Here is a 57,671-nt window from a genome sequence, read left to right as displayed (position 1 = left end):
AGCTCTATCTTAAGGGTTAGTTAAAAAAATTCCAATATGGATTGATGGAAAATGTAAAATTCTTCGATACATAGTAAAACAACCCAAAAACGTTTAGGGCCGTCTTAGCCGATATAAGACTTTATTTTATTTCGTTTTATGGTTAATTCGTATCTTATAAGAATTATAAAGGTATTCGTATATCCTCGTATTTGTGGGTTCACCATATTTTTTGTACCATTCCTTATTTGATAAATCAACTAATTCATTACGTAGTGAATGATAGTCTTCTTTTGCCTTCTCTCTTAGGTCGAACGTGAATTTAGAGATAAAAAATAGCGCTACATTTATGAATAAATCCCTAACAAGATTTTTATTATTGAGTAGGTTGTCCAAAATATAGACATTCTCAAGGATTGCGATGTTAAAAAAATACTTAACAAAGGTAAAACTAGCACATGCGATAAAAGCATACAATACTTTCGTATGGATACTTTTTTTACGATTATGTTTGTCGTTTAATTCTATTAATCTCTTTAAAGAATCCTCATCTTCTTTAGAAATACTATTGTCTTTATGGTCCCATGGCGCGATTGCTAAATTTGACATGATATTCCTCCTTTACAGAAACTCTAGCTCTTATCTATATATGTATTTAATAATTTGCAATCCTAGAATAGGAAACCTAATTAACTAATACTAAATAAGGAAAAAGTATACTTTTTAAGTTAAAATTTGTACTTAAGCATGATTTTGTTTATATTTGGTAAGATATTAAAATGAAGGAGTGAATAATTTATGGAAAAAATTGAAGTTGGTGAAATTTTTACAATAACGGATGAAGAAAACGAGGACCAAGAGGTAGAAGTGCTCGGAGTGTTAGAACTAGAGGGTACTGAATATGTTGCAGTCAGTTTTGTTGAAGACCTAAGAGAAGAATCTGAAGTGGATATCGATATTTTCTTTTTAAAGATCGATGAAGAAGGGGATATTTCTGCGATTGAAAGTGATGAAGAGTTCGAAAAGGTTTCTTCTGCGTTTGATGAAATTTTGGTGGATGTAGAGTAAAAAGGGGAGGGATGAGTAACTCCCTCTCGTGCTAATTAAAGTCTTGTACCTTTAGTCCAATGGTAAAAAGAATAGATAAAGACTAGGTAGAGAATATAACCAATGAACGAATAGATGTGTTTCCATGACTCATGATGGTCAAAAAATCCTAAGGATTCGGCAAATTTTTCAAAAGCTGCCATCAGAAGGCTTAAGAGTAGAATTAGTACTGTTGTTGTTTGCCAACGCGTAATTTTGTCACAAACATAGAGAAAGATACTAATAAAATGCGGGAGTGCAATTAATGTAAATAAAACATTGATTGAAAACACATCAGATAGTATTCTTTTAGGGAAGGAATAGCTCCCTACTCCTACAAAGTACAAATCTAAATAAGTCCCAAGCAATGATGCTAGAAGCATTGCAGGTACCATTACTTTAATCTTAATCCAGAAAGGGGATCGCTTTTTTGGTGAATGCTGCAAGTTCGAGTCTTTCCAGTGTTTTACAATACTCATCCTTAACCTCTCCATCTACTGTTTCTCCTGAATCTATGAAATACTCAATTACCTGCCAATCTTTAAACCAGTCTTCAATTTCTGCACTGTCATGTTCTTTATTCTTCCATGCGAATTCTAGCTTAGGACTATAGATTCGTGAAAAGCCTGGGAGCAACTGACATGACCTTATTCTTGGTGTTAAGATTTTTCCCGGTGTACTTGCATCAACATCATTAAAAAGATGTGGCCAGAAATCCTTTCTAGAACCTGTATGAGGAATTCTATTTGCCCATTTTTCCGACATCCTTAGCCGGTTATGATCCTGGAATAATAATGCATACAATCTTTTACCTAAAAGAATTCTTTCATCTAAACTTGTAAAATGATGCAGTGTTTGCCCGATAACCATTAATTTTCCGTTATCTTCATAGGGAAAGAGGATATGATTCATAGACAGGAAATCCTGCAATTTGAATTCTAATGTACTAAATACTTCCTTCTTAAATACAGGGTTTTCAATCACTCTTAATTCTAAATAGCTTTGCTCATTAACTATGAGAGCAATTGTAAGCAAATAGGTGTCTCTATCCTCCCAAAACTTATTCCAAAGCGTTTCCATAAAAGAAGACACATGAAGATATGGGAGTAAGTAAAATAGACTTCTTCCTCTTTTTAGGCTTTCTTCATAAACCAAAAATTGAGGGTAGGCATCTTGAAATATTAGCCAATTACCACGCTCTAAGAAAGAGAAGAAGGAAACCCCTTCTTTTTTAGTGAGCAATCTTGACAGTATGCCTCCTTTTAAATCAGTCATATTCCATCCGCCGTTCCGAGAGACCATATGTCCTAAAAATGCCCAATGAATTTCAGGGTGGCGATTATAAAACTCAAGGTATGCTCTTGTTCTAGTTACATTATTTGTATTGAGTGTCCTCGTTAATGACTTGATGTGAGTAATTAGGTCCTGATCAGCCTGTGACAGGTAAACTTTCTTTTCATTTTTTTTCGTAGTAGCTTTTAACTCCTTTTTAATTTTCACAAGAGATTCAGAAAGTGGTCTTTTAGTAGACTTTAAAAGCTGACACAACATATGTTCCACCTCCTTAGATGAATTCTCTTGTAAACCTACGAATATGTATTTATATAAGAGGAATTTAAGGGAGGGAAATGGATTTTATGAAAAAAAGAATTAGAAACGGAATGAATCAGATTATAGAAACGTTAAGAAAAGACCAATCTCCCAATGGCTCATGGAATTATCCATTTGAAACAGGTATATCAACTGACTGCTATATGATTATTTTATTAAGGTCACTTGAAATAAATGATGAAAATTTAATTAAGCAGCTTTCAAAACGGATACTTTATAAGCAGAAAAAAAACGGAGCATGGAAGCTTTTTGAAGATGAACCTGTTGGAAATAGTACGAGTACGTTTGAAGCCTATTATGCACTTTTATACTCAGGCTATTATGAGAAAGAGGATCCAAGGTTAAAGGCCGCAAAAAAATTTATAGTTGAAAACGGTGGAGTGGAAGAAATTCATATGTTTGCAAAAATGATGCTCGCCATGACTGGACAGCATAAATGGCCAGCTTTTTTCCCTGTTCCGATAGAGATGATCTTACTCCCTACCTCATTCCCAGTAAATTTTTATAGTTTTTCCGAATTTGGCAGAGCAAACCTAGCTCCAATTATGATTTTAGCTGATAAGAAATATAGTCTAAAGACTGAAAAAAGCCCTGATTTATCAGATTTGTATAGTAGCAGAGAGGGGCAAATTAATGACCAAGTTTTTGATTTTAGGGATTTAGAATGGAGATCACTTTATACTGATCTAAAAAAAGGAATTAGTAGCTTTATAGGTTTACCCAACGAAATTCACAAACTTGCCACCGAACATACAAAACAATACATGTTATCACGTATAGAACCTGATGGAACCTTTTTTGGTTACTTTAGCTCAACCTTTTTGATGATTTTTGCCTTAATGTCCCTTGGCTATTCAAAATCTCATCCAATTATCACCAGAGCCGTTAAAGGTTTAAAATCGATGAAGTGTGAAATTAACGGGTTACCACATATGCAATATACGACAGCAACTGTTTGGAATACATCGCTAATCAATTATGCACTACAGGAAGCGGGACTTTCTTCTTCGGATGTGATGGTAAAAACTGCAAACCGCTATTTGCTAAGTCGCCAGCATTATAAATTTGGTGATTGGGTTGTTCACAATCCCTCTGGCTTCCCAGGTGGATGGGGATTTGCCGATGTAAATACAATTCACCCAGACGTTGATGATACAACTGCTTCTTTGAGGTCGATTGCGAGAAGTGTACAAATTGATTCGAATTTTTTTCAATCCTGGGAAAGAGGGGTTCTCTGGGTTTTATCCATGCAAAATAATGATGGTGGCTGGCCAGCTTTTGAAAAAAATACTAACAGCAAATTGCTGCAGCTATTACCGATTGAAAAGGCTGAATTTATTCTAACAGATCCTTCGTCTGCTGATTTAACCGGAAGAACACTTGAATTTTTCGGGAAGTTTACGAATTTAACGAAGAATCATCCATCAATTAAGGCAGGAGTAAACTGGTTAAATAAAAATCAACAAAAGGATGGTTCGTGGTATGGACGCTGGGGGATTTGTTATATTTATGGAACCTGGGCTGCCATTACTGGATTGAGAGCAGTAGGTGAATTACCAACGCATTCTTCTATATCTAAAGCTGCAAAATGGATAATGGGCATTCAAAATGATGATGGTGGTTGGGGAGAGTCTTGTAAGAGCGATATCAATAATACCTATATACCTTTAAAATCAAGCACATTAACGCATACAGCTTGGGCACTAGATGCTTTAATTGCAACGTCAGATAAACCAACAGAAGAAATCAATTCAGGGCTAAATTATTTATTAGAAAACCTTGAAAAAGAGGACTGGACTACAGATTATCCCAAAGGACAAGGTATGGCAGGTGATTTTTATATTCACTATCATAGTTACCGGCATATATTTCCGTTAGTAGCTCTGTCTCATTATAAAAATAAATTCTCCTAGGCCGTCATAGGCTGTGTCCAACACTGTTTAAGTGTTCGCCCTAATTTTTTAGTCATTTCTATCTCATTTACAATTTTGTTGTTTTTTTTGTAGATAGACCTTTCCAGCTAAAGTAATTTCTAGGCTGGTACTAACAGTTGTTAAATGATGTAAATATTAGTATAATATAGTATATGAAAAATATTTAAATGTTTAATGGGCTGATGAGTTTACTATGGTGATCCACGACAGGAAGAATTTTAATGTTACCTTTTCGAAATAGCTCCACCGCTTCATGTAATGTACTATCTGCGTATAATTTAGATGCGTTTTGATTTGATTCATAAAATCCTTTACTGGTTGTTAGAAAAATTTTTAACCAGCATGCAACCACTCCTTTTTGAAAACTTTACTTGTATTCTCCATAAGACAGTTTATCCCTTCACGGTTTTTGAATTGTAGTAAAAGTAATACACAATTAACCTTGTAAATTCATAAATCTATTCAAAATCCGTTTACTCGTTTATCTTTGCCATGAAAAATGCAAGCTATATATATATGTAATCCAAACTCCAAAGCGGTAATAACAATAAACCAAAAACCATTCATTGACTAGATCAGAAAGGAATGAAGAGGAATGCTTGAAGGAATTAGGATTATTGATTTTTCCCAATATCTACCTGGCCCCCATACAACTCTACGTCTAGCAGAGATGGGAGCAGAAGTTATTAAAGTAGAACCACCTAGAGGAGACCCTGCACGTGCTTCTATTGGTAAAGAGGATACAGGGTTTGTTTTTCAAGCACAGAACCGTAATAAAAAAAGTATTACGCTAAATCTTAAGGATGATAATGATCGGGGAACCGCAATAAGCCTAATGAAAAGTTCCGATGTTGTAATTGAAAGCTTTCGTCCTGGTGTTACAGAACGTCTTGGTATTGGTTACGCAGACATTGTTAAGCATAAGCAAGATATCATATATTGTTCACTGACAGGCTATGGACAAACTGGCTCAATGCGTCAATTAGGTGGCCACGATCTCAATTATATGTCAGTTAGTGGTTTGCTTTCGCAATTAAAGGATGAAAACGGGCGACCTATTCATCCAAGTAATACAATAGCTGATTTTATCGGTGGAATCACAGCTAGCGAAGCGATATTAGGAGCATTGGTAAAGAGGGAGAGGACGGGTGGTGGTGCATATCTTGATATCTCAATCACAGATTCCTTGCTTCCACTAATGTCCAACCACATTCTTATTGAAAAAGCTACCGGGGAACAGAATGGCGTTCCGAGTTTAAATAGTAAGCTTGTTTGTTACCACATTTATGAAACAAAGGATGGTAGATTTGTCAGTTTAGGAGCTTTAGAACCAAAGTTTTGGAAAAATTTCTGTCTAGCATTAAAGAGAGAAAATTGGATTTCTGAGCATTTTTGCTCTGCGAATAATAAGAATTCTATTTTCATAGAGTTAAAAGAGCTATTCGCAAGCCAGACATTATCAGAGTGGACACAATTTTCGCTTGAAGTTGACTGCTGTCTTACTCCAGTACTTGAAACAAATGAATTAATTGATCAGCAGTTAATCAATGAAAGAGGACTGATTTTTGAAAAAGACGGGCTACGATATACCTCAACATCATATGTTCAGGAACAAGTTAGCCATATTAATACTGTCGAATCACCTCCAAAACTTGGTCAACATAATGATGACATTAAACAACTAAGTAAAAATTAAGTGTATTATTTTTGGTTGCGTAGTGTATTTATTTTGAAACGAAATCTCGAAATATGAACAGGGGCATTCTCTATTTTAGAAAATTTAAACAGCAATTAAAAGTCTGTATGTTACTTGCATAATATTTAATAAACTTTCGGAAATAAAGCTTAATTAAAATTGCAAACTTATTTAAAACATATATTGATTGATTTGGAGGAGATTAAAATGAGAGAAGTAGTAATTGTTGAAGCAGTTCGAACACCTGTTGGTAAACGAAAAGGGGCATTAAGCACTGTACGTCCTGATGAGCTTGCAGCTAAAATATTGAAGGAATTGGTAACACGTGCTGGGATTTCACCGAGCCTTGTAGAAGACGTTATTATGGGGTGTGTTTCTCAGGTAGAAGAACAAGCGGTTAATATAGCTAGGAATGCGTTATTAATCGCGGATTTTCCGATCCAAGTACCTGGAACAACGATTGATCGACAATGTGGTTCAGGTCAACAGGCCATTCATTTTGCATCACAGGCTATTTTGAGTGGTGATATGGATATTGTCATCGCAGGTGGAGTAGAAAGCATGTCACGGGTTCCGCTGGGATCAAGTATGAAAAATTCAACATGGAGTGAAGAATTGACTTCACGACATGAAATCATCCACCAAGGTTTATCTGCTGAACGGATTGCAGATAAGTGGGGATATAGTCGCGCTCAGTTAGATGAATATTCACTGGAAAGCCAACAGAGAGCTTTAAAAGCTCAAGAAGAAGGGCGTTTCAATCGTGAAATAATGCCTTTAGAAGTAACACTTGAAGATGGAACAACAACAGTTGTTAAGGATGATGAAGGACCTCGAAAAGGAACAACGATCGAAAAATTGGCAGCACTTCAACCTGCTTTTGCTAAAGATGGTAAGATCCATGCTGGTAATGCTAGTCAAATGAGTGATGGGGCAGCGGCAGTATTATTAATGTCACGAGAAAAGGCTAATGAGTTAGGGCTTAAACCAAGATTTCGATTGATTGCTCGTTCAGTTATAGGCTCTGACCCAACTTTAATGCTAACAGGTCCAATTGAAGCATCAAAACATGTTCTGAAAAAAGCGAATCTAACAATTGATGATATGGACACGTACGAAGTAAATGAAGCATTTGCTCCGGTACCAATGATTTGGTTGGAGGAAATGAAAGCTGATCACGCTAAGCTTAATCCAAACGGCGGTGCAATTGCACTCGGACATCCGCTAGGTGCAACTGGTGCGCGTTTGATGATTTCAATGATGCATGAATTAGAAAGAACTGGCGGACGCTACGGTCTTCAAGCGATTTGTGAAGGTGGCGGTATGGCTAATGCTACCATTATTGAAAGAATTGCAGACTAAAAGTTATATACGATTATAGTTTCTAAAAGCTTACGGATAGTTTCGGGTGGAGCTATCCGTAGATCCAAGAAAAAAGAGATTAAGATGATTTGGAGGAATAGATATGAAAATGCAAAACAGTGTCGCAGTCGTTACCGGAGGAAGTTCAGGTTTAGGTGAAGCGACTGTAACTCGTATTGTTGAAAATGGTGGCTATGCCACGATTCTAGATTTATCAGAAGAAAAGGGAGCTGCCTTAGTTGAAAAGTTAGGTTCAGACCGTGTTTTATTTGTTAAAACAAATGTTACGAGTGAAGACGAAGTCCACCATGCAATAAGCCAAACGATTGAAAAGTTTGGAGCCATACATGTGGCTGTGAACTGTGCAGGAATTGGTGCTGCTGAAAAAGTCGTTGGTAAGGATAAAGTCCATGATCTGGGCAACTTTGTTAAAGTTATCCAAATTAATCTGGTTGGAACGTTTAATGTTATCCGCTTGGCTGCGGAAAAGATGATGTTGAACACACCAAATGAGGAAGGGGAAAGAGGGGTTATTATTAATACTGCTTCTGCGGCAGCATTTGAAGGGCAAATAGGTCAAGCCGCGTATAGTGCTTCAAAAGGTGGAGTAGTTGGCATGACATTGCCAATCGCTAGAGAGTTTGCTAGACATGGGATCCGGGTTATGACAATTGCTCCTGGTCTGATTGATACTCCTTTGTTTGGGACCCTACCTGATAACGCACGTGAAGCATTAGGAGCAATGGTACCATTTCCATCTAGATTAGGATATCCAAGTGAATATGCGATGCTAGCACTAAGTATAATTGAAAATCCATTGTTAAATGGGGAAACAATTCGACTAGACGGTGCAATCCGGATGCAACCAAAGTAACAAAGGTATGCCTAGTCCCTCACTAATAAAATTGGGCGATGGGGTTGGTGGGGACTAGTTGTGATAGTCTTTTTTTAGAAGATAAGAAAGTATAAAAGTTTGTACCTAGTTTTAGTGTCTAGCTCCGGGCTCCCTGCGCTTTTCTTAGAAGGTTCATATTTTTAAATGTAAGCGTATTCATATATAAGGAGTGTCATATATGAGTAAACCTTATTTTACAGAAGAACATGAAATATTTCGGAAATCATTTCGTAAGTTTTTAGCACAACATGCAGTTCCTTACTTTGAAGAGTGGGAACAAGCAAAACAAGTCCCAAAATCATTTTGGCAAAAAGCTGGGGAGCAAAGCTTCTTATGTCCGTGGGTTGATGAAAAATATGGATTAGAAGCAGACTTTGCATACTCAGTAATCATAACCGAAGAAAAACCTGCTGTAACTGTTTTAGAAGCTGATGATGCAGAAAATTCTTTATACATCAGGTACAACAGGATTACCAAATGGGGTCGTTATTGATCATCACCGTATTCTTCATTTTGCACTAGGAACAATTCAATTATTAAAACGGGAGGAACTATTTCTTATATATTGAAAAAGAGACGAGATTCGAACTTGAAAAAGCTTATCCCAAATCGGTATTTTTTGAGCAACATTGCCACGACAATCCGTTAATTTGTTAGTTATTCTTTCCTTCCACTGATTCCATCTTAACCGTCCCATCATTCGTCAGAGCTTCTTCAGTTCTTCTATCCTCTTTAGTACCGTAATGATAGTTTGTTAATTTACCTGTATCCTTTGGCTGAAATTGTTCTTCTTTTTCCATCGTTTGCCTCCTCGTACATATGTAATAACAATTATATTATCAGTACTAAGTCCTTAAATTATGTACCAGAAAAAAATTTTAATAAATGTTCAAGGTGTTAAAGCTTTCATTTTTACACAACCTAAAGTAAGGAGGTGTGTGTATGTCAGACCAAGAAAATAACACAATTCAACATATTGATGATAATGGTGTGACAACAAGTCATAAAAAAGAAGATGGTTCTCTCCATGTCGAACATAATGGAATAGATTCAAAAGATGACTTTATAATAAAAATGGTTAAATCAGGGGCTTATAAAACAATGACGAATAATTAAAATGCACGTTTTTCATCCCGCGCTTAAGGGGCAGTAAAACCTCAACTGATTGAAGGTTCACTTTATAGTAAAAGCACTTTGGCTTTGGTGGAACAAGTGGAAAATATAACACGAACTGGTTTACCAAGGTGTCCACCTTTTATGACAGCAGTGATTTTACCATATATTCCTAAATTATAAATCCTGCACTTAAAAAACAAGGCTTAAACTATTAATATATTTTATGGCAAGTTGGTTTCTTGCCTTTTTTTGCCGATTTATTACACAAATGACGCAAGCTTGTTTGCTCCAACCATATTCAAAGTGTTATCATTTTAAAACCCAGGACTTAAGGAGATAATTACAATGATTGAAGAATTTTCTTAAATGAGAAAATTCTTAAAATAAATAGTCAGGTAGAAGAATTGGTGAATAAATTACATAAAATCTCAATTGAATTTAAAGTTTCAAGGGAAGACTACCACGATGTAACTACATTATTATACGAAGGGACTTTTGATATAAGGGTTAACGAAAAGGGACTCACCTTTAGAGGGACAATCCAGCAATATTCTACATCAGTAACAAATTTATATATTAAAGGGTAAGTAGGAGTTTTTAATTTAAGCTTACTTGAAGTAAGTGAACAGATAGAACGACTAATGAGAGGGGGTAAAAAATGTATTCCTTTAGAGGGGATGCTCATAAAACATATCTTAGGTTAAAAAAAGCTGCTAATAAAAATCAATCTTTTAAACATATGAAAGAATTATTAGAAATCGAAGAAATCCAAGGCCTGTACCAAAAAATTGATAGCAGTACATTAAAGTTGATTTATTACCGTATGATTAAAGAAAAAAATGGCTCAGGAATTGTACCTCTATTTGTTACCGCTGTACCATGGTTTTTCTTTTTATTTTCAAAGCAACTACAGGAATTTCTATTTAAAGAGGGAAGTATTCTCTGGGTTATTTTTGGTTTTATTTACTTCTTTACGTTAACAATCACTGTGGTTATTCATTTTCGTGAAAAGGCATGGGCTGCTATTCATATCGAAATTATACAAGATATTTTAAATGAAAGAACTGAGCTTAAAAGTAATAAGGATAGTTCTGTTTAGAAAAAAGAGAGACTTAGGTATACAAATAATCTCAGGAGACAAACTTTATTTATAAGCTTGTCTCCAATAACAAAAAAATTAATACTGCGGATCATTATAACTGATAATAAATTTGATTAGTTTTGATTCTAGGTAAAATTTAGTGTATTTGAAATTTATATAAATCACGAATATCGAACTTGCTGAGTACAGCTAATAGACACTGTTATCCCTTTAGACAAGGGCTGTCCAATCTCATATCTGAACAGCTTTGGTTTGTGTTGCTATTCTTAAAGTGCTTATAATACATCATGTAGTTCGGTATCTGAATGGACGGATATCAATACGACTGCTTTTGTATCGCCGATATTTTTAACAAAATGAGGGACACTTGCATTCCAGCTAAAAGAATCGCCTTCATTTAAGATTACGGAGTCTTCTCCTTGCTCTGCAAGAATTTTCCCCTCCATTACTAGATGGCACTCTTCTCCTTCATGTGCATTCGGTTCTCCCATAGAAGTACCAGGTGGGAACTCTACAATCATCATTCGTAACCCGCCTTTAGACGTTAAGTGATCGATTTTTAAGTTATTAAATGAAGTGTTGGTTCTTGTTTCCTTCCTAACAACACGCATATGCTGTTGTTTTTCTAATAATAAATAGGGTAAAGGAACCCCTAAAAAACTAGCAATTGTTTGCAAGGTATTAATGGATGGAGAAGTGTTATTATTTTCGACATTACTGACAAAACCCTTTGAAAGTCCTGTTGCTTCACACATTTGTGCTATTGTAATTTTTTTTCTATTCCGTATCGCACGTATTTTTGAACCTATATCCAGTTTAATCACTCCAATTGTTTACTAATATGTAACATAGTTATATATTAGCAAAAAAATCATTGACAATCCATACATTATATTGTTATCTTATAGGTACTAAATATTCGTATTAGGAAACATTTTTATCTCATTGTTTTTCTATATGAATTAATTTATTCTATTTAAATACAATTTGAGGTTAGAGCTGAAGTTGGGAAATAGTAAATAGGAAAGGATGATGATATTGGTTTCACCAATGATTTATGAACTTCGTCGACCGAGCCAAATCGAGCCAGATAAAACATATCCAGCCCTGTTTTTGATGCATGGGATTGGAAGTAATGAACAAAACATGCTTCAACTTGTAGATGGATTAGCAGAGCAATTCTACATTTTTAGTATCCAGGGTTCGATCCAACACCCACCAGGTTATGCATATTTTACGATTCAAGGATATGGTAAGCCGCATAGAGAAGTTTTTGATCAAAGTATTAGGACCCTAACAGACTTTATTGATTATGCAATAGAAGAGTTTCCGATAAATAGTAGTCAATTATACTTACTTGGCTTTAGTCAGGGAGCTATCCTTGCAAAGACTCTTGGTTTGTCATTAGGGAATAAAGTTAAAGGAATTGTTGCACTAAGTGGATACATTCCAGCATTCGTTAAGGAAGAGTACACGATACAACCTGTCGATAAACTTTCAGTATTTATATCCCATGGAGAGTATGACAATATTCTGCCGTATGAATGGGGAGTAGAGAGTTCTTCTTATTTCCGTGGATTGGGTGCGAATGTAACCTTTCAAACATACCAAGAGGGGCATACAGTTTCCTTAAAAAACGAAGAGGATTTTACGAAATGGTTACTGGCAGATTTAGTAAAAAATTTATAAAAACTATTTGGAGGAGGAAGCGTACATGATACCATCTCTTTTTATCGCTCATGGAGCACCGCTCATTGCAATTGAAGATAATGAGTACACACAGTTTTTAAATACATTAGGTCGTACATTACCGAAACCAAAAGCAATTATCTTATTTTCAGCTCACTGGGAATCCTCTACACAAAAAGTTAGTGAGGTAGATGACTATAAGACGATTTATGATTTTGGTGGTTTTCCTGAAAGCCTATATCAAATTGTGTATCCAGCTAAAGGAAACATAGAATTGGCAAAAGAAATTGAGGAATCGTTTAGTAACAAAGGTATTCCATATGAGGTTGAAACAACGAGAGGATTAGATCATGGGGCTTGGGTTGTGCTTAGGCTACTCTATCCAAATGCAGATATTCCAGTCATTTCAATGTCTGTAAACCCAACTCTCTCACCTGAGGAACAATACAAAATCGGTAAGTCCTTAGCTGAATTAAGAGAAAAAGAAGTTTTGATTATTGCTAGTGGTGGTACAGTGCACAATTTGAGAACCGTAAAGTTGGCTGAAGAAAACGCTAAGGTAGATCAATGGGCCCTTGATTTTGACGATTGGTTAGAAGAGCGCTTAAAGAGTTGGGATGTAAAATCATTGTTTAACTATGCTACATTAGCGCCAAACGCACAAATTGCGGTTCCATCATATGGGAACGAACACTTTATTCCAATTTTCTATGCGATGGGTGCTGCAGATAACGAACAAACAGCGAAGTTACTACACCGCAGTTATCGATATGGAAACCTAAGCCACAGTGTTTGGCAGTTTGGTGAATAGAACAAAAAAGGAATTCTAGGAGGATATAAAAATGATGAATAAGTTTGAATTAGGTACTTTACTTTTACGAGTATTTTTAGGGATTAGTTTCTTTATTCACGGATTATCGAAGTTTCAAGGTGGTATTGAAAATACTGTAGGATGGTTCGAAATGATTGGTTTACCAGGATTTATGGCATATGGAGTTGCCTTATTAGAACTTGTAGGCGGAATTTTATTAGTTATTGGCTTAGGCAGCAGAATTGTATCAACATTATTTGCTTTTTTAATGATTGGAACATTAATAAAGGCAAAACTATCTGTTGGATTTTTAGGTGATGGAACAGGTGCAGGATACGAATTGGATTTAGCATTTTTAGCAATTGCAGTCGTAATATTGATTAATGGCAGTAGATTTTATGCACTAGACCAACTGATTTTTAAAACAAAAGAAGAAACTACAACAGTGTAAACAAGATAAGTACAATCTCAAAAGTAATGCATTACTTCATTAAGAAGTAGTGCATTACTTTTACTAATTAAAAAGGGGAGATAATAATAATGCCAATCATTCAAATTACAATGCTTGAAGGAAGAGAACAAGAAACAATTGAACAATGTATACGCGATGTAGCACATACAGTGCATAATTCGCTTGGGGCTCCTTTATCAAGTATTCGTGTAATAGTGAACGAAGTACCAAAAAATCATTTTGCAGTGGGAGATAAATTAAAAAGTGAGATGTAAGAATTTTTAGGAAAGAGTGTAATGGAATAAACGGAGAACCCATTATGTCAAGATGCGTTCCTTGACTAGGGATTCATAGGTTTCTTTACTATCATAGTTAGAAGATTTAGTACCAAGGATATAAATCAAATAGGTGACAAGCAACTTAAGTTACGATAATATGGATAAAAAAGGATAGGTTCCGGGTATTTGATGAGGATCATCAACTTCTCATACTTAAAAGGAAATGTATTTAGAGCAGGACCTTGGAACGAATCCCATCCATACTTATAAAATAATTCACTAAAAAACCTGTCAAATGCCCTTCCAAGGCATTTGACAGGTTTATCTTTTTTATATTTTCATAACTCCACCAGTACTAGCAGAAGTAACAAGCTTAGAATAACGTGCTAGGTAACCCTTTTTCACTTTTGGTTCAAAGCCTTTCCAGTTTGCTTTACGTTTTTCCCATTCTTCATCTGAAACCTGTACATCCATTGTGCGATTTTCAATATCGATAACGATATGATCTCCATTTTCAACGAAGGCAAGTGGTCCACCCTCAGCCGCTTCAGGTGAGGCATGGCCAATTGACAATCCACGTGATGCACCAGAGAATCGTCCGTCCGTAACAAGAGCTACCTTTGGTCCAAGTCCCATTCCGACAATCTGAGAGGTAGGTGCAAGCATTTCAGGCATTCCCGGTCCGCCTTTAGGACCTTCATAACGAATGATTACAACGTCACCTGCTTTTACCTTACCTTTAGAAATGCCTTCAAGCGATTCTTCTTGAGATTCAAAAACAATAGCTGGGCCTTCGTGACGTGTAATACCGTCTTGTACTCCGCCCGTTTTAATAATCGCACCATCAGGAGCCAAATTGCCAAATAATACGGCAAGACCGCCTTTTACTGTATACGGATTATCAATTGGACGAATAACATCATGGTTTTTCACTTCACAACCTGCAATATTTTCACCCAGTGTTTTTCCGGTCACAGTTAAGGTATCAAGATGAAGGGTACCTTCTTTTTTAGAGAGCTCATATAGTGCAGCAGAAACACCACCTGCTTCATGTAAATCTTCAATATGGTAATCAGAAGCTGGTGCGAGCTTTGAGAGGTGTGGAACTCGTTCAGCTACCTCGTTGATTCTCTCAAGAGGATAATCAATTTCCGCTTCGTGTGCAAGTGCAAGTGTATGTAAAACGGTATTCGTTGAACCGCCTAGTGCCATATCAAGAGCAAAAGCATTGTCAATTGCTTTTTCAGTTACAATATCACGTGGTTTAATATCATCTCTAATTAAGTTCATTAGCTGCTTGGCAGAACGTTTTACAAACTCTTTCCGTTCAGGAGCTACAGCTAAGATTGTTCCATTACCAGGTAATGCAAGGCCTAGAGCTTCACAGAGGCAGTTCATCGAGTTTGCAGTAAACATGCCAGAACATGATCCACATGTAGGACAACCAAATTGCTCTAGTTCTAGAAGTCCTTTATCATCTAGATTACCAGATTGATAGGCTCCAACTCCTTCGAATACAGAAGAAAGAGAGATTTTACGGCCATCGCTAGTTACTCCTGCTTTCATCGGACCACCGCTTACAAAGATTGTCGGGATATTTAAGCGCATGGAAGCCATCATCATCCCAGGTGTTATTTTATCACAGTTTGGAATGCAAACCATTCCATCAAACCAGTGAGCTGCTACAACTGTTTCAACTGAATCTGCAATAATCTCTCGGCTAGGTAATGAGTATCTCATCCCAATGTGCCCCATTGCAATTCCATCATCAACACCAATCGTGTTCATTTCAAATGGCACGCCACCAGCTTCACGAATTGCGTCTTTAACAATTTTCCCAAACTCCTGTAAGTGGATATGTCCTGGAACAATATCAATATATGAATTCACTACAGCTATGAAGGGTTTATTAAAATCCTCTTCTTTAACACCTGCTGCACGAAGTAAGCTTCGGTGTGGTGCACGATCAAATCCTTTTTTTATCATATTACTACGTTGTTCAGTCATTTTAATTCCCTCCAAATTTCCAAAGTTGCTTATAACCATATTCTGAAAAAATAAATTATTACTCATTTTAACATTATTTTAGATAATATCAATGATTTAGCGTTATTTCTTTTTGAAAATAGAATGATAGTATCATAAAAAAGCAATTAATAGCTTTAAATGTAGAAGGAAAAAGATTAATACACTACTAGATTATTCATGTTAACCGACCATTTAAGTGAGCGTAAAAAATTGTAATTTGATACACCTATAAGTAGACTTATGTAGTGTATTTAATAAATTTTTTAGTTTAAAATAAACCAAAAGGGAGGGAATTACCTTGGTTAAACTTACTCAAGCCGCTTTTTCACAAATTATTCAAGAAGTTCAGGATGTGATCGACGAAGGTAAAAAGCCGTTCATCCGTCTGACAATGGGAATTGGTTGAAGTGGTCCGCAACTTCGTCTGGCTCTGGAAGAGTCAGCTTTAGAACAGGATGAAATAATAGATCATAACGAGATTATATTGTTAGTCCATGAAAATGATAAAGTTTATTTTGACAACGCAAAAATAGATTATACGAAAAATGTATTAGGTGAAGGGAAGTTTATCGTGCTTAAAGTTTAGGTTCTCGTCTTGTAATGGGACTAATATTTAGGAGAGAACAAAACGATACTAACTCCATCACGTGCATCATGTCTTTAGACAATAGAAAATTACATCTATTTATTGACACATTATCCATTTTATGATATTAAAGAAATGGGGATTAGCACTCGATGAGTGAGAGTGCTAATCCGTTAAAATCGGACAAATAGATCGTCTACCATTTTTCACTAGTTCTAGTTACAGTTTGAAAGGAGAGATTAGTATGGAAACAAAACAATTTCAAGCAGAATCAAAAAGGTTATTAGAGATGATGATCAACTCGATTTATTCAAAGCGAGAGGTGTTTTTACGAGAGTTGATTTCTAATGCTAGTGATGCAATTGACAAAATCTATTACAAAGCATTAACTGATGATTCTTTACGTTTTGACAAAGACAGTTATTACATAAAAGTGGTTGCTGACAAGGAAAATAGAACACTTAAAATCCTTGATACCGGTATTGGAATGACGAAGGATGATCTAGAAAATAACCTTGGAATTATTGCTAAGAGTGGCTCTTTAGCGTTTAAAAATGAAAATGAGATCAAAGATGGCCATGATATTATTGGTCAGTTCGGTGTTGGATTTTACGCAGCATTTATGGTAGCAGACGTTGTTACCGTTATTAGCAAAGCTTTAGGAAGCGATGAAGCTAATAAATGGGAATCTAAGGGTGCCCAAGGATATACGATTACACCTCATGAAAAAGAATCAGTTGGTACTGAGATTATCCTTAAAATCCATGAGAATACAGAAGATGAAAATTACGATGAATTTTTAGATGAGTATCACTTAAAAACCATCATCAAAAAATACTCTGACTTTATACGCTACCCTATTAAAATGGATGTTACCGGAAGTAGACCAAAAGAAGGTAGCGAAGATGAAGTAGAAGATTATATTGAAGAACAAGTAGTTAATAGTATGGTTCCGATTTGGAAAAAGAATAAAAATGAATTAACAGAAGAAGATTACGAGAAATTTTATTCAGAAAAACATTACGGTTTTGACAAACCACTAAAATCTCTCCATATTACTGTTGATGGAACGGTAAGATATAATGCAATTTTATTTATCCCGGAGAACATGCCATATGACTATTATTCTAAGGAATATGAAAAAGGATTAGAGCTTTATTCAAATGGTGTTCTTATCATGAATAAATGCTCTGACTTACTGCCTGATTATTTTAGTTTTGTTAAAGGGATGGTTGACTCTGAGGATTTATCTCTTAATATTTCACGTGAGATTTTACAACATGATCGACAACTAAAGTTAATTGCAAAAAATATTAATAAAAAGATTAAAAGCGAATTACAAAGCTTACTAAAAAATGAAAGAGAAAAATATAATACGTTCTATAAATCATTTGGAAGACAGTTGAAATACGGTGTTTATAGTGATTTTGGAAGAGATAAAGAAGTACTACAAGATTTATTGATGTTCTATTCTTCAAAAGAGAAACAGATGGTAACACTTGATGAATATGTGTCAAGAATGCCAGAAGAACAAAAATATATCTATTATGCTTCTGGTGAGTCGAATGAAAGAATTGAAAAACTTCCACAAACAGAACTAGTCTCTGAAAAAGGATTTGAAATTCTTTATTTCACTGAAGAAATAGATGAATTCGCAATTAAGATGTTAATGACATATAAAGAGAAGGAATTCAAATCTGTATCTAGCGGAGACCTAGGTATTGAAGCTGACGAAAGTGAAAAAAGTACAGAGTCAGAAGACCAAGATAATAAAGAGCTCTTTGAGCATATGAAAAATGTACTGACAGGCAAGGTAAAGGATGTAAGAATTTCAAAACGATTAAAAACACACCCTGTATGTTTATCAACTGATGGTGAAGTATCTATTGAAATGGAAAAAATTCTTGCAGCAATGCCTGATAATCAGAACATTAAAGCAGACAAAATCTTAGAAATTAACGTCAACCATGATGTCTTTAAATCATTAAAAACTGCATTTGAAACAGACAAAGAGAAAGTAAATCTATATACAAACCTACTTTACAGCCAAGCACTACTTATTGAGGGATTACCAATCGCTGATCCGGTAGAGTTTACGAATGATATTTGTAAGGTAATGGTTTAAAGTAAAAAAGAAAACGGCCCATAAACTACTTTAAGTTTGCGGGGCTGTTTTCTTTGATTTTTTCAGTGTCAAATCGAAAGCGTAAATGCTTTTACAATAATCCCATCACCTGCTGGTTCAAAGTCGTATTGTGGCAATCGTTCAAAACCAATCCGTTCATATAACTTTATTGCACTTTCCATAAACTCGGCAGTGTGTAAGCCAATAGCATTGAAGCCTTTTGCTTTCGTTCGCCTAATGCACTCAGCAATCAAAGCAGAAGCTACTCCCTTGCCGCGAACTTCAGGTGATACAGCTAGAAGTCGGATTTCAGAGTAATCTAGCTCCTCAATAAATCCTTCGTAAGCATCTGTTTGCGGGGGGAATAACGCAACACTTCCGACAATTTCCCCAGCTAATTCCGCAACAAGTAGTTCAACACCAGGCTTTGAATCCGCATCTGAGGATATTGCCTTTTTAAGAGCGTTCCAATGTTCTAAAGGGATCGCATGCGCGTGATCACCATAAGCCGTAACTCTCTGTTTACGAATAAATTCTATTTCATGTGTTAACGCATTACGTATTTTCATAGTTACACTCCCAAAATAAGAAACTTTTCAATTCTGTTACTTAAGAGGTGACGATTATGTTGTAAATGCCAAGCAGATAAATCCGGACCCTTAGGAAGTATTTTTACTACATTTTTTTCAGGTGAAATCGTAATTGATGTATGATAATGTTTTTTAATCGCATCAAAATCTGTCGAATCACCAAAACCAGGTGTTTGGTATAAGTCTCTTACATAACCCCAGAGGTGAGTGAATTCTTTGATCAGGTTTCGATTCGTATTAAAAGCAGTGTAATAAGCCGCATCAAATCGAACAAGAGTAGAATACAGTCGGACATCAGAGTCTGTGATAAAATCTCCAAATAAAAAGCGCTGCTTAGATAAACGTTCCTCTAGTTTATCCAATCTTGAAAAAAGTGTGTTGTAGGACTGTTCATAGGCCACTTGTGAACGTGCGAAACCACATTTATAGACACCATTATTAATATCATGGAAGATGACTTCATTTAAAGCGTCTATTTCTTCACGTAAATGTTCTGGATATAGGTTTGGTGCATTTTCTTTATGTAATGGTGCCCAATCTGTCTCGAAATAGTTTGTTAACTTAAGATAGTCATTATTGACTACTTGGTTCTTGATAATATCGACGATAACTGGAACCGTTGGTCGACCAGAATAATCAGGATCCGTTTTTTTATAAATTTCACTCATATACTTTATTCCTAATACTGGATCTACACCATCTTCATCCAGCGAAAATTCCCAGTCGACATGACCAAGCTTTGGACGAATTGGGCTAGCTGTTCCTAAACTAATAACATTTTCAAGTCCAAGAACACGCCTTACGATCACAGAACGGTGGGCCCAAGGGCAGGCAGCTGACCATAATAGACGATAGCGGTTTGCATCTACTGGTAATTCACCAGGCTGTTCCCCAAAAGGCGTAGTAAACCTATTTGTTTGTCGATTAAACGATCCATCTTTTTTGAATTCAGTAGCTGTTTTAAGGGTATCCTTACGTTCAATCTGCTCATTTTTTGTCATTACAAGCATCCTCTCTTAAAAACTGACCTTTTATTATCCATAAAGTAACTTTATGGTATTTTAGTATTTATATAACTCCCTAGTCAATTAATTGGTACTTTCGAGTTAAAAAATAGCCCCGTATCTACTAAAAGATAGCGGGACTGTTTGTTATTTTTTAGAATGAAAATGCTGTAATTCATTTTCAATCTCTTCTAATCGGATTTCTAGTTTTTCAAAAGAGTGGCCAAGAGATTCTAATCTTTCAATATCACCTTGAATACGCAGATATTCCATTTTTAATTCTGCAATTTTAATTTCTATTTCATTTAAACTCATATAATACACCACTTTCATATCTTTAAATAGTATATTGCTAAGTTTAGCGGATAAATTAATAATCTTCAAACAAAATGATATGGAAGTAGTAGGTAAAGAAAATCATTAAGAAACTATCGAGAATCAAAATATTTATTATATAATGGTACTAATGAATAAGTGGATTATGGAGTTGAAGTCAGTTAATCTGACATTCCCAAAAATATATGATGAATTTATGAAGCATATGGAACTAGAAGATTTTAGAGGGATTCGCAGTGATCTAAGTCTAGTCTATAAAAAACAATAAAGAATTGAAGAGCTTGCATGGAAGCTAGGTATGAAAAGGTAACTCTTGGCGGCTCACCGGTAACGGCAAGCCCAAGCCATATCCCTTGTAAGAAGCTGGAATATTGGTTTATGTGTTTTCCTAGGCCGTGTATATGGACTTCTCGCTTTTTAATAGCTTTTAAATATTTTATTATTATCATATAATAGTAGATATCTTAATCTATAAATAATTGTAATCCATATGATTTGGTTTTTATTGAGACAGAAAAGGTGTGTGACTTTGATCGCACCTTTGCTTGGTGTGAGGCTACATCTTTTCTGCAAATTTTAGGGGAAAAGGTTGATAAAAATGAGCAACAGAGAAGCTAAAACAGACGTCATTTTAATTGGCGCAGGAATCATGAGTGCGACTTTAGGGACAATCTTGAAAGAATTAGTACCGGAATGGGAAATCACAGTGTTTGAGAAGCTCGCAAACGCAGGAGAGGAAAGTTCTAACGAATGGAATAATGCGGGAACGGGGCATGCGGCACTGTGTGAACTAAACTACACGGTTGAAAAACCAGATGGGTCTGTAGATATTAGTAAAGCTATAAAAATTAATGAACAGTTTCAGGTTTCAATGCAGTTTTGGTCTTATCTAGTAAACAGTAAGCTGATACACAATCCACAGGATTTTATCATGACACTGCCTCATATGAGTATGGTACAAGGGGAAGAAAATGTAACGTTTTTAAAGAGACGTTTTGAAGCGATGTCAAACAATCCTCTGTTCAAAGGGATGGAATTTTCCGATGATCCAGAAAAACTGATGGAATGGATTCCGCTTATTATGCAAGACCGTCCACCAAATGAAGCTATAGCAGCAACAAAAATCGACTCTGGAACGGATGTCAACTTTGGTGCTTTAACACGCATGTTATTTGACCACTTAAAGGAAAAAAACGTCGATATCAAATACAAACATAGTGTTGATAATATTAAACGTACTAGCGATGGCTCGTGGGAATTGAAAGTGAAGAATCTTGGTAGCGGCAGCGTAGAACGCCGTACGGCAAAATTTGTCTTCGTCGGAGGCGGGGGTGGAAGCCTGCATTTGCTGCAAAAATCCGGTATCCCTGAAGGAAAACATATTGGTGGATTCCCAGTAAGCGGTATCTTTTTGGTATGTAATAATCCTGAGGTTATAGCGCAGCATCATGCAAAAGTATACGGAAAAGCTAAGGTTGGTGCTCCTCCAATGTCTGTTCCGCATCTTGACACAAGATATATCGATAATAAGAAATCGTTGCTATTTGGACCGTTTGCCGGCTTCTCACCAAAGTTCTTAAAAACTGGTTCAATGTTCGATTTAGTAACTTCCGTAAAACCGAATAATGTCTTAACAATGTTGGCGGCAGGCGCAAAAGAGATGTCATTGACAAAATACCTGATTCAGCAAGTTATGTTATCGAAAGAACAGCGCGTGGAAGAGTTACGTGAGTTTATCCCGACAGCTAAAGCTGAGGATTGGGATTTAGTGGTGGCGGGCCAACGTGTGCAAGTTATTAAAGATACAGAGGCAGGCGGTAAAGGCACGCTTCAATTAGGTACGGAAGTGATTACTGCAGCTGACGGCTCGATCGCAGCATTACTAGGAGCTTCTCCGGGTGCTTCTACTGCTGTTCATGTTATGCTTGAGGTAATCAAAAAATGCTTCCCGCAACATATGAATGAGTGGGAATCGAAAATCAAAGAAATGATTCCATCTAATGGCGTGTCACTAATGGAAAACCCAGAGCTCCTGCAAGAAATTCATACTTCAACAGCGCAGACGCTTGGTTTAAGCGAAAAAGAGCTGGTCTTTAGTTAATTCTTTGAATGTAGAAACTAAGGTATTGAATGAAAAAGTATGAGCAACATTTTTCATTAATGGACAAGCGTTTCTATGATGACGAGATTGAAAAGGCAATATTTGCTTAATACAGAGATAAAGAAGACTTCCATCAGTGGGGTTTTCCTCATTCCCCACTGAAGCACTATAGCATTACATTTAATAAAGATGACCTTGAAATAATTAATACATGGGCATTTGAAAGAGAAACGTCTATTCGGAGCGAATTTACCAGACGATATTGTTGATTCAATTAGAGAAGATGTTAAAAAAAGGATCTAGTGGCATGTACTAGATCTTTTTTTTTTGTTTATTAAAAATGCTAGGATAATTAAGAGGAATCTTGGAATTTATAACAAATAAAAAATTTAAATTTATGGATAAAGATGAAATTAGTAGCTGAGTAGTGTATAAATAGGAGATGCAATCTTTTCTTCTGAGGATTCGCGTATTCAAAGATAGGTACTTTGTTGAATTTCTTTTTGGTTGATTAAACCCAGTGAAATAGTTAAAACTAACCTACAACTAGTATCTAAACATACAAGAACAATGGAGTGATTATATGGCTAAGGCTAAAGCAAAAAGCGGAATAGGTAGAGGAACAGGCAAGAAGGGTTGGAATCGTTGGCAAAAAAGTGCTAACAAAGCAAAAAGTTTTAAACCCTATACAAGCAAAGGCGTAAAAAAACCAGATGATACAAAGGATGGCGACAATAATAATAGTGACAAATAGAATTAGATGGAGGTCAGTAATCCAACGTGGCCCAGTATTAATTGGTGATACATGACTACACTAATTGTGAAAGGAGCCATAATGGCTCCAGAACTCAATTGGTTCCTTATAAACAAGAGGCACGTTTTGATTATTGTTGGTAGCTATTATAATCTCCTGCTTTCGGATACATGCTCCTCGTCTCTTTACTACAAAAGGTTGATATTGCTTTCTTTACACTCAGTTAAAATTTGTTCACTCCACACTGAAGCCTGAACTTCACCAATATGGGCTTTCTTTAGGAAGAACATGCATAATCTTGACTGTCCTATACCTCCACCTATTGTATAAGGAAGCTTTTCACCTAGTATTAATTTATGATATTCGAGCATACTACGATCCTCATTTTTTGAAAGCTTTAGTTGCTTTAACAGTGCTTTTTTATCTACTCTAATACCCATTGAAGAGATTTCAAAAGACTTCTCCAAAAGTGGATTCCAAAAGATAATATCTCCATTTAGTGTCCAATCATCATAGTCAGGGGAACGCCCGTCATGCTTTTCTCCAGAAGGTAAAACCCCACCAATTTGCATAATAAAAACAGCACCATGTTCTTTCGTAATAACATCTTCTCTTTGCTTAGGAGTTAGATCGGGATACACTATTTCAAGTTCATAGGTTGAAATGAAATAAATGTCATCAGGTAATGTAGGCTCTAGCACAGAGTGAAATTCATACATATAGCCTTCAGTTGCTTTCAAAGCTTTGTATATCTTTTTTACCTCAGTCTCTAATGTACCTTGATTGCGTTGGTCCTTAGATATGACCTTCTCCCAATCCCACTGATCAACATACATCGAGTGAAGGTTATCTAATTCCTCATCTCTTCTAATTGCGTTCATATTTGTATAAAGCCCTTCACCAACAGTAAATCCATATCTAGCGGTAGCCATCCTTTTCCATTTCGCTAAAGATTGAACGATTTCAATCTGAGTATTTTTCATTTCTAAAGCATCAAATGAAACGATTCGCTCAACACCATGTAAATTATCGTTAATGCCTCTGCCTTCACTTAACAGTAATGGTGCTGAAACTTTGATTAAGTTTAGTGCTTCTGAAAGTTTACTTTCAAAATGATTTTTTATCTCGTTAATCGCGATTTCTGTAGAGATAAGATCAAGCTTTGATTTGTACCCATTTATAGCTAATGTTTTACTCATTTAATCATCCTCCAAGTAGGCAGTAGGCGGTGGTATTTTAAAAACTAAATTCCTAGGTATAAGTGATCAACTACTTATTAAGGCCCCCTAATTATAGTTATTATTTACTGGCCTTAGGTAATTGACTAAAATTACTGTATGTATTGATTTTAAGAGTTGTTACAAAAGCGGTGTATGTGAGATTAAGCCAAATAAAGGAATTGCTTCTATCCAAAATACCTTTTTGAAGGGGAGTTAAGAGGGAATTATAAATATTTATCTACCCAAGATACCGTAACACTCCAAGGATAATAGCTAATGAATAATAAGAGCGTTGATCTTATCACTTGAGTTTCGCACCCTTAATAAACAGGATTTTCTAACTCATAATCCTGCCTAAACCCTTGTTATATAAGGCTTATGACCTCAGGTCCGATGGCGCCTGGAGCTAGACGTAGATAGACAAAGACACGAAGTTATACACAACCTTACAATTTTATAAATTCCTAAACAATGAAAAAGGCTTGCAATCTGACAACAGATTTGACACCTCTTTGACACCCATAAATAAAAATATAGAGCGAGCCCTCAAGGGCCAAGAGATGAGGGAATCAGCATGGTTTAATAAATAAGCGGAGAAATTTCTCTTAATTACGAAATAGCACTTAAAATAGCTTAAATAGACGGAAGAATTCCGACTATTTACACAAAAAACGTCAAAATGGATCATTTTGCATTGCTTAAGCGGAAAACCTCCGCTTATATACCCTGAACCAAGCCTTATTACGCAGTTTAACCGGAAAATCTCCTCTTATTTTAGCTAATAACCTCCGTTACAGGGTAACCTTCCTCCTTTTTGAAGCCAACCTTGTGACAGAGGGATTTGAATTTAAATGTTTTCATCACATCACTTATAATCGAATTAATAGAATAATCATGAGTTTTTACCGGTTTTTGGATTTTATTCAATTTAGTCTGCATGATAACACGCCCTTTTTGGTAGATTTGGTAAGGTACCTTAATCATGCCAAAAACATTGTGTTCATGCTGACTTTCTTGTTTTTTGTTCCGATTAAAATAAGGGATAAATCGCGTTGTTGCTAGGTGCGAAACTCAAGTTATCACTACAGTCTCAATTTTTTCAATAATAGAGAAAACTCGCCAAGTGGCGAGCCTAAAGGGCGAAGACAGAGGAACTTATGCGTTTAGAATTTATGGATATAAATTCTGCGTAGCCAAAAACAACGCAGTGACAAAAACAACGCAGTGACAAAACCAATCACTACGTTGTTTCCATGTCTACTATTCTTCTTTAGCAAATTCTTTTATAAGATAGGCAACATGCGCTATTCCTTCCTCATAGTCTTTCAGACGAATGGATTCATTAGGAGCGTGTAACCGAGAGTTTGCCCAGCCAACTCCTGTGCTAACGATTGGTAGCTGCAAATTGTGCCCAAAGTCTGACATAGGACCTGTTCCAGCATTGTTGGGAGATAGTACAACTTCTGTGTCGTAGACATCCTGTGCTGTACGGACCATAAGAGAAACAAACGGGTGCGACAAATCTGAACGATAGGCCTTCACACCATTAAGTAGTTTAGTCTTAACATCAGAGTAGCCATTTTTTGTTAGATGTCTATTAATACACTCTAGAATATGTTCTGGATCTTGACCAGGAACAAGTCTGCAATCTAGTTTTGCAAGTGCTTTTCTTGGCAACACTGTTTTAGACCCTTCGCCATAGTAACCACTTTCCAACCCACAAATTGTCATTGTAGGATTAAAAATGGTCGCTACACGTGGATCTTGTCCACTATAAGATGTAATTAACGGCTGTTTCAATCCATATAACTCAACAATAGACTGTTCATCAAAAGGTATTTTTTTTACATATTCAAGTTCTAAATCTGTTGGCGGAATGATGCCATCAAAGAATCCCTCAACTTTTATTTCATGTTGGTTATTTTTCATGGATGATAGCGCATGTGTTAGTCTCCATGCAGCATTTTCTACAGTTGCTCCAACTTTAGAATGTAGGTCCATGTCTGCACTTTCACATGTTAATTCAAAGTAAGCCATACCTTTGACTCCAGCCATCAAACTAACTCGATCTTTGTCATCTTTATCGGCATGCTCCCAAATACATGCATCTGCTTTGAATAAATCGCCATACTCTTTTAGATAGAATGAAAGATTAGGGCTACCGATTTCTTCTTCACCTTCAAGTAGAAATTTAACATTACAAGGTAGTCCGCCATCTAATTCTTTAAGAATTTTAATAGCAGTAAGCCTTGCCATTAAATCACCTTTATTGTCAGCAACTCCTCTTCCAAATAACTTACCATCAACCTCAGTCAAATCAAACGGGGGAGTATCCCATTCGTCCACCGGTTCAGGAGGTTGTACGTCGTAATGATTGTAAAATAATATTGTCTTGTTAGGATTACCACCAGCTCCAGCTTCGAACAATACATAAACAACCGGATTTCCACCCTCACACTCATCTAATATTTTCGCTGTACCACCAATACCCTCAACCACTGATACTACATGTTGTACAGTTTCAGGAATCATCTTTTTCTGAGCAGAAATAGAAGGAATATCGCAAAAACGTTTTAATTCTTTGACAGATTGAGAGAGTGTTTCTTTTACTTTATTTCGTAAAAAAACAACTTCTTGATTCAATAGAAAGACCTCCAGAAATAATATTTATCTTTATTATTTTCGTGGAGTAATTATGAAACCCTTCTTAAACTAGAATTTTATTTTGAATTAAACTGCGTACCCTAATAGGAACAATAATGAATATTTATAAACAAGAAAGCAATAAAAAAAACCGCCTAATTATAGTAGTGTCACAAGAATTAGGCGGTTACTATTGTAGTGGCCTTCTGAGTCAAATACAAGAGCATGTTACACAATGATCAATAAACAGCTTACATCATTTAACAAAGTGTATAATGCAAACAACCATAGTTCAAAGTAAAATTAACTTACACTTCCTAATTTTCAATCTATTTAAATTAAGAAAAAGTTTAATTCATATTAGAAGAATAGTAAGAAGCTATCGTTTTTTTAACGTCATCTGTAAGTAGTCTTTCCTAATAATAAGGTAATTAAGGTTAATATATTTGTTTTAATATATTACTCTTTAAAATATTTGAGGAGGAAAAATCTTATGTCCGATAACGTAAAAATTGGTCTTATTCAGGCTTCAAACGATGTAAATGGTAATGAACTAGTAGAGGTTCATAAAGAAAAAGCGATTGAAAAACATATTAAGTTTGTTAGAGAAGCGAAAGATAAAGGTGCACAAATTATCTGTTTACAAGAGATATTTTATGGACCTTATTTTTGCTCAGAGCAAAATACAAAATGGTATGATGCAGCCGAAGAAATTCCGAATGGTCCAACAACGAAACTATTTCAGGAGCTAGCAAAAGAACTGGGCGTAGTTATCGTATTACCAATCTATGAAAGAGAAGGTATTGCTACATACTACAATACGGCAGCCGTCATTGATGCAGATGGTTCGTACTTAGGAAAATACCGTAAACAACATATTCCACATGTAGGGGTAGGAAACTCGGGCTGTGGATTCTGGGAAAAGTTCTACTTTAAACCAGGAAACCTAGGGTACCCAGTGTTTGATACGGCTTTTGCGAAGATAGGAGTTTACATTTGCTATGATCGCCATTTTCCAGAAGGTGCTAGATTACTAGGTTTAAAGGGAGCAGAAATTGTATTTAACCCATCTGCAACAGTGGCTGGTCTGTCTGAATATTTATGGAAGCTTGAACAACCAGCACATGCCGTAGCTAATGGTTACTATGTCGGTGCGATCAACCGCGTTGGAACAGAAGGCCCTTGGAATATGGGAGAATTTTATGGTCAATCCTATCTTGTTGACCCAAGAGGAAGCTTTGTAGCTACTGGTAGCCGTGATAGTGATGAAGTCATTATCGGTGAAATGAATAAAAAAGTGATTAGAGAGGTGCGCGATACATGGCAATTCTACCGTGACCGCCGACCTGAAACCTATCAAGAAATGTCTGCTTTATTACCTTAATATCAACCTTGGGCTTTACAACTTACACATGGGTAAAGCCCTAATTATATAGCAATCTAAATTTCTGCTAAAAGGAGGCTAATTATCGTGACTAACGCAAATCAAACAAGAATATCGTTCGAAGATTTGGCTAAAAATTTTCAAGAAGTTCATCCTGGACTGACGAAACAGGAAGCCATTGAAGAATCTAACCGCTGTCTTTATTGCTATGATGCTCCCTGTATCACCGCCTGTCCAACTAGTATTGATATCCCCACGTTTATCAAGAAGATTGCTTCAGGCAATGTGAAAGGGTCAGCAAAGACGATTATGACGGCAAATCCTGTTGGGGCAAGTTGTGCGCGTGTTTGTCCAACGGAGGAACTTTGTGAAGGTGCCTGTGTTCTTAATCATTCGACAAAACCAATTATGATTGGAAATTTACAAAGATATGCGACAGACTGGGCGATTAAAAATGAGCAAGTTTTGTTTAAGGCAGGGCAGAAAAATGGTAAAAAGGTGGCGATTGTTGGTGGAGGCCCAGGTGGTCTATCTGCTGCAAGAGAACTTGGATTATTGGGTTATGATGTCACCATATTTGAAGCAGAAGAACAAGCGGGTGGGTTAAACACCTATGGCATTGTGTCATTCAGACTCCCTCAAGAAGTGTCTTTCTGGGAAGTAAATCAAGTAAAAAGCTTGGATGTGAAAATCCAAACAAATACAAGAGTTGGTAAAGATATATCGGTAGACGAAATCTTAGAAAACTATGACATTGTCATTCTAGCTGTTGGAATGTCAAGTGTTCCAAACCTAGGTATTAGTGGTGAAGAATTGGATGGGGTTTATGATGCGATTGAATTTGTAAAGGAGACGAAAACAAAACCAATAACGGATCGCTTCCTTGGAAAACGAGTGGTCGTGATTGGGGCGGGAAATACAGCAATTGATGGGGCAACCTGTTCTGTTCGTCTTGGTGCCGAAAACGTCAAGATTCTTTACAGACGTACAATTGAAGAAATGACAGCTTATGATTTTGAATATGAGTTTGCAAAGCAGGATGGCGTTGAGTTTAGATGGCTTACTGCTCCAAACCGAATTATTGGAGATGAAAAAAGTCATGTAAAAGCAATTGAGTGCATCAAAATGGAATTAAGTGAGCCTGGGGAAGATGGTCGTCGCCGTCCAGTACCGGTTGAAGGCTCTGAATTTATCCTTGAAGTTGATGCTGTAATCAAAGCAATTGGTCAATCACGATATGTAGAGCTCCTTGAAAAGTTTCAAGTAGACCATAACGGGGGAGTAGTGAAAATTAACCAAAGCACCTATCAAACCACAAATGAAAGGGTGTTTGCCTGTGGCGACGTCATTTTTGGAAAAGGACAGGGCGAAGCAATGGTTGTATCAGCCGCACAACAAGGAAAAGAAACCGCCTATGCCATCCATAAATTATTGTCTAAGGCTGTTTCAGAGACTGCATAACCGCAATTATATTAAAGAAAAGAAATAGAAGGAGGTAAGTCAATGGCAGATTTACGTATTAATTTAGCAGGAATTAAATCACCGAATCCATTTTGGTTAGCTTCTGCTCCTCCAACAAATTCTGGCTATCAAGTCCAACGTGCGTTTGAAGCTGGTTGGGGAGGAGCCGTTTGGAAGACACTAGGTGATCCGATATTAAATGTATCATCAAGATTTGCGGCGGTTAGTTTTAATGGCCAAAGAGTAGCTGGTTTTAACAATATTGAATTAATTACAGATCGTCCACTGGAAGTAAACCTGAAGGAAATCTATGAAACGAAGAAACGTTTTCCTAATCATGCAATTATTGCTTCATTGATGGTTGAACCGAAGCAAGAAAAATGGCATGAAATTGTTAAAAGAGTAGAAGACATAGGAGTAGATGGTCTTGAACTCAATTTCGGTTGTCCGCACGGTATGGCAGAACGAGGAATGGGATCAGCTTCTGGCCAAGTTCCAGAACTAGTCGAAAAACAAACCTACTGGGTAAAAGAAGTTGCAAAAACACCAGTTATCGTTAAGCTTACTCCAAATATTACAGATATCACGGTTACAGCTGAAGCTGCAGCAAGAGGCGGAGCAGATGCTATTAGTATGATTAACACGATTAATAGTTTGGCTGCCGTTGATATTGACACTTGGGATACCGTTCCACATGTTGGTAGGAGGGGTGCGCATGGTGGGTACTGTGGTCCTGCTGTGAAACCAATTGCCCTTCATATGGTAGGAGACTGTGCAAGAAATCCTCGAATTAATATCCCGATATCAGGAATAGGTGGAATATCAAACTGGCAAAATGCTGTTGAATTTATGCTAATGGGTGCCACGGGTGTCCAGGTTTGCACAGCAGCCATGCACCATGGATTCAGAATCGTTGAGGATATGATTGAGGGATTAAATAACTACTTAGATGAAAAAGGAATTATTTCTGCAATGGACCTAGTTGGTAAATCCGTAACGAAATATTCAGATTGGGGCGATCTTGATCTAAACTATAAAGTTGTCGCTAGAATTAACAATGATGTGTGCATTAATTGTAATAAATGCCATATTGCCTGTGAGGACACGTCACACCAATGTATCGATATGTTAAAGGATGGAAATGGCTACAACATTTTAAAGGTAAGAGAAGAGGACTGTGTTGGCTGTAATTTATGTTCGATTGTATGTCCAGTTGATGGGGCGATTGACATGGTGGAATTACCAAACGAGCTTCCAGCAATGACATGGAACGAACGCCAGGCTGCGCTTGGGGTTGTATCATGTAGTGTTGATACGGTAACTAAATAATAGATAAACGAGGAGGGAAAGAATGAAAAAGGTTATCAAAAACGGAATAATTGTTACTGCAACTGATACGTATAAAGGTGATATTTTAATCGAAAATGATGTAATAAGCTTAATTGGTGAAAACCTTTCAGAACAGGGAGCCGAAATAGTAGATGCAAATGGCTGTTACGTGTTCCCAGGGGGAATTGATCCACATACACATCTTGAAATGCCCTTTGGTGGTACCGTAACAAAAGATGATTTTGAAACTGGAACAATCGCTGCAGCCTTTGGAGGAACAACAACCGTTATCGATTTTTGTTTATCGAATAAGGGTGAGCCTTTAAAAAATGCTATTGATGTATGGCATAAGAAATCAAGGGATAAAGCAGTAATTGATTACGGCTTTCATCTAATGATTGGTGAGGTAAACAAGTCTGTATTAGCAGAACTGCCATCTGTTATTGAAGAAGAGGGAATCACGTCCTTTAAAGTATTCATGGCCTATAAAAACGTGCTACAGGCAGATGATGAAACACTCTTTCAAACACTAGTCGCTGCCAAAGAACTTGGCGCACTTGTCATGGTCCACGCCGAGAATGGTGATGTGATTGATTATTTAGTAAAAAAGGCATTAAAAGAGGGAAATACAGATCCAATCTACCACGCGCTAACAAGACCACCAGAAATTGAAGGGGAAGCGACTGGCAGAGCAGCAGCGTTTACAGGTCTGGCCAATTCGCAATTATATGTTGTCCATGTTTCTTGTGCTGATGCTGCAAATAAAATTGCCGAAGCAAGATCGAAGGGGTTTGATGTATGGGGTGAAACATGTCCCCAATATTTAGTATTAGACCAATCTTACTTAGAAAAACCGAACTTCGAGGGTGCAAAATATGTATGGTCACCACCTCTACGTGAAAAATGGAATCAAGACGTTTTATGGAATGCCTTAAAAACAGGGCAGCTTCAAACCGTAGGCTCTGATCAATGCTCCTTTGATTTTAAAGGACAGAAGGATCTTGGAAAAGGTGATTTTTCAAAGATTCCCAATGGCGGCCCTATTATAGAGGATCGGGTTAGTATCCTTTTCTCAGAAGGTGTAAAAAAAGGAAGAATTACGCTAAATCAGTTTGTTGATATTACGTCAACAAGAATAGCGAAATTGTTTGGATTATATCCGAAAAAAGGCACAATTGCTGTTGGTGTCGATGCAGATCTGGTCATTTTTGATCCAACAGTTGAGAGGACACTCTCGGCGGAAACTCATCATATGGCAGTAGACTACAGTGCTTTTGAAGGGATGAAAGTGACAGGAGAACCTGTTTCGGTTTTATCTCGAGGAGAATTTGTTATCCGTAATAAAAAGTTCGTAGGACAATTAGGTGCTGGACAGTACTTGAAACGTGCAAAGTATGGCGAACAACACCAAACGAAAGAAAACAAGTCAGTTTCAATTTAAAAGTATCCTTTAAATGAGATTAATGGGTGGGGTGTAAACACTCTGCCCATGATATTCGTAAAATTACTGAATAAGGCTTTTTACACATAGATTATTCAGAATATTGAGAAATTTAATTTAAAAGGGGTGTTACAATGAAACAAAATGGAAATTATTTAAAGTCTCCAGATTTGCTTCCTATTTCACATGCAAACAGAAAAGTTAGTACATTTGGTTTTGCGGTTATTTGGGTAGGAATGGCAGTTGTGTTAGCAGCCTTTGCGATCGGTGGTGCAGGAATCCAAAGTTTGCCGCTAGGTTGGGTTATTGTTGCGACAATCATTGGGTCTGTCTTAATTGGGATTTTTATGACAATTATCGGAGATATTGGTGTTGAACATGGACTCTCCTTCCCGGTTTATATGAGGGCACCGTTTGGTACAATTGGCACCCATATTCCATCCTTAGTACGTGGTATAACGGCATCCTGTTGGTTTGGTATCAATACCTTCTTCGGTTCAACTGCAATAAATGCAATATTAAATACGCTCTTCGGTTTTGATAATTGGTTTATCAGTTTCCTGATTTTTGCAGCCGTACAATTAATTAACACCGCACTTGGAATCAAAGCTGTTGAAAGGTTTGCCGATTTAGCTGCACCAATAATTATCCTCATTTCAGCTTGGATGTATGTCTCGCTATCAGATAAAGCAATGACGGAAGGACGAGACGTTTGGTCATGGGTTGAAAGTCCGGTCACAGGTGGTGCTGCATTTACTGCCTTTATGGTCGTCGTTATGAGCAACATGGGCTTCTGGGCTACACTCGCAGCTGATATGCCCTCGTTATCTAGATTTTTTAAGGCGCCAAAAAACGAACGTAACTGGTTTAAAAGAAATAAAGCTCAAATCGTAGGCAGTGTCATTGCGATGCCAATTGTCAACACTTTCATGGTCATCATTGGTGCTGTTTCATATGTTGCAGTTATGAACTATGACCCTGTTGTAGGGCTTCAAGAAGCTGCAAGCGGCTTCATTCTAGGAATACTATTATTAATGATTGTACTAGCCCAATGGTCTACAAATACGTCAGCAAATGTTATTCCTGCTGCGACAATCTTCTCTAATGTAGGCGGACCTAGGGTGCCATTTTGGGCCGGTGTAATGATTGCAGGTATTGTCGGAATAGTAGTACAGCCGTGGAGTTTATTTGGTATCATTATCCCAGCATTACTCGTTATTGGCGGGATTTTATCTGCTATTGTAGGTATTTTGTTTACTGACTATTATGTTATCCGCAAGAGACGTGTGAATGTTCATGACCTTTATAAGGATAATGGCCAATTTAAATACATGAACGGAATTAATATGGCGGGTATGATTGCTTGGGTCATTGGTGGTCTTGCAGCTTATTGGTTATCCGCATATTCTTTCTTTGTAGGCTTTGGAGTAGGAGCGATTATTTACTATATACTAGCTAAATACTGGTACTTTAATAAATACAAACAAGCGGAAATTGAGGATCCAAGTGATGAGAAGTATTTAGGAATTACAGTCGGACGTGATTGGGAAATTGATGTTGTAGAAGAACGAGCAATCGTGCCTGACGTCAATGTCCAAATATAAAACAATGTTGATTTTTTAATAAAATGAAAATAAAAGGAGTGAATATACCTAATGTCAGATTATCAGGAATTCCTACAAGAGCGGGATCGAATTGATTTCTTACTACAAAAAGGGTATACAATTAAAAATATTACAGAAAATCTTAGTGGTGCTTTTGTCGATTTTGAAAAGGGCGATAAAATTGAAACTTTACACATTTTAACCGCTGATGCCCGCAAATATTTTTCAGTTGCTTTAATTAACCAACAAAAAGAAGGAGCATAGGACCTACTTTCTTGTTTGGGTACTTTAGTAATGGAATCCTCATTAAAATCGAGAGAAAGTGAATTCCCATGTGAAGTTACGATTGATGAGAATAATGGATATACATGATTAGAAAAGCAAGTGGAGAAGTAGTCAATACTCCGATCGAATTGGTAAAATGAATTTTGTTCAATTGGATCAGATGAATTTTATGATAAAGATCTATTTGATGGAATGATTCATGAGTTTCAAGCATATTATCCAATTAAATAGTTATCAAAAAAAGGCCGGTAAACAACCATTATGTTTACTGGTCTTTTTATTTACTATTCTAAAAATATAGAAAACAACGCCAACTTTGGAGTATAATAGAAGTAATTATAAAATTCAATATTAAGGGAGCTTCCAATTTGAAATCTTATATAATCGTAAAAGATATTCTCCAAAGAAAGCATTTTGATAATATTGAAGTAATAGCAGGTAGTGAAGGACTTAATCGGTTAGTTAAATGGGTCCATGTTGTCGAAGTCATTAACATCAGAAAGCTCTTAAATGGGAACGAATTAATTCTCTCAACAGGTGTAGCTTGGAAAGAAAGTAAGGAGCTATTCATATCACTAGTAGAACAATTAATTGAATCAGAAGCAGCGGGCCTTTGCATCGAAATCGGTACATACACCTCATCGATCCCACAAGAAGTTATAGATATTGCAAATAGAGAACAGTTTCCTATCATCTTATTTCACAATGAAGTACCATTCGTAGAAATAACCCAAGACATCCATGCCTTCCTCATAAATCATCAATATCAAATGATTTCAGACTTAGAAAGCTATTCACAGGACTTAAATAAAAAACTATTAACAATCGAAAATTATAATGAAATCCTCAAATTCATTCATCACTATTTACAAGTACAGGTTATTATATTATTTAGTAATAAAGAAGCGCAATTTATTCCGGATGTGTTTATGCAGGAGCGCACATCACTTTTTAAGATAATTGAAAAAACCGGGGATGACCTTCTTTCCTTCCCAATTGCTAGAACTCCTATTCAATTGCTAGGCGATAATTATGCAGAACTAATCATTATTTCTGAGAAAAGAGCGTTAACCGAATTTGATCATCTTATTTTAGACCGAACAGCAACTGCACTTGCGCAACTTTTTTTACGGGAGCTTTATGTAGAAGAAAAACGTCGAGTAGAAGAAACGGAATGGCTTAATGATTGGTTAAACGGTGAACAGAGTGAAGAGTCTATTAAAGAATACCTCTCGTATCATGCACCCACTGTTAAACCAAAGGGTGCAGTAATCATCCTATATAAACTAGATTCAATCGAACAGTATTCAAATTTAGATCTAACCTATTTTAAACTTTACACCAGAGCCATTTTTGAACAACAGGGGTTTTCGCTATTTGCGATTGAAAAAAGAAATACGATGATTTTTATCACCCTTAATCAAAGAAGTAGTTCTACTTGGAAAAAAAGAATGGAAGAAACGATACATAGATTAAAAAATGCGAAATCTCAATTAGGAAATAAAAATTCACAACTAGTAATAGGTGTTGGAAAATATGTTGAAGATCTAAGGTCTATTGATAAGAGCTACCAGACCGCACTTGAAACAATCCGAATTCAAGATAGGCTAGCAAACCAGACGGATAGTCATTTCTATGATGATTTGCATATTTTCCGCCTCATCTCACAATTAAATCGTCACTTAGACTTACATGAAATCGTCCTAGAATATCTCGAGCCAGTGATTAATTATGATAAAAAGTATAATGGTAAACTGATGGACACATTAAAAACGTATTTATCTTGTAATGGTTCTAAACAAGAGACTGCAAAACGCCTATTCATTGTTAGGCAAACCCTCTATCATCGAATCCAAAAGATAGAAAAACTAATTGGGAAAGATTTTATGAACCATGAAAAAAGACTAACAATCGAATTTATGATCCTCTCATATGAATTTTTGATTTCTTCAAAGCAGTTTAAAGAAATCGAACTAGAATCATTTTAGCCTACTAGTTACCCGTAGGCTTTTTTTGGTGTATTTTTGTTCATAATGTTGAACAAACATATTTAGTTATTTTACACAATGTCTAGTGTAAGTTTTTTCAAACTGAGTGATAATTGGGTATAGTAATTTTTCTAAAGATTTAGATAATGATTAGGAGGCTGCAAAAATAATGACACTTATCAAAAAAGAAACAGCTGTATTAAAAAATTTCATTAATGGCGAATGGGTTGATGCACGTAGCCCAGAAACACTAGACATACCAAACCCAGCTACTGGAGAAACATTAGCGAGAGTACCAATTTCTTCAAAAGAAGATGTGGATTTGGCAGTGAGTTCTGCTTATGAAGCTTTTAAAACGTGGAAAAATACGCCTGTACCAAAGCGTGCGCGAATATTATATAAATACCATTATCTTTTAACCGAAAATCACGAAACACTTGCTCAGCTTATCGTACAAGAGAATGGTAAAGCATACAAAGAAGCGTATGGTGAAGTTCAAAGAGGGATTGAGTGTGTTGAATTTGCGGCAGGAGCGCCAACATTAATGATGGGGGAAACGTTATCGAATATTGCAGAAGAGATTGATTCAGAAATGTTCCGATATCCACTAGGAGTTGTTGGAGGAATTACACCATTTAACTTTCCGATGATGGTTCCGATGTGGATGTTTCCGTTAGCGGTTGCTTGTGGGAATACATTCGTATTAAAGCCTTCTGAACGTACTCCAATTTTAGCAAATAAAATAGTGCAATTGTTCGCTGAAGCTGGTGCACCAAAAGGAGTATTAAATATCGTTCATGGTGCGCATGATGTTGTAAATGGCTTACTTGATCATGAAGATGTAAAAGCGATTTCCTTTGTAGGCTCACAACCTGTTGCTAAGTACGTATATGAGCGAGCAGCAGCCAAAGGAAAACGAGTTCAAGCTCTTTCTGGAGCGAAGAATCATCATGTTGTTATGCCAGATTCAGATATAGAAAAGGCAGTTTCACATATTATTAGCTCAGCATATGGTAGTGCAGGACAACGTTGTATGGCTTGTAGTGCGGTAGTTGTTGTAGGTGATGGGGATAAATTTGTTGAGGCTATAAAACAAAAGGCTGACGAACTTATTATTGGAAACGGTATTGAAGATGAAGTTTTACTAACACCAATCATCCGGGATTCACATCGTGTAAAAGTCCTGGACTACATTAAAAAAGGGTTGGAAGAAGGGGCGACATTACTACGTGACGGTCGCAAAGAAATGGATGAACTGAAACAAGGTACGTTCTTAGGAGCAACCATTTTCGATCATGTTACACCAGACATGACAATTGCAAAAGACGAAATTTTTGCACCAGTATTGAGCTTGTTACGTGCGAATGATTTAGATGAGGGGCTTGAGTACATTCGTAAATCTCGGTACGGAAATGGAGCAACGATATATACAAAGGATGCTAGGGCAATTAGACAGTTTAGAGAAGAAGCAGATGCAGGGATGTTAGGTATAAATGTTGGAGTACCAGCAACAATGGCGTTTTTTCCATTCTCTGGCTGGAAGGATTCCTTTTATGGGGATCTTCATGTTAATGGAAAAGATGGTGTAAACTTCTATACTCGTAAAAAAATGATTACATCGCGTTATGATTATTAAAACGGGTGAATTTATACTAAAGAGGAGAGACCGATATGACAACGATAAAACAAAGTGGAGATATTCTTTCCAAGGATAAAGAGTATGTTTGGCATTCGATGAAACCATATAGCCCTGACTCTACATTGGTTGCCCAAAAAGCTGAAGGCTCTTGGGTAACAGATCATAATGGCAAACGCTTTTTAGATGCCATGTCTGGGTTGTGGTGTGTGAATGTTGGGTATGGAAGAATAGAACTGGCTGAAGCTGCATATGAGCAATTAAAAGAAATGGCCTATTTTCCGCTCACTCAAAGCCATACACCGGCTATTAAACTCGCAGAAAAATTAAACGAAATGCTCGGAGAAGAGTATGTCATCTTTTTCTCTAATAGCGGCTCTGAAGCAAATGAAGTTGCATTTAAGCTTGCGAGACAATATCATCAGCAAAAGGGTGATCCAGCACGTTATAAGTTTATTTCAAGATACCGATCCTACCACGGTAACTCAATGGGTTCTCTTGCGGCCACAGGGCAAGCACAACGAAAGTATAAATATGAGCCTTTAGCACCTGGTTTCATCCATGTTGCTCCACCTGATTCATACCGATCACCAGAACAAGCTGACTGTAAGCCTACAGAATTACAGTCGGTAAAAGACATTGATCGTGTTATGACATGGGAGTTGAGTGAAACTATCGCTGGGATCATAATGGAGCCGATCATAACTGGTGGAGGTATCTTAGTACCACCTGACGAGTATATGGTTGGGGTAAAAGAGGTTTGTGAAAAACATGGTGCATTATTAATTGTTGATGAAGTTATTTGTGGATTTGGTCGGACTGGAAAGCCCTTTGGCTTCATGAATTATGGGGTCAAACCAGATATTATTACCATGGCAAAGGGAATTACAAGTGCCTATTTACCTTTATCGGCCACTGCTGTTAAAAAGGAAATATATGAAGCCTTTAAAGGATCTGAGGAGTATGATTATTTCCGTCATATTAATACATTTGGTGGAAATCCAGCTGCATGTGCCCTTGCTTTAAAAAATCTTGAAATTATGGAAAATGAAAATCTCTATGCGAGATCAGCCAAAATAGGGGAATATCTGAAAACAAGCTTAGCAACTGCTCTTCTTGATCACTCATACGTTGGTGATGTAAGAGGAAAAGGGCTATTAGTAGGGATTGAACTTGTAAAAGATAAGGATACGAAAGAACCGCTTGAAACAGCGTTAGTAAACAAAGTCATTGCAGGTTGCAAACAAAAAGGATTAATTATCGGTAAAAATGGAGCAACGGTAGCAGGCTTTAACAATGTGTTAACGCTAGCGCCTCCATTAAATATTAAAGAAGAAGATCTTGATTTAATAATTAAAACGGTAACGGAAGAAATACAAGCTTTATAGAATAGGAACACACTCGTAATCTCTAATTTTAGTGATTACGGGTGTTTTATTCTTTAAAATGTTTCGTAAAGGGGTGTACAAATACATAATCCTTGGCTGTTATTAATAAAATGATATATCGTCACTCAAAATGAAAAAAGTAAAGGTGGGAACTGTATGGTTGTACAAACAGTAACTATAAACAAACTGCGATTGGAACAAAGAATAAATGAGTTATCACAAATCGGTAAGATTGGTGAGACTGGTGTATGTCGACTCACTCTTTCAAATGAGGATAGAGAAGCAGTCGAAACAGTGAAAAAGTGGATGGAGGAAGCGGGTTTAACCGCAAGAATCGATCATTTTGGTAACCTAATTGGCCGACTAGAAGGTAAACATCGAGAAGCTCCCATCTTAATGCTCGGTTCACATATTGACTCACAACCCTATGGTGGTAGGTTTGATGGAGTTATCGGTGTTTTAGGCGCCCTTGAAGTTGTACAAACAATGCAAGAAAAAAACATTGTGCCAAGCATGCCAATTGAAGTGATTGCGTTTTCTGATGAAGAAGGTTGTCGCTTTAATAAGGGATTATTTGGAGTTAGAGGAATACTTGGAAAATTGGAAGACGGTGAATTAGAACGAACAGATAAAAATGGAGTAACTAGAAGGGAGGCATTAATACAGTTTGGATGTGACCCTACAAAACTAAAGGAATCAGAATACCCGCAAGGAAGTATTTCTGCTTTTCTTGAGATGCACATTGAACAAGGTCCCATTCTTGAAGCGAAGGACGCTCCTGTTGGGATTGTCACAGGAATATCTGGACCATTATGGTTGACGGTCGAATTGGAGGGATTTGCAGGTCATGCTGGGTCTGTGCCAATGCCGATGAGGAAGGACGCACTTGTTGGTGCAGCAAAGATCATTGTGGCACTTAATGAACTTGCAAGCCAGGACTTAAATGCACCAACTGTTGGGACGGTGGGGAGTATGAGTATTTTCCCAGACTCACGTAACATCATTCCAGAGAAAGTAAGCTTCACAGTCGATTTAAGAGATATTGATATTGATCGTCGCCATAGAATTGAAGAACAATTAAGAACTAGAATAGCAGTTATTACTGAAGAACATGGATTAACCTGCAAAATCTCGGAAGATACCAACAGTGAGCCTCGTTATTGTTCGGAAAGAATCATGAACATCATGAGAAACGAAAGTGAGCAAATTGGATTGAACGCTATTGAACTAATGAGTGGACCATTCCATGATTCTTTAGCGATGTCTTATGAGTGCGAGTATGGTATGATCTTTGTTCGCTGTAAGGATGGAATCAGTCATAATCCGAAAGAGTTTTCAGCGTTTGAGGATATTTCATTGGGGACGGAATTGTTGTTCCGTACGACAATTAAGATGGCCAGTGAAGGAGAATAATGTAATAGGTAAGAGGGAATCACGATTGACGGGATTCCCTCTTTATTTGTAAGTTGTCTTTTCACATTACAAACAAACACAAAAAAGGTTGGATACTAGGGCCAACCCCAAAGACGTTAATGAGTAGCTAATTCTCCACTTTGTTGACCACTCCCATTGGTAAATGAAACTCCCAAATTTTGCAAAGATTGTTTTGCTTATTTTAAATAAGATTCTGCATGCTCTTGCCACTGGATAATCACTTTAATATACGTTTTATATAAACCTTTCAATATAATGAAGGAATATGAAAAGATATAGCGAAAAAGAAACACGGGTGCAATTACCAATATCTTGTTAAATGAGGGCCAGCTTTGATAAAAAAATCGATATTACAAATCCAATATTTGCAAAAGAAGTATTAAACGTTCAAATTCCAGCTTATAAGGTTGAGGCAGAAATAATTGATTATTATGATATACCACCCTTAAGAGATACTGTTGAAACATTGCAGCAATCTCAAGAAACATTTTTTAACCTTTGAACTGGCTTATTTTAATTATAAAGGACCATCTATTATACTATTTCCACGATCGGAATCACACAAAGGAAAAATATTTTTTTGTCGGATATTGACGGTATGTGAAAAGTATTTATAATATTAATAGAAGTGAATATTTATAAAATTTCTGCTCAATATTTTAATGTGAGGTTTTATTTGGAATTATGAAATAATTACCTCGTTATTAAGGTTATGACTGAGTTTTCTCATTCTCACTATTTTATTTTTATACAATTAAAGGGGGATATTTTGTGAAACCTAATAACAATCTCACAAAAAAAATTATCGTTGCACTAATTCTTGGTTTAATAGTTGGTTTTGCGTTTAACCTGCTTGCACCCGAACTATTTGGCACTTTAGATAGTTATGTGCTCTATCCATTAGGAAAGCTTTTCTTAAATCTAATCAAAATGCTAGTTGTTCCATTAGTTTTCATCACTATTACTTTAGGAGTAGCTGGGTTAGGTGATCCAAAGAAGCTTGGTAGAATTGGCCTTAAAACAATAGGTTATTTCTTAGCCACTACAACTATTGCGATTGTCATTTCTGTGTCTATTGCATATATTATGCAACCAGGTCTTAGCGGAAGCTTTGATACAGAGAATGTAGAATATGAGGCAAATGAAGCACCTCCTGTTGTTGATACATTGCTAAATATTATTCCTACCAATCCAATTGAATCAATGTCGACAGGAAACATGCTACAAATCATCGCGTTTGCCGTCTTTATCGGTTTTGCACTTGCCGTATTAGGTGAAAAAACAAGTGGTATTCACAAACTTATCGAACAATGTAATGATATTTTAATGTACCTTGTAAATGTTATTATGAAATTAGCGCCTTATGGTGCCTTTGCTCTAATTGCTTCTACGATAGGGAAGCAGGGGTGGGAAGCATTTGAAGTAATGGGAATGTACTTCATTGCAGTAATGATCGCTCTTATTATCCATACAGTAGTAACATATGGAGCGTCTGTATCAGTACTAGGTAAAATGAATCCGCTTGCTTTTTTCAAAGGATTTGCACCTGCTATGTCTGTTGCATTCAGTACATCAAGTAGTAGTGCAACACTACCCGTTTCAATGGAAACTGCACAAAAGAATTTAAAAGTACCAGTGACCATAAGTAGTTTTGTTCAACCACTTGGTGCAACCATTAATATGGATGGTACTGCGATTATGCAAGGTGTCGCTGCTGTATTCATCGCACAGGTATATGGTATTGATTTAACATTTGGTGCAATTTTAACGATTATTCTAACAGCTGTACTTGCAAGTATCGGAACGGCAGGAGTGCCAGGGGTAGGCTTGATTATGCTTGCTATGGTTTTAAATTCTGTTGGATTACCGGTTGAGGGTATTGCACTAATCATTGGAGTTGACAGACTACTAGACATGACTAGAACAGCTGTTAACATAACTGGAGATGCAGCTTGTGCTGTTATTGTTGCTGAATCAGAAAAGAAATATATTAAAAACGAAAAAGAACAAAACCTATCAATGTAATTTTCTAAAAAAATCTTAGAAATTGAAATAGACCCAAATAAGAAGCACAATAAAAGTGCCTACTATTTGGGTTTTTCATGCCTTATGAATGAATCATTAACAGGAAATAAAACAATCTGTCATGAATTGATGTACTTATTTTGCAAACGAATACTCAACAATCGCCCCAGGCACATTTAGACCAAGCCTCTGTAAATGCTTGCGAATCCCGCTTCGTTCCCAGGTTTGAAGAATCGGTTCAGCCAACATTTTTTTTGGATAAAAAATCCCGATGTTCGTAAGTTCTTCAAAGGTTAATCCTTGACGAACATGCTTTTCAATAATTTGATCACGCTTATCGATAATAGTTAGATATTTTTCCAGCGCCTGTTGAAATTCCTTTTTCGAGAAAATTCCTTTTTGATGTCCAGTTATGAAAGTGTCTGCATCTAGGGTCAGTAAGCGTTTAGCCGACATTATGAAATCGTCGATATCCCCATCAGTACCGTTATACCATGGACCAAACGATGTCATGTCATAATCACCGACATAGACAATGCCAAAATCTGGGAAATATGGGCATGAGAGACCTTTTGTGTGCCCTGGTGTATGTAGGAAATGGACCTTTACACCGCTAAAGTTATATTCCACCTCGTACTCATAAGTACCCGAAATGTCTCCCAAGCTTTCGATCCATTCTTTTGGAAGATTTTCTCGCCACATCTCAACACCTTTAGAACCCCACTCCTGAAAGATTCCATTTTCATTCGCCACGCCCTCGAACGTCAGCGCTGTTTTAAATTCGATTGGATTAATCCATTTCGTAGCATTCTCAAACAGATAATTGTGCTGCGTATGATCAGGGTGATAGTGAGTATTAATGATTAAGTCAATCCCGTATTGCTGATCAATGTCAAGCAATGCCTTAGGATCAGCACCTGAATCAATTAACACTTTATCCGAACAATCAATGAACAGACTTCGTGAATAAGGTACTTTACTGTGGTTTGGACCCTCTACTATTATAATAGGACCAATGCGATTCATTGTGATCACCTCATTTTTAATAATTTTGTTGAAGGGAGACAGTATCAAAGTTTTTAAACTTGATAATTGAATGAGTATTCATTCATTATATCATACTGTAAGCAAGGAAAAAACCATCACGCTTCACTTACTTAACACTCGCTATCATTTATCCGGGACAATAATTCAAAGGACTCACGATTTGACCACTGATAGTAATAGTAAAAATGGAATGAAAGCTAAATAATCTAAATGCCGCATAGTTGGAAAATGTTGGTTCAATTGTCAACGAAAAGTTGAAATGGACATATAGAATTTTAAATATATTCATTTGATATTATATTTGACGTCACTTTTCAATACTATCTTTTTAATTATCAACTATGTAAAATAAAGTGAGTACATAATAAAAGGGTAATATCCGTAATGAAAGGAGTAACGAAATTGAAGATAAGTGTTTTAGGGGGAGGCAATGAGGTCGGCGCTTCGTGTTTGCACATTGATTTAGCAGACACAAATATAGTAATTGATGCCGGGATGCGGATGCATGCAGATGATCCGATGCCATCACTAGGTATGCTTGAACATTTGGGTGACCCAGATGTAATCCTTGTAACTCATGCACATGCCGACCATATAGGAGCTCTTCCAGTTATTCATACTCTCTATCCAAAGGTACCAGTATATACAACGCCACCAACTGCAGATTTGATGAAAATTATGATGAAAGATTCATATAAAATTTTAGAACAGCGAGGCCTTCAAACCAATAGCTTGTTACCTTATACGGAGGAGCAAGTCAATCATTTACTAGAATCACTTCTTTTCATTCCTGCAAATGGTGTTTTACGAATTGGTAATGTATCAATTACTAGTTTCCGAGCGGGACATATTTTAGGAGCTGTTATGTTTCTTATTGAGGGTGAAGGTGAAAAAATCTTTGTCACTGGTGACTTAAGCTTCCAAGCTGGCCGAACCATTCCTGGAGCTCAAGTTCCCCATGATATTAATCCTGATGTGGTCATAATGGAATCGACATATGGGAATCGCACACACACGGATCGGAATACGGAGGAAAGACGCCTCGCAAATGATGTTGCAGATATCATTTCAGAGGGCGGTTTTGCTCTTATTCCAGCATTCGCTTTGGGACGAGCACAAGAAGTTTTACTTGTGCTGCAAGATTATATGGATAAAGGTTTAATACCTGAGTTTCCTATTTATGTTGACGGGCTTGTTACACCTATTAGCCGAATCTATAAAAATTATCCTCATTATCTGAAGGGTCCTGTTGCATATCGGATAAAAAATAATGGCGACGCTTTTTTAACAGAGGGAAGATGTCATGCAGTATCCCCTAAAGAACGGGAGGCAATCCTAAAGGGGAAGCCCGGTTGTATTGTTGCTTCATCAGGGATGTTAATTGGAGGAGCGAGTTCTTGGTATGCTGAAAGACTTATTTCAAATGAAAAGAATGCCATTTTTATTACGGGTTATCAAGATGAGGAAAGTCCAGGGCGGAAACTTTTAAATGTAGCTAACGGAATCGATCACCACCTTGAATTAAATGGGGTAAGCTACCCAGTAAAATGCCAAATTGGGAAATACGGTCTTTCAGCACATGCTGATGCAAGTGAAATGAACCGCTTTATTCAGTCGTTAAATCCAACCTATACATTGCTCGTTCATGGAGATGATGAAGCGAGAAGCAGACTTGCAGACCAACTTGACTCAAGATACAATCCAATCCTAGTAGAGAACGGCGAATCCTATCCTTTTGAGAAACGCAAATCAGGGATAGGGATCAAAGGAAAAAGATATCAAGTGAACCGTTCTAATGTACATTTGCAAGAAAAGGTTGGAAGTTTATTACTATACCAAAATGAGAATGAGAAACAATTGAAACTCGTTATCTGTACTGGAGTTCACCATAAATCGCATACGCTATTTTGTCAAACACTAAAAGGGAAACAAGTAAAGTTACACATAGCACAAGTTATCGAAACAATTGGTCAATGGAATCGTTCGATTGAGGAACTAAAAGAAGCAGCCGATCAAGTTTTTACTTTTATCCGCCCTTATCTTGAGTCGTTACATTGGGATGAATTGCCTAATCGAATTCTTTCATTACAGGAAATTTTTCATCAATTACAGGTAGAATCAATAAAAGAGCAATTGGCTGTTGCCATCGCCTTACAAAGCTTACCAACTCAGAATCACTATAAAGACGATAATAGAAATGGCTTTTATACGATGGATGCAGATGTGAAGAAGTCTTTGGGAAAATTATCCTTACCAATACAAGGGCTTCAAGTAAACCCTACTTATGCAATGGATGTCGTTCGCAACCATTTGTCAAACCATCCACGCTTTATCCGTTGTGGAGTCGATCAACTTGGAACCGAACATGAAACGTTAACAATCTATTTTGATTTTCCGGATGCTGTACCCGAACATGAGAGGGAAGATATTATTAGTTTTGTTAAAAAGGAAACTGGTTGGACTACCAGCTTTTCCGATTCCATCCGCCAAGATTTGTTACACAGCAGAGTCAAGACGTTGTTAGGTAATTCAATCGGTTCGCCGTCAATTCACCTAAATGAAAAAAAGGTTGTTGTTTCACTAGTAAAACCAAAGAATTCCAATTCGGTCATCGATGAGTTTTATAAGGAAACAGGATTTCATTTGGTTTTTAAAGAGGATGATACAGGAACATCGCAAACTGGCAACATGGAGCAGCTTTTCCACACTAAAACTCTAACGAAACGGCTTGAAAATAATCAGGCAATTGAAGAAGCAAAAAGGTGGGCCGCTGACAGAGGAATCACTATTTATAAGACTAGTATTAAACAGCAAAACGGTGAACCGATCATGGAGGTTCATTTCATCACCCAAGAAATAGCAAAGAATCATGGAACTGATCTAGAAGAGCTCTCATATCGTATCGGTATGCCTGTTACCTTCGCGAAAAATCCTAAGCAAAACGAAATTATCCGGATTACAATGGAGTTCATTCCTACTAGTTGGGATATTATAAAAAACCCTTCAATCCATATAGATAAATCAAGTGTTGTCATTAAGGTAGCTTCAATGCCCAAAGAGTCTGAACTCAGAGAAATTAGCAGGAAAATTGAGGTAATGACGGGGTATAAGCTAACGGTTGGTGTATAAGGGAAAACTGTATATAATAATAAGAGACCCCCTTGTTAATCCATTTTCAAATAGGTTTAACAAGGGGAGTTGTTCTAATCCAAAAATTTAAATAAAATTCAAAACGATCTTTTAAATTTTCAGCAACCATTGTAATGAAGGGGTCATGATTTCCGTAAACATGTGACTGAACTAAAGCTTCGTAATAGTGCAAACGCTGCTCTTTTTTTATCACAATTGGCAAGTAGCCATCTTTCATTAAGTCTAGATTTAATAGCAGCCGTGCTGTCCGTCTTGGTTGGGGGTATCATGATAACTTATGTGATATCTATTATTCTATAGAGTGGGTAGAAGAGGAAATAGAAGATTAGAAAAAAATGTTAAGAAACAAATAAAATAAAAGATATTTAAAGTAGAATCAGAAATAGAAGGGTTGTGTAGACAGTAGTTAGAGTTAAATCTTACTGTCTTTTCTTTTGTTTAAAAAAGTAGAATCGGTGCTATTATCCTTTTCAACTAAATAAAAACTCCATTAACTTCATGTAATTTCCTACTGCATTTCCATTCCAATCTAGTACAATATAAGTAGTAGAATTTTGTACGAATGTAGGAGTGTGTGTAGATTGGATGAAATTAAACGAATTCTAGCAACTTTCCAGAAAAAAACGATAGGGTTATCAGAACTTGAAGGAATCATGAAGCCCTTTTTTCATACGTACGAAGAGTTTTCGCAACTAGTTTTACTGTTTGAAGAAGCAGGGATTTTAGTAATGGTGAAATCAAAAGGACGGACAACGAGGACGCCAGCTTTAGCTTTTCAATATCGGATTCAAAAGAGCCTATTAGTCAGTGACTACCATAAAGAATTACAGCATTATCGAGGCGTATTACACCCCTCTATTAACCTTGATGAATATTATCAAAAAGATCCGTCCGTTTGGAAACAGGACCTCACCTTTATCAACAAAATACATCAATATCTACAACAAAATGCCTTTCCAATTGAACAAGTGCCTGCACCCGAACGGAGCTATGAATTGGTAGGGGATGAGAAATGGATTGTTGAAAAAGGTGGAAAAGAAATGCTAGAGAGGATTGGGCTTTTTGGCTTGCTTCAAATTATTCCTGTTTCAGAGCCACTCATGTTTGCGATTAATCCCCAAAAACTAAATGATAAAACGCAGTTTCACTTAATAGTCGAAAATAAAACGACCTATCAAGGCTTACTTCCAGCATTAGTGGAAACAGCATTTTCAACACTGATCTATGGTAGTGGAAAAGCGGTCATAAAAAGTATTGAACAATTTTCGATGCAATATCCCATAGCAGCTAATCATCTTTTTTTCTATTTTGGCGACGTCGATAGAGAAGGAATATCGATTTGGCATTCTTTAACGAAACGGCAATTGGCAATCTTGGCACTCCCGTTCTACCAAGCCTGTTTACAAAAAGAAGCTGCAACAGGGAAGGAATATCAACTAGAACGAAGAGAAGCGCAAGATGAATTTCTGAGGTTTTTTACAAACGAGGAACAAAATCATATCAGTTCGATCTTAGATAATGGAAAATATTATCCTCAAGAGATACTAAAAACAAAGGAATTGCAACAGATTTGGAGGGAGTCTAATTGGACAAACTTGATTTGCAAGAGCTAATAAGCGGGTACCGTGAACGAATGAGAAGGCTTGCCCTTTTTGACCCTTTATTTGAACTTGATCGTAAACGAGAACAAGATCAAGACAATAATCCAATCGATATGAAAGGCCTTGGGATACTAACACTGTTATTCTTTTTTGAACAAAAGTTAATGCGGCACTATAAAACAGGAATTAAGCAGCTTTCTGCCTTTTTACAAGAGCTAACCGAATCTAAGTACCATTTGGATGAGGAAGCTTATCAAAAAATTGCTCGGTCGATTGTACAAACCTTCCGTCCTACAACCGGGAAAAAGCGAAACTACTTATTTTTTAACTGGGAAGAAAACCGTGAAGAAATGATTGAGTACTCGATCCTTAAAGCAAATGATTTCGATGTGAAAACAAATACGCAATTTTACACATTGGATGAGGATGGACTTGAATTAGTATTTGCTACAAAAGAGTTTTATAGTGAGTTTCAATTATCAATTAATCAATTGATGCTCCGAAAACAATTGGATAAAGGAGAATTCAAGGGAGCGCTTAGGCAAATCAATGAAATGCGTATTGATGTGGAAAGCTTAGAGGAACGAATGATTAAGTTAAAGCATGAAATTCAGCGAAGCATTGTATCGGAAGAAACCTTTGACCGCTATAAGCAACTTCTTGAGGATATCTATGGGCGGCTAACTCGTGAAGACGAGGAATTCAAAGAACTACGTCATTTTGTAAAAGAAACAAGAGAACGGTTGTACTCAAAGGATGTTCACCAAAAAGAAAAGAAAACATATGAGCTAGTCCTAAAAATCAATAGAGAACTTGAAGCTGTCCACTACGAGCATTCACGTTTACTAGAGCAAACTCTATCTTTAAAAAATACGACTCTTGTAACAGCACAAGAATCACTCTATTACACCGGGATCCAATCCTTTAACTTTGACCAGGATATAGTTTCGAGAATTGCATCTTCTCCACTTCCACTGGAGGCACTAAAGGGAGTTTTACAGCCGTTTTTAAAAGTTGAAGAAAATGAACGTTGGTCACCACTAACAATTTTAGCTGAACAAAATATTAGCGATGAACGTGAAGAAAAAGTAGAGCAAAGCTTAATAGAGGTCGATAACGAAGAGGATGATCATCCATACCGAAAATGGTTAACAGCCAAATACAAGGAAGTCATGGAGCAGTATTTACTAGCTTCAGAGAAGGATAAAGTAGGCACACTTTCACAATTCATCGATTACCTAGAGAAAAATGGTCAAGCCTCTTTGTATGAACAACGTTATTTCTATGATTTTTGGTTGATTCTTCATCAGCGTTCTCCAATTATTAAAGGCGAAGTCGATGAAAATGAAGGAAAGACATTACTTGGTGACGCATTAAGCCTGCTTGGAGATCGGACCCTTACGATTCAAGAAGGAAAAGGGATTATAAAACGATTTGAACGTTTTTCTATCCAAGAGATGAACATCATGTTGGAAGGAGAAGAATATGAACTATCCTGAACAAAAAGTCATTAAGGCTTTTCAATTATATACGAAACTTGCGAGGGAAGGTGCAGCGGATTTAGAGGCTGTTAAGCAATATAAAGCAGACGATGATATTCGTGGCCTACTTGATACATTCAGTCGAGAAGTTGACTGTGTCATTATCCTTACAAGTGAGCAGATGTTTTTGATCCCTAGAACAAAGCTATCTCCTTTTCATGTTAGTAATGATTGGATGAAGAAAAACTACCTCCGTACTGGTGCAACAAATGGTGATATTTATCTATTATACTTCTCTACCATTATTCTTTTTGGTAGTTTTTATGATACGTATCAAAGTCAGGAACCAACAAGACAATTTTTGCGATTAGACGAGTGGGTTCATTCTATCCAAGAACGAATCGATCAATTAAAGACCCATGACGAGGACGAATTAAAAGAACTTGAAAAAGAGTTCTCTTATAATTGGCGATTGATTATTGAAAAATGGGAAGACATGGATGGTATTAAAGAGACTGCGAAAAAACAAAGTGGTAATACGATTAGTCGCTTAAGTTTTATTGATACAGTAAAAAGATTTCTAGTGGACCAAGAGCTAGTCCAAGAGATTGGGAATGACGAGATTACATTAACGGAAAAAGCGAAAACGATCGTTCAGCGATTTTTTATGGAAGTTGAGTATAACAAAGGAATTTTTGAATTTATATTTGGCTTTGAAAGGACTGAAGAACATGCCGTCGATTAGTAAAATTCGGTTAACCAACGTAGTCTATGAAGAAGGAAATAAACGCTATAATGATGAACTGTTTTTATTTGATGGCCATAATGGGGCGATTTTACTAGAAAATGGTGGCGGAAAAACAGTTCTTATTCAAACCGCATTACAAGCGATTTTACCACATGTCGATTTAGCTGATCGTAAAATTAAAAACACGCTGTTACTTGAGAATGCCCCTGCCCACATTGCGATTGAATGGATTACAAACGACCAACCACGCCGGTATGTTGTCACAGCGGTATCCTTATTTATGACGAAGCATGGCTTGGATTCTTTTCGATATGTCTATGAATATGGTGCAAATGATCCTAATGGAATCGAAGGCATTCCTTTTGTTCGTGACGGAAAGGAACGGAAACGAACTGCCGAACGTGGTGAAATACAAGATTACTATAGTAATATGCGTGAAAAATCCTTTCTTGCACGAACCTTTAATACGATCAAAGAGTATAAATCGTTTATCGAAGAGCAATATCATATTATCTCAAGCGAATGGGATAATGTTGTCAAGATTAATAGTTCTGAAGGTGGAGTAGAAGCTTTTTTTGATGATTGTAAAAGTACGAATCAATTATTTGATCGCCTGCTAATTCCGACTGTTGAAAGCTCAATCGTTGGGCATGATCAGAATATATTTGCTGAAATGTTTGAAAAACAGCATACAAGCTTTAAAAATTATAAAAAGTTAAAAGAAACGATTGAAGAAAACAAACATATCCAGCTCAAACTAGAAGATTACGTAAACACATATGCGAAGTTACACAATAAAGAGCTAGAATATGTAAAGACAAAACAGAAGGCTAAAGGTGCATGGATTGAAACGTTAGAACAAAAGCGAAAATTTTCAACCGAACATTCCGAGGCAATAACCAAACAAAAAGACTGGGACCATAACAATCATTTGTTTGCTGTAAAATCGGCTTCCTATGACATATTGGTTGAAGAATCGGCATTTAAATCCTTTGAAAATGAATATAAGCTTGCATTAGCTAAGCAGGTTGAAAAGGAAGAAGAGCTACTTCAACATCGCAGTGATTTTTATTCATTAAAACTAGCAGAGCTTAAATTGGAACGCAAAGAACAAGAAGATCACTTGAAGCATTTTGAAGTTGAGATTGCGAGACTTGATCAAACAGACGAGCTCACGGACTATCAAGAGGCACTAGAAGAAGCGAAACGCTCATTACTTGGTTTCTATATGGAAGAGATTGAAAAGTTTGATCGTGAAAAACAAGACCTTACTTATCAACTTAATCCGATTCTGTCACAAATCGAACAGACTACATCGAAAAATGAGGAGCTCACGCAAAAAGAAAGAAACTTACAACGTGCTCTCTCAGAAATAAAGGGTCGAATTGATTCACGATTAAAGGATATAAAAAGGCTCGAACAACAGTTGCTAGCCAATCCAAATCAAGAAAATGTAATAGAAGAAATGAATAAGTGGAATGAACGTTTTCAATTTCTTGACGATGAAATTATTCGTTTACAACAAGCAGAAAAACAGCTCGTAATCGTTGAATTGGAAGCTGAAGCGAGAAAAGAAGAGTTGCAAAAAGAACTTTCAACGTTCGAAAGTACTAAAAAGAACGTTTCATACCAACTTTCAGAAATTGAAAAAGATCAGTTAAACCTAATCAACAGGCTAGCTAGTCTAAGACCTCAATGGGCAAGTGTTGAGAGTGTCTATTTACAACAAGAATCAATAGAAACAAGATTAATACAGCAAGTTGAAAAACTAACAAAAGAACGCACTGCTCTTTTATACCGTGAGCGGATGGCCTATCGTTTTGTAGATGACCATGGTGATCAAGAAGTCTTCTTTGGAGATCCGTTTCTAGAACAACAACTAGCATCTTGGAAAAATCAGTTTGACTATTTGGTAACAGGAGTAGAATATTGGCAGTCAATGGATGAAGATGAGAAAGAAAAGAAAAAATCTTACCCCTTATGGCCATTAACTCTCGTAACAACCAATAAAGCGAAGCAGCAAGTGCTTGATAAGCTTAGATCCGTATCTGACAGATTGCAATTCCCACTTACAGTTATTACAACGGAAGAAGCAACCCTTACAGATCAAGAGAATGTTCATCAAAAGTGGATTGCTCCTAGTCATTGGGCTGAAAACATCGATTCAAAATCGTTTGCACAATGGAAAAAGCAAATCGGAAATCATGCTAAGGAAACAACTACCTTGCGTGAACAATTGGAGAATGAAATAAAATCATGGGAAGATGTTTTAAAAGAATTTACACAATTTCTTGATAAGCACCCCTATGAAAACGTCTCTGTGCTAAAAGAAGAACTTTCTAGGTTGTCTTCACAAATCGATGAGATACTTACAAATATCCAAATAGAAAAACGTTTTATTGAAGAGCAACGATCAAAACAAGCTATTAATAAAGCGAGTTCAGTTAACCACCGAGATGAAAAGCAGGGACTTGAATCTAAAATCGAAAAAGGAATGCAGTTTCTCCACTATGTAAAAGAAGTTGAAGATGATAGAAAAAAAGAGAATAGTTCGAATGAAACCCTCCAATCTGTATTGAAAGAGGTTACTCGAGTCCAGCAACAATTATTAGCCACAAAAGCTGAAAAAGACCATCTGGGTGATCGAATTCAAACTCTTGAACTTAAATTACAGTTGATTAAAGAAGATGAAGAGTATAAAAGACTACAATCATTCACACCTGTTTATTCAGGTGAAAGTAAAACGAATATCAAAGCGAAAATTCATGATTTAGAACTGAAAATTCGTCAAATCAACGTAACACATGGTGAGTGGATTGCCAAACGTGATGGTGCCCTTAAAACGATCGAACGCTTAGCTAAGCAAATGAATGATCTTCTTGATGAGCATAGCTATATTGATGAATCACAGATTTTTCCTGGTGACGGTAAACAACTATTGAAATTATTATGGGATAAAATTGCTTCCTTAAAAAGTGAAGCTGACGCCTTAGTAGCTGATGTTCAACAGAGTTCGTCACGGAAAGATATACAAAAGGGTAAGTGGGAAACAAAACTAGAACGATTTGAAAAGGATTTTCCAAACCAAGAAATCCTTTCATTTACTGAAAGCTTGGATGAAATTGCAGAAATATTACATTCTGAAAAGAAAGGTCTCACTGAAAGAAAGTCATATATTGATCAAGAACTCTTCAGAATTAAAAAAGAACTAGAAGCAATTGAAGACGGCGAGCGTTGGTTAGACCGTTTTGTGGAAGGACATCATTTTAATTCGCTGGATGTGAATGTACAATCATTAACTTCAGAAGAAATTCTTGATTACACCTATAATCGAAAGAAGTTTGTAAAGTCAATCACAGACGAGCTTACTAGAAATAAAGAGGTAGTAGAGACCGAGAAAAAAGAGGTAGGACGTGCAAAAAATGCCTTTAGAGATTTTTGTTTAAATCACATTTCAGATATTAAATTACAACAGATGGCGATTAGTGGTGTGGAAAATAAACAAAATTATCAAGATATCACTGATTTTAAGAAAAACATGCTGAATCGAATTGAGAAAATATCTAATTACGCGAATGAACATATTCGGGAGAGTGATAAGGATTTACAGTTATTCATCAACCAAATTCACACCCATTTACTCACTATTGTCGAAGAGTTAAAACAGATTCCAAAGAAAACGAGAGTAAAAGTAGAGGATGATTGGAAACAAATCTTTACAATCAGCATTCCAGAATGGGAAGAAGAAACCGGAAAAACGAGAATACGAGATTACATTGAGTGGATCCTTCAACAACTAGAATCAGATCGTTATCTAAACGAACAAGGAGTTCAAGACGAAGGGAAGGTACAAAAAGAAATCGAGATGTGGCTCCAATCTAAACAGCTCCTACAAATGGTCATGAACAACGAAGTCATGAAAGTAAGCTGCCGGAAAGTAACCAATGACAACAAAGTGACAACACGCTCTTACTCATGGGAGCAAAGTAACGTTTGGTCTGGAGGAGAAAAGTGGAGTAAAAACATGACACTTTTCTTAGGAATCCTAAATTATGTCGCTGAGAAAAAACAACATATACAACCAAACATGAAGCGCCACCGAGCAGTCATACTCGATAATCCTTTCGGTAAGGCATCAAGTGATCATGTATTAAGTCCAGTATTCTTCGTCGCAGAACAACTAGGTTTTCAAATCATTGCCCTGACGGCACATGCTGAAGGAAAGTTTCTACAAGACTACTTCCCAGTCATCTATAGCTGCCGCCTAAGAGCATCAACCGACACAAACAAAAAAGTCATGACAAAAGAAAAATGGCTCCACCATGCCTACTTCCAAGACCACGATCCGAAAACGATTGATAGGTTGGGCGAGATGGAGCAAATGGTGTTGTTTGAGTAGACATAATGTAATATAGCATGATAAATGAGACTGATCCGAAAAGGTCAGTTCTCTTTTTTAAAATGGATGAGATTGAGAAGATTTGAACTTAAACTAACGACGCAGTTAGTTTAAGTATCGTGTGTAAATGTGGGGGAAATATTATCAATTACAGGTATCAAGAGAGTAATTAATGGTAGATTTCAACACACATACTAAAACACATCATGATTCATCACTAAAATCCCCAACCAAAAGGTATGGGGATTTATTAAAAGTTAAGAAAGTATAAAAGTTTGTACCTAGTTATAGTGTCTAGCTCCGGGCGCCACCCGGCTCTATGGTATAAACCAATCCGTCTGGAAGGTCAAAGAACAACCTTCCAGACGGCTCGACTTATGCTTGACTTGCACAGGATGTGCTGATGTCGATGTTCGCCACAGGACGTGGCGGGTTTTAATCGACGCGCCGATAGGCGGGCGCCCTACGCATTTCTTATTATATTTTCCCATTATCTTTGCTTAACTTATTTTTGTTGCATTTCCAACACAAATATGTACTAAGGAGTTAATTATGCAAGAAATTCTTCGTGAAATTGGAATGATTGCAAGGGCGTTAGATTCGATTAGTAATATCGAATTTAAAGAATATGACCTTACAAAAGGACAGTATTTGTACCTTGTTCGAATATGTGAAAACCCAGGAATCATACAGGAAAAGTTAGCTGAGATGATAAAAGTAGATCGAACAACAGTAGCTCGTGCTATCCAAAAACTTGAAATTAGTTGCTTTCTTGAAAAGAAAGAAGACAAGCATAACAAAAAAATTAAAAAACTCTTCCCAACAGAGAAAGGGAAAATTATTTATCCTTTAATAAAAAGAGAAAATGATTATTCCAATATGGTTGCATTAGAGGGATTTTCAGATAAGGAAGTAGAAACCATTTACAATCTTCTTGAAAGAGTTAGAAAAAATATAGAAAAAGACTGGGAGTTTATTAAAAAGGGAAACAAGAGAAATTATTGATAAAACAAAGGAGCAAACATATCTATGACTATAAATATAAAGCAGTGTACACTTGAAGATTTGCGCAAGCTTCAAGAAATTAGTTATAGAAATAGCCCGTAAAACCATGCGGGCTTGCCCCGTGGATGTAAGGGCTTCGCTCAAGGGTAGTCTTCGGACTGCCCTATTTGAGTGACTTTCTTTCAAAATATGTATTGAGAACATATATTCCTATATGGTAAAATTCACATATAGAGTTTTAATTTTAAGATTTCAAGGTGAAAAATGAGCGAATACAATAGATTAAATCATTGTAAATTCCTTATCCTATCCAATACCATATTATATGGTGTCCAAAGTTAAGATTTTAAGTGTTAAATGGGAACGTAGAATCAGAGTTGAAACAAATCCTTCGGATTATTAGCACTCAATATGAATTTGAAATTAAAGAAATAGAAATAATGCCTGACCATATTCATTTATTTATATCAACCAAGCCAACAATTGCACCTACGGACGTAGTCCGTATCCTTAAAAGTATTTCTGCTAGAGAATTATTTAAGAAGTTCCCTAAATTAAAAGAATTCTACAACAGGTCAGGTTCTTTATGGAGTAAGGGATATTTCGCTAGTACAGTAGGCAAGGTAAGTGAAGAAACTGTAAAAAGGTACATACAGGAACAAAAAACTCGAAGTTAACCTCTTAGAAAGGATGGGGATTCTCTTGAAAAAACCAAACAAAGAAATTAAAAAACGCCAAAAGAATGAACCATCCGACTTTACTAAATCATTAAAGAAAATCCGCGAACATCATACCCCTTTACATACAATAGAAGTGGAAATCGAAGCAACTAAACTTCAGTCATGGAAATTACTTCGCATCAGTGAGC

48 protein-coding genes are annotated in these 57,671 nt (G+C 36.6%); 36 read left to right on the top strand and 12 right to left on the bottom strand.

The annotated features are described in order from the left end of the window. Positions 1 to 126: 126 nt before the first annotated feature. On the bottom strand, positions 127 to 588 hold the full coding sequence (locus tag PY093_RS02170; protein ID WP_275644230.1) for a DUF2663 family protein: 462 nt from the start codon (positions 586 to 588) through the stop codon (positions 127 to 129). 189 nt (positions 589 to 777) lie between these two features. On the opposite strand from PY093_RS02170, the gene PY093_RS02165 reads away from it, so the two are divergent. Beyond that, complete coding sequence (locus PY093_RS02165; RefSeq protein WP_275644229.1) at positions 778 to 1,047, top strand: DUF1292 domain-containing protein; 270 nt, start codon at positions 778 to 780, stop codon at positions 1,045 to 1,047. 35 nt (positions 1,048 to 1,082) lie between these two features. Here the strand turns inward: PY093_RS02165 and PY093_RS02160 are convergent, their stop codons facing one another. Then, a complete protein-coding gene (locus PY093_RS02160) occupies positions 1,083 to 1,544 on the bottom strand; it encodes a CBO0543 family protein (RefSeq protein WP_275644228.1) in 462 nt (153 codons plus the stop codon). Continuing rightward, complete coding sequence (locus PY093_RS02155; RefSeq protein ID WP_275644227.1) at positions 1,471 to 2,616, bottom strand: DUF2515 domain-containing protein; 1,146 nt, start codon at positions 2,614 to 2,616, stop codon at positions 1,471 to 1,473. The genes PY093_RS02160 and PY093_RS02155 overlap by 74 nt, the downstream gene beginning before the upstream one ends. 86 nt (positions 2,617 to 2,702) lie before the next feature. Here PY093_RS02155 and PY093_RS02150 point away from each other — a divergent pair, with 86 nt between their 5' ends. The 6 genes from PY093_RS02150 to PY093_RS21340 all read left to right on the top strand — a co-directional run bounded on the left by PY093_RS02150 (position 2,703) and on the right by PY093_RS21340 (position 9,132). Next, the gene (locus PY093_RS02150) at positions 2,703 to 4,589 is read left to right on the top strand and encodes a terpene cyclase/mutase family protein (protein WP_275644226.1); all 1,887 of its coding nucleotides are present in this window, start codon (positions 2,703 to 2,705) and stop codon (positions 4,587 to 4,589) included. A gap of 616 nt (positions 4,590 to 5,205) precedes the next feature. Continuing rightward, complete coding sequence (locus tag PY093_RS02145) at positions 5,206 to 6,306, top strand: CaiB/BaiF CoA transferase family protein (RefSeq protein ID WP_275644225.1); 1,101 nt, start codon at positions 5,206 to 5,208, stop codon at positions 6,304 to 6,306. A gap of 207 nt (positions 6,307 to 6,513) precedes the next feature. Continuing rightward, the gene (locus PY093_RS02140) at positions 6,514 to 7,668 is read left to right on the top strand and encodes a thiolase family protein (RefSeq protein ID WP_275644224.1); all 1,155 of its coding nucleotides are present in this window, start codon (positions 6,514 to 6,516) and stop codon (positions 7,666 to 7,668) included. Between the two features lie 103 nt (positions 7,669 to 7,771). Then, entirely contained in the window at positions 7,772 to 8,542 is a 771-nt protein-coding gene (locus PY093_RS02135; RefSeq protein WP_275644223.1) for a 3-hydroxyacyl-CoA dehydrogenase, read from the top strand. A 199-nt stretch (positions 8,543 to 8,741) separates the two neighbouring features. After that, positions 8,742 to 9,056, top strand: a complete 315-nt coding sequence (locus tag PY093_RS02130) for an acyl-CoA dehydrogenase family protein (RefSeq protein ID WP_275644222.1) — start codon at positions 8,742 to 8,744, stop codon at positions 9,054 to 9,056. Beyond that, complete coding sequence (locus tag PY093_RS21340) at positions 8,995 to 9,132, top strand: AMP-binding protein (RefSeq protein WP_481769263.1); 138 nt, start codon at positions 8,995 to 8,997, stop codon at positions 9,130 to 9,132. The genes PY093_RS02130 and PY093_RS21340 overlap by 62 nt, the downstream gene beginning before the upstream one ends. A gap of 84 nt (positions 9,133 to 9,216) precedes the next feature. On the opposite strand, the gene PY093_RS02125 is transcribed toward PY093_RS21340, so the two are convergent. Continuing rightward, positions 9,217 to 9,363 (bottom strand): hypothetical protein, encoded by a 147-nt coding sequence (locus PY093_RS02125; RefSeq protein ID WP_275644221.1) that lies wholly within the window; start codon positions 9,361 to 9,363, stop codon positions 9,217 to 9,219. A gap of 142 nt (positions 9,364 to 9,505) precedes the next feature. Between PY093_RS02125 and PY093_RS02120 the strand changes: the two genes are divergently transcribed. The 3 genes from PY093_RS02120 (at position 9,506) to PY093_RS02110 (ending at position 10,778) form a co-directional block, all read left to right on the top strand. Then, a complete protein-coding gene (locus PY093_RS02120) occupies positions 9,506 to 9,679 on the top strand; it encodes a hypothetical protein (RefSeq protein ID WP_275644220.1) in 174 nt (57 codons plus the stop codon). Positions 9,680 to 10,035: 356 nt separating this feature from the next. Then, positions 10,036 to 10,266: a DUF3219 family protein gene (locus PY093_RS02115; RefSeq protein ID WP_275644457.1), complete on the top strand. Its 231-nt coding sequence runs from the start codon at positions 10,036 to 10,038 to the stop codon at positions 10,264 to 10,266. A gap of 71 nt (positions 10,267 to 10,337) precedes the next feature. Beyond that, positions 10,338 to 10,778: a hypothetical protein gene (locus PY093_RS02110; RefSeq protein ID WP_275644219.1), complete on the top strand. Its 441-nt coding sequence runs from the start codon at positions 10,338 to 10,340 to the stop codon at positions 10,776 to 10,778. A gap of 278 nt (positions 10,779 to 11,056) precedes the next feature. Here PY093_RS02110 and PY093_RS02105 read toward each other — a convergent pair whose 3' ends face one another. Beyond that, a complete protein-coding gene (locus PY093_RS02105) occupies positions 11,057 to 11,596 on the bottom strand; it encodes a helix-turn-helix domain-containing protein (RefSeq protein ID WP_275644456.1) in 540 nt (179 codons plus the stop codon). A gap of 217 nt (positions 11,597 to 11,813) precedes the next feature. Here PY093_RS02105 and PY093_RS02100 point away from each other — a divergent pair, with 217 nt between their 5' ends. The 4 genes from PY093_RS02100 to PY093_RS02085 all read left to right on the top strand — a co-directional run bounded on the left by PY093_RS02100 (position 11,814) and on the right by PY093_RS02085 (position 14,007). Continuing rightward, positions 11,814 to 12,470 (top strand): alpha/beta hydrolase, encoded by a 657-nt coding sequence (locus PY093_RS02100; RefSeq protein WP_275644218.1) that lies wholly within the window; start codon positions 11,814 to 11,816, stop codon positions 12,468 to 12,470. Between the two features lie 25 nt (positions 12,471 to 12,495). Continuing rightward, complete coding sequence (locus tag PY093_RS02095; RefSeq protein WP_275644217.1) at positions 12,496 to 13,281, top strand: dioxygenase family protein; 786 nt, start codon at positions 12,496 to 12,498, stop codon at positions 13,279 to 13,281. A gap of 31 nt (positions 13,282 to 13,312) precedes the next feature. Beyond that, a complete protein-coding gene (locus tag PY093_RS02090) occupies positions 13,313 to 13,732 on the top strand; it encodes a DoxX family protein (RefSeq protein WP_275644216.1) in 420 nt (139 codons plus the stop codon). 89 nt (positions 13,733 to 13,821) lie between these two features. Further along, entirely contained in the window at positions 13,822 to 14,007 is a 186-nt protein-coding gene (locus PY093_RS02085; RefSeq protein WP_275644215.1) for a 2-hydroxymuconate tautomerase, read from the top strand. 333 nt (positions 14,008 to 14,340) lie between these two features. Here the strand turns inward: PY093_RS02085 and ilvD are convergent, their stop codons facing one another. Next, the gene (gene ilvD, locus PY093_RS02080; RefSeq protein ID WP_275644214.1) at positions 14,341 to 16,017 is read right to left on the bottom strand and encodes a dihydroxy-acid dehydratase; all 1,677 of its coding nucleotides are present in this window, start codon (positions 16,015 to 16,017) and stop codon (positions 14,341 to 14,343) included. Positions 16,018 to 16,868: 851 nt separating this feature from the next. On the opposite strand from ilvD, the gene htpG reads away from it, so the two are divergent. Beyond that, positions 16,869 to 18,749 carry a molecular chaperone HtpG gene (htpG, locus tag PY093_RS02075; RefSeq protein WP_275644213.1) on the top strand — a complete coding sequence of 627 codons (1,881 nt, stop codon included), beginning with the start codon at positions 16,869 to 16,871 and terminating at the stop codon, positions 18,747 to 18,749. 68 nt (positions 18,750 to 18,817) lie between these two features. On the opposite strand, the gene PY093_RS02070 is transcribed toward htpG, so the two are convergent. The 3 genes from PY093_RS02070 to PY093_RS02060 form a co-directional block, all read right to left on the bottom strand. Further along, a complete protein-coding gene (locus PY093_RS02070) occupies positions 18,818 to 19,318 on the bottom strand; it encodes a GNAT family N-acetyltransferase (RefSeq protein WP_275644212.1) in 501 nt (166 codons plus the stop codon). A 2-nt stretch (positions 19,319 to 19,320) separates the two neighbouring features. After that, positions 19,321 to 20,340: a glutathione S-transferase family protein gene (locus PY093_RS02065; protein WP_275644211.1), complete on the bottom strand. Its 1,020-nt coding sequence runs from the start codon at positions 20,338 to 20,340 to the stop codon at positions 19,321 to 19,323. Between the two features lie 150 nt (positions 20,341 to 20,490). Next, positions 20,491 to 20,658: an SE1832 family protein gene (locus PY093_RS02060; protein WP_275644210.1), complete on the bottom strand. Its 168-nt coding sequence runs from the start codon at positions 20,656 to 20,658 to the stop codon at positions 20,491 to 20,493. Positions 20,659 to 21,277: 619 nt separating this feature from the next. Between PY093_RS02060 and PY093_RS02055 the strand changes: the two genes are divergently transcribed. Together PY093_RS02055 and PY093_RS02050 are read left to right on the top strand one after the other, a co-directional pair. Continuing rightward, positions 21,278 to 22,780: a malate:quinone oxidoreductase gene (locus PY093_RS02055; protein ID WP_275644209.1), complete on the top strand. Its 1,503-nt coding sequence runs from the start codon at positions 21,278 to 21,280 to the stop codon at positions 22,778 to 22,780. 583 nt (positions 22,781 to 23,363) lie between these two features. Next, positions 23,364 to 23,534, top strand: a complete 171-nt coding sequence (locus PY093_RS02050) for a DUF3934 domain-containing protein (protein ID WP_275644208.1) — start codon at positions 23,364 to 23,366, stop codon at positions 23,532 to 23,534. Positions 23,535 to 23,722: 188 nt separating this feature from the next. Here the strand turns inward: PY093_RS02050 and asnA are convergent, their stop codons facing one another. Together asnA and PY093_RS02040 are read right to left on the bottom strand one after the other, a co-directional pair. Next, entirely contained in the window at positions 23,723 to 24,733 is a 1,011-nt protein-coding gene (gene asnA / locus PY093_RS02045; protein WP_275644207.1) for an aspartate--ammonia ligase, read from the bottom strand. 1,281 nt (positions 24,734 to 26,014) lie between these two features. Beyond that, positions 26,015 to 27,397: a M20/M25/M40 family metallo-hydrolase gene (locus tag PY093_RS02040; RefSeq protein ID WP_275644206.1), complete on the bottom strand. Its 1,383-nt coding sequence runs from the start codon at positions 27,395 to 27,397 to the stop codon at positions 26,015 to 26,017. A gap of 493 nt (positions 27,398 to 27,890) precedes the next feature. Here PY093_RS02040 and PY093_RS02035 point away from each other — a divergent pair, with 493 nt between their 5' ends. The 12 genes from PY093_RS02035 (at position 27,891) to PY093_RS01980 (ending at position 43,372) form a co-directional block, all read left to right on the top strand. Next, the gene (locus PY093_RS02035; RefSeq protein ID WP_275644205.1) at positions 27,891 to 28,781 is read left to right on the top strand and encodes a nitrilase-related carbon-nitrogen hydrolase; all 891 of its coding nucleotides are present in this window, start codon (positions 27,891 to 27,893) and stop codon (positions 28,779 to 28,781) included. 87 nt (positions 28,782 to 28,868) lie between these two features. Beyond that, complete coding sequence (locus PY093_RS02030; RefSeq protein WP_275644204.1) at positions 28,869 to 30,242, top strand: NAD(P)-dependent oxidoreductase; 1,374 nt, start codon at positions 28,869 to 28,871, stop codon at positions 30,240 to 30,242. A gap of 42 nt (positions 30,243 to 30,284) precedes the next feature. Continuing rightward, on the top strand, positions 30,285 to 31,571 hold the full coding sequence (gene preA / locus PY093_RS02025) for an NAD-dependent dihydropyrimidine dehydrogenase subunit PreA (protein WP_275644203.1): 1,287 nt from the start codon (positions 30,285 to 30,287) through the stop codon (positions 31,569 to 31,571). Positions 31,572 to 31,593: 22 nt separating this feature from the next. Next, positions 31,594 to 33,012 (top strand): dihydropyrimidinase, encoded by a 1,419-nt coding sequence (gene hydA, locus PY093_RS02020; protein WP_275644202.1) that lies wholly within the window; start codon positions 31,594 to 31,596, stop codon positions 33,010 to 33,012. 134 nt (positions 33,013 to 33,146) lie between these two features. Then, complete coding sequence (locus PY093_RS02015) at positions 33,147 to 34,616, top strand: NCS1 family transporter (protein WP_275644201.1); 1,470 nt, start codon at positions 33,147 to 33,149, stop codon at positions 34,614 to 34,616. A 51-nt stretch (positions 34,617 to 34,667) separates the two neighbouring features. After that, complete coding sequence (locus tag PY093_RS02010; protein ID WP_275644200.1) at positions 34,668 to 34,880, top strand: hypothetical protein; 213 nt, start codon at positions 34,668 to 34,670, stop codon at positions 34,878 to 34,880. A gap of 389 nt (positions 34,881 to 35,269) precedes the next feature. Continuing rightward, positions 35,270 to 36,889 (top strand): PucR family transcriptional regulator, encoded by a 1,620-nt coding sequence (locus tag PY093_RS02005; protein WP_275644199.1) that lies wholly within the window; start codon positions 35,270 to 35,272, stop codon positions 36,887 to 36,889. A 169-nt stretch (positions 36,890 to 37,058) separates the two neighbouring features. Further along, the gene (locus PY093_RS02000) at positions 37,059 to 38,525 is read left to right on the top strand and encodes a CoA-acylating methylmalonate-semialdehyde dehydrogenase (RefSeq protein WP_275644198.1); all 1,467 of its coding nucleotides are present in this window, start codon (positions 37,059 to 37,061) and stop codon (positions 38,523 to 38,525) included. A gap of 35 nt (positions 38,526 to 38,560) precedes the next feature. After that, complete coding sequence (locus PY093_RS01995; protein WP_275644197.1) at positions 38,561 to 39,913, top strand: aspartate aminotransferase family protein; 1,353 nt, start codon at positions 38,561 to 38,563, stop codon at positions 39,911 to 39,913. 156 nt (positions 39,914 to 40,069) lie between these two features. Next, positions 40,070 to 41,326 carry a M20 family metallo-hydrolase gene (locus PY093_RS01990; protein ID WP_275644196.1) on the top strand — a complete coding sequence of 419 codons (1,257 nt, stop codon included), beginning with the start codon at positions 40,070 to 40,072 and terminating at the stop codon, positions 41,324 to 41,326. Between the two features lie 340 nt (positions 41,327 to 41,666). Further along, the gene (locus PY093_RS01985; RefSeq protein WP_275644195.1) at positions 41,667 to 41,849 is read left to right on the top strand and encodes a hypothetical protein; all 183 of its coding nucleotides are present in this window, start codon (positions 41,667 to 41,669) and stop codon (positions 41,847 to 41,849) included. A gap of 269 nt (positions 41,850 to 42,118) precedes the next feature. Continuing rightward, positions 42,119 to 43,372, top strand: a complete 1,254-nt coding sequence (locus tag PY093_RS01980) for a dicarboxylate/amino acid:cation symporter (RefSeq protein ID WP_275644194.1) — start codon at positions 42,119 to 42,121, stop codon at positions 43,370 to 43,372. Positions 43,373 to 43,507: 135 nt separating this feature from the next. Here the strand turns inward: PY093_RS01980 and PY093_RS01975 are convergent, their stop codons facing one another. Further along, positions 43,508 to 44,398: an MBL fold metallo-hydrolase gene (locus PY093_RS01975; protein ID WP_275644193.1), complete on the bottom strand. Its 891-nt coding sequence runs from the start codon at positions 44,396 to 44,398 to the stop codon at positions 43,508 to 43,510. A 423-nt stretch (positions 44,399 to 44,821) separates the two neighbouring features. On the opposite strand from PY093_RS01975, the gene PY093_RS01970 reads away from it, so the two are divergent. The 7 genes from PY093_RS01970 to tnpA all read left to right on the top strand — a co-directional run bounded on the left by PY093_RS01970 (position 44,822) and on the right by tnpA (position 57,480). Then, entirely contained in the window at positions 44,822 to 47,548 is a 2,727-nt protein-coding gene (locus PY093_RS01970) for an MBL fold metallo-hydrolase (protein WP_275644192.1), read from the top strand. A gap of 602 nt (positions 47,549 to 48,150) precedes the next feature. After that, positions 48,151 to 49,182 (top strand): Wadjet anti-phage system protein JetD domain-containing protein, encoded by a 1,032-nt coding sequence (locus PY093_RS01965; RefSeq protein ID WP_275644191.1) that lies wholly within the window; start codon positions 48,151 to 48,153, stop codon positions 49,180 to 49,182. After that, on the top strand, positions 49,155 to 50,669 hold the full coding sequence (locus PY093_RS01960; RefSeq protein WP_275644190.1) for a replicative DNA helicase: 1,515 nt from the start codon (positions 49,155 to 49,157) through the stop codon (positions 50,667 to 50,669). The genes PY093_RS01965 and PY093_RS01960 overlap by 28 nt, the downstream gene beginning before the upstream one ends. Further along, on the top strand, positions 50,656 to 51,396 hold the full coding sequence (locus tag PY093_RS01955) for a DUF6063 family protein (protein ID WP_275644189.1): 741 nt from the start codon (positions 50,656 to 50,658) through the stop codon (positions 51,394 to 51,396). Before PY093_RS01960 ends, PY093_RS01955 begins: the two co-directional genes overlap by 14 nt. Continuing rightward, the gene (locus tag PY093_RS01950; RefSeq protein WP_275644188.1) at positions 51,383 to 55,798 is read left to right on the top strand and encodes a coiled-coil domain-containing protein; all 4,416 of its coding nucleotides are present in this window, start codon (positions 51,383 to 51,385) and stop codon (positions 55,796 to 55,798) included. Before PY093_RS01955 ends, PY093_RS01950 begins: the two co-directional genes overlap by 14 nt. Before the next feature lie 552 nt (positions 55,799 to 56,350). Continuing rightward, the gene (locus tag PY093_RS01945; RefSeq protein WP_275644187.1) at positions 56,351 to 56,803 is read left to right on the top strand and encodes a MarR family winged helix-turn-helix transcriptional regulator; all 453 of its coding nucleotides are present in this window, start codon (positions 56,351 to 56,353) and stop codon (positions 56,801 to 56,803) included. A 350-nt stretch (positions 56,804 to 57,153) separates the two neighbouring features. Then, positions 57,154 to 57,480, top strand: coding sequence for an IS200/IS605 family transposase (tnpA, locus tag PY093_RS01940; RefSeq protein ID WP_275644186.1), 327 nt, complete (start codon positions 57,154 to 57,156; stop codon positions 57,478 to 57,480). The last annotated feature ends 191 nt before the right edge of the window (positions 57,481 to 57,671 follow it).

This window comes from Cytobacillus sp. S13-E01, assembly GCF_029193815.1.
GTDB lineage: Bacteria > Bacillota > Bacilli > Bacillales > Bacillaceae_L > Bacillus_BV.
The sequence above is the reverse complement of the archived record's forward strand: the minus strand, read 5'-3'. Positions and strand labels throughout refer to the sequence as shown.

Excerpts from the sequence above, each read along its gene's own strand:
- PY093_RS02170 (WP_275644230.1), bottom strand. The coding sequence starts at position 588 with ATGTCAAATTTAGCAATCGCGCCATGGGACCATAAAGACAATAGTATT.
- PY093_RS02165 (WP_275644229.1), top strand. The coding sequence starts at position 778 with ATGGAAAAAATTGAAGTTGGTGAAATTTTTACAATAACGGATGAAGAA.
- PY093_RS02160 (WP_275644228.1), bottom strand. The coding sequence starts at position 1,544 with ATGAGTATTGTAAAACACTGGAAAGACTCGAACTTGCAGCATTCACCA.
- PY093_RS02155 (WP_275644227.1), bottom strand. The coding sequence starts at position 2,616 with ATGTTGTGTCAGCTTTTAAAGTCTACTAAAAGACCACTTTCTGAATCT.
- PY093_RS02150 (WP_275644226.1), top strand. The coding sequence starts at position 2,703 with ATGAAAAAAAGAATTAGAAACGGAATGAATCAGATTATAGAAACGTTA.
- PY093_RS02145 (WP_275644225.1), top strand. The coding sequence starts at position 5,206 with ATGCTTGAAGGAATTAGGATTATTGATTTTTCCCAATATCTACCTGGC.
- PY093_RS02140 (WP_275644224.1), top strand. The coding sequence starts at position 6,514 with ATGAGAGAAGTAGTAATTGTTGAAGCAGTTCGAACACCTGTTGGTAAA.
- PY093_RS02135 (WP_275644223.1), top strand. The coding sequence starts at position 7,772 with ATGAAAATGCAAAACAGTGTCGCAGTCGTTACCGGAGGAAGTTCAGGT.
- PY093_RS02130 (WP_275644222.1), top strand. The coding sequence starts at position 8,742 with ATGAGTAAACCTTATTTTACAGAAGAACATGAAATATTTCGGAAATCA.
- PY093_RS21340 (WP_481769263.1), top strand. The coding sequence starts at position 8,995 with ATGATGCAGAAAATTCTTTATACATCAGGTACAACAGGATTACCAAAT.
- PY093_RS02125 (WP_275644221.1), bottom strand. The coding sequence starts at position 9,363 with ATGGAAAAAGAAGAACAATTTCAGCCAAAGGATACAGGTAAATTAACA.
- PY093_RS02120 (WP_275644220.1), top strand. The coding sequence starts at position 9,506 with ATGTCAGACCAAGAAAATAACACAATTCAACATATTGATGATAATGGT.
- PY093_RS02110 (WP_275644219.1), top strand. The coding sequence starts at position 10,338 with ATGTATTCCTTTAGAGGGGATGCTCATAAAACATATCTTAGGTTAAAA.
- PY093_RS02100 (WP_275644218.1), top strand. The coding sequence starts at position 11,814 with ATGATATTGGTTTCACCAATGATTTATGAACTTCGTCGACCGAGCCAA.
- PY093_RS02095 (WP_275644217.1), top strand. The coding sequence starts at position 12,496 with ATGATACCATCTCTTTTTATCGCTCATGGAGCACCGCTCATTGCAATT.
- PY093_RS02090 (WP_275644216.1), top strand. The coding sequence starts at position 13,313 with ATGATGAATAAGTTTGAATTAGGTACTTTACTTTTACGAGTATTTTTA.
- PY093_RS02085 (WP_275644215.1), top strand. The coding sequence starts at position 13,822 with ATGCCAATCATTCAAATTACAATGCTTGAAGGAAGAGAACAAGAAACA.
- ilvD (WP_275644214.1), bottom strand. The coding sequence starts at position 16,017 with ATGACTGAACAACGTAGTAATATGATAAAAAAAGGATTTGATCGTGCA.
- htpG (WP_275644213.1), top strand. The coding sequence starts at position 16,869 with ATGGAAACAAAACAATTTCAAGCAGAATCAAAAAGGTTATTAGAGATG.
- PY093_RS02070 (WP_275644212.1), bottom strand. The coding sequence starts at position 19,318 with ATGAAAATACGTAATGCGTTAACACATGAAATAGAATTTATTCGTAAA.
- PY093_RS02065 (WP_275644211.1), bottom strand. The coding sequence starts at position 20,340 with ATGACAAAAAATGAGCAGATTGAACGTAAGGATACCCTTAAAACAGCT.
- PY093_RS02060 (WP_275644210.1), bottom strand. The coding sequence starts at position 20,658 with ATGAGTTTAAATGAAATAGAAATTAAAATTGCAGAATTAAAAATGGAA.
- PY093_RS02055 (WP_275644209.1), top strand. The coding sequence starts at position 21,278 with ATGAGCAACAGAGAAGCTAAAACAGACGTCATTTTAATTGGCGCAGGA.
- PY093_RS02050 (WP_275644208.1), top strand. The coding sequence starts at position 23,364 with ATGGCTAAGGCTAAAGCAAAAAGCGGAATAGGTAGAGGAACAGGCAAG.
- asnA (WP_275644207.1), bottom strand. The coding sequence starts at position 24,733 with ATGAGTAAAACATTAGCTATAAATGGGTACAAATCAAAGCTTGATCTT.
- PY093_RS02035 (WP_275644205.1), top strand. The coding sequence starts at position 27,891 with ATGTCCGATAACGTAAAAATTGGTCTTATTCAGGCTTCAAACGATGTA.
- preA (WP_275644203.1), top strand. The coding sequence starts at position 30,285 with ATGGCAGATTTACGTATTAATTTAGCAGGAATTAAATCACCGAATCCA.
- hydA (WP_275644202.1), top strand. The coding sequence starts at position 31,594 with ATGAAAAAGGTTATCAAAAACGGAATAATTGTTACTGCAACTGATACG.
- PY093_RS02015 (WP_275644201.1), top strand. The coding sequence starts at position 33,147 with ATGAAACAAAATGGAAATTATTTAAAGTCTCCAGATTTGCTTCCTATT.
- PY093_RS02010 (WP_275644200.1), top strand. The coding sequence starts at position 34,668 with ATGTCAGATTATCAGGAATTCCTACAAGAGCGGGATCGAATTGATTTC.
- PY093_RS02000 (WP_275644198.1), top strand. The coding sequence starts at position 37,059 with ATGACACTTATCAAAAAAGAAACAGCTGTATTAAAAAATTTCATTAAT.
- PY093_RS01995 (WP_275644197.1), top strand. The coding sequence starts at position 38,561 with ATGACAACGATAAAACAAAGTGGAGATATTCTTTCCAAGGATAAAGAG.
- PY093_RS01990 (WP_275644196.1), top strand. The coding sequence starts at position 40,070 with ATGGTTGTACAAACAGTAACTATAAACAAACTGCGATTGGAACAAAGA.
- PY093_RS01985 (WP_275644195.1), top strand. The coding sequence starts at position 41,667 with ATGAGGGCCAGCTTTGATAAAAAAATCGATATTACAAATCCAATATTT.
- PY093_RS01975 (WP_275644193.1), bottom strand. The coding sequence starts at position 44,398 with ATGAATCGCATTGGTCCTATTATAATAGTAGAGGGTCCAAACCACAGT.
- PY093_RS01955 (WP_275644189.1), top strand. The coding sequence starts at position 50,656 with ATGAACTATCCTGAACAAAAAGTCATTAAGGCTTTTCAATTATATACG.
- PY093_RS01950 (WP_275644188.1), top strand. The coding sequence starts at position 51,383 with ATGCCGTCGATTAGTAAAATTCGGTTAACCAACGTAGTCTATGAAGAA.
- PY093_RS01945 (WP_275644187.1), top strand. The coding sequence starts at position 56,351 with ATGCAAGAAATTCTTCGTGAAATTGGAATGATTGCAAGGGCGTTAGAT.